Here is a 57,671-nt window from a genome sequence, read left to right as displayed (position 1 = left end):
GTTTCTACGCCGTGAATCCGGTCATCGAGTGCGATACGGGCGTCGAAGCGGGCCACGTTGAAATCCTGCTGTTCCGCCGCTGGCTGGTCATCCTGTCGAAGGCGAACTGAGCCGCACCTGTGCCGGCGCAGAAATCGCATAAGGTTGCTTGAATTTATTCGTTTTCTTTCTACAGCTCGAGACCGTACTCTACCGTCTCTAACCTGAAGAAAGACACTCGATGCTTCGCAAAACCTTCATCAGCTCGCTGGCAGCCCTGACCCTCCTGGCGCACGCGCCTGCATTTGCCGCCGACATCAGCCTGCTCAACGTATCGTATGATCCGACGCGCGAGCTGTACCACGAGTTCGATGCGGCATTTGCCAGGCACTGGAAAGCAAAGACCGGCGACAACGTCACGATCAAGCAGTCGCACGGCGGGTCGGGCAAGCAGGCGCGCTCGGTGATCGACGGCCTGCAGGCCGATGTCGTCACCCTCGCGCTGGCCTACGACATCGACGCCATCCGCGACAAGGGCCTGATCAATCCGGGCTGGGAACAAAAACTCAAATACCGCAGCGCGCCGTACACGTCGACCATCGTGTTCCTGGTGCGCAAGGGCAATCCAAAACAGATCCGCGACTGGGGCGACCTCGTCAAGCCGGGCGTCTCGGTGATCACGCCGAATCCAAAAACGTCCGGCGGCGCGCGCTGGAACCACCTGGCTGCCTACGGCTACGCGCTGCGCCAGCCGGGCGGCACCGACGCCAAGGCGCGCGACTACCTGGCGCGCCTGTACAAGAACGTGCCGGTGCTCGATTCGGGCGCCCGCGGCGCCACCACGACCTTCGTCGAGCGTGGCATCGGGGACGTGCTGCTGGCCTGGGAAAACGAGGCGCTGCTGGCGCTGCGTGAACTCGGCCCGGACAAGTTCGAGATTGTCGCGCCCTCGGTCAGCATCCTGGCCGAGCCGCCCGTGGCCGTGGTGGACAAGACGGTCGACAAGCGCGGTACGCGGCCGGTGGCGCAGGCTTACCTCGAATTTTTGTACGGCGACCAGGGCCAGGACATCATCGCGAAGAACTACTACCGCCCTTCGGTCGAGAAATTCGCCAAAAAATACGCGTCGCAGTTCCCGCAGATCAAGCTGTTCCAGATCAGCGATTTCGGCGGCTGGACCGCGGCGCAGAAAACCCACTTTGCCGATGGCGGTGTGTTCGATCAGATTTATTCCAAGAAATAACCTTTTTGCCTGCCGCACCTGCCCCCGCGCAGCCCTCTTAAAACGCCGTTCCCGCATTCTGTGGGAACGGCGTTTTTCGTCGTGGGCTGGCCGCTTGCCTCGCCGTGCCACCCGCGCGCCACGTTTTCTCTTGAAATATCATCATCAAACACGAAGTGATCATTTCACTAACTCGCGGCCTGCTCCCGGCGCATGACGCGGATCGCGCGATGCACCATGGGAACGCCTTCCTCGACCAAATCAAAGCAAAAAAGGACCCTCCATGTCAGTCAAGCTGAAGAAAATCAATGAGCAAGTCATCGTCATCACGGGCGCCACCAGCGGCATCGGCCTGACCACGGCGCGCATGGCCGCCGAACGCGGCGCCAAACTGGTGCTGGCGGCACGCGCCGACGACGCCCTCGCCCATCTGGCTGAAGAATTAACCGCGATCGGCGCCGAGGTCGTCACCGTCACGGCGGACGTGGGCAATATCGACGACGTGGCGCGCATTGGCGACGCCGCCATCGAGCGCTTCGGCCGTATCGACACCTGGATCAACAATGCGGGCATTTCGATCTTCGGCCGGATGGAAGATGTGGCGCCCGAAGACCATCACCGCCTGTTCCAGACCAACTTCTGGGGCGTGGTCAATGGCTCGATGGAAGCGGTCAAGCGCATGAAGCTGCGCGGCGGCGGCGCACTGATCAATCTGGGCAGCGAGCTGTCGGACCACGCCATTCCGCTGCAAGGCATGTACGCGGCGTCCAAGCACGCCGTGAAGGGCTTCACGGATTCGCTGCGCATCGAACTGGACAAGGAAGGCGCACCGATGTCGGTCACGCTGATCAAGCCGACCGGGATCGACACGATGTTTGCCGTGCATGCGAAAAATTATATGGACAAGGAGCCGAAGCTGCCGGCGCCGGTCTACGCGCCAGAAATCGTTGCTGATGCGATCTTGTATGCGGCCCAGCATCCGAAGCGCGACGTGTTCGTCGGCGGTGCGGCCAAGATGAATTCGACGGGCGCGCGCCTGCTGCCACGTGTGTTCGACAAATTCCTGCAGGCGACGATGTTTGTGAACCAGAAGCTGGACGTCGACACCGACCCAAGCCGGCGCGACGTCCTGCACAAGCCCGACTACACACGTGAACTGCGTGAGCGCCAGGGCTCGCCACACCACGTCATCGAGCACAGCGAATACACGGCGGCAGCGCTGCGCTCGAAGTACATCAACGCTGCCCTGCTGGGCAGCGGCGCCTTGTTAGCGGCTTACGTCCTGACCCGGCGGAAGACTCGTTAAGAAGTCGGTGTCATCCTCGGTCAGTGGTAGATCGGGGATCGACTCGACGCGGTCGGTGTCGATGTCGGCGCCGTCCCTGACAACCGCATCGCGCCCGGCTGCGGCGCGTTCACCCGTACCGCTGCGATCGCTGTCGCCCGAGAAATCGGCGTCGCCGACATCCGGCCCAGCCGTTTCGCCGGCGTGACCGGCTTCGAGGTCGGACGTGGTGCCGCCGTCGAAGTCGAGCGTCTGCTCGGGATCGATATTGCTAGCAAAGCCAGGACCACCCACGACATCGCTGCCGGTGTCGGACAAGTCGCTCGGGCCGAGTGCGTCGACGCCATGGCCCTTGCCCAGGCTGCGGTCTGGTGCTTCAGGGAAGTTATCCGGATCAAGTGTGCTGGTACCAGTCATAAGGTCTCCTCAATAGTTAATGAACCATGGAGACACATTACTGAATTTCGCCGATTCCTGTCGCAACGCAGGGCCGGCGCGCGAACTGGCACGCTGTGATCAGAACGCGCGCCGCATCCCGACGTTGAGCGACGAGCCATTGCCCGGCTTGACGCCCACATGCACGCCAGCCAGATGCTGGATGCGCGAATACGCGGCGTAGAAATCCATGCGACGCGAGACGGCGTAGCTGGCGCCGACGGCGACCTGGCGTGCGTCGCGGTTGGACAGGTCGCGGTCGTTGCGACGGATGTAGGAGGCCAGCAACGTGGTCGAGTGGCTCATGGGCACGGCCACACCGGCCAGCACGTCGCGGCTGTTGGTGGAATGCGTGGCGGCCACGCCGGCGCTGTAGGGATTATCGGGATTGAACAGCGGCGAGCTGCCCCAGCCACGGCTGGCACTGTAGGCGGCGTACGCCGTGCCCCAGTCGAAGCGCATATTGGCGGCAACGATCGAATTCTTGGCCGCCATCGTGATATCGACCTGGTCGTAGCGCGTGACCTTGGCCACATTGCGATTCTGATGGGCCGCGCGAATCGTCAGTGGCCCGAGATTGACGCCGACCGACATGCCCCAGGCGCGGCCCGAGGGCGAGCCGTCGACGTCACCCTTGCCCCACTTGGCGCCGGTCGACACACCGGCAAGCTTGCCTTCGTAAGCGACGCTGTCATCGGCGCGTGCGCCGCGTGGCGCAGCCTGGGCGGCCAGGCCACCATGAAACGGGTCGCCCACCTCATTGAGCGTCGTGTAGTCGATATTGAATTGCCGGCCCACGGTCAGCGTGCCGGCGCCGATGTACGCGGGGGTCTGCTCGGGTTCGACGGCAGACTCGCGGGTGAAAACCGCATTGCCGGCGGGCGCATTCATGCCATCGGCGCGCGCGCCCAGCTGGAGCTGGGCCAGACATTCATGCGCGCACACGGTTTCAGGGATCGCAACATTACCGGCGCCCCTTGCGGTAGCCACCGACTCCTGTGCCGAAGCACATACCGCACTTGAACCCAGTACGGCCACAGCGATGAAAGACATTTTCATGGCGTCACACTCTCCCTGACACCTACTATCCGCGAAATGTCGCGAACCCATCTGTCTATTACTTCACATTACGTTGCAGAAGCGGCTGCTTCCAATCCGTCACTGTGCAGTACGTGCAACCGATCATACGCTACCGGCGCAGCTCCGCAAAGCCTGCTGGCTCCCATTCGCGCAGTGCAAGCAGCAAGCCGGTGCCACGCCGCTGCACCAGCGGCGCGGCCAGGCTTTCGTCGTGCAATTGGGCAAAGCGACTGCGCAACTGGCGCAGCTCCTGCTGCAGCTTGGCGCGCGCGCTCTCGGTCAGCATGCCATGCGCAAAGTCGAGCGACTCGCCCACCCCGCGGAACGCGCCGGCCACGAATTCGGGCAAGCCCTGCTCGCGAAAGTACGCCCGGATCGGGCCATCGGGCAGCCAGTCGAAATCGCGCGCCACGTTCACACGGATACGGTTGCCCGGCAAAAGCGAGATCAGTTGCAGGCGGTCGAGATGGAGCAGGTGCTGCACGCATTGCGCTTCGGTAAGAGCGTAGGCGCCAAGGATGTCGAGCATGCGCCAGTGGTTCAGCGCGCAGACGGCGACGAGCAGCAGCTTCGGGTCCGACACCAGCTCGGCTTCCTGCCCGGCGCTGAGTGTGCGCAGGCGGCGCTGGCCGGCCTGGGCTTCCTGCGTAATCTCGGCCAGCGTAAAGCCGAGCAGGCTGCAGATTTCGACGATCCGGTCGAGGGTAAATTGCTCGCTGGCGAACAGGCGCTTGACGCTCGGCTCGGACAAGTCAAGCGCAACGGCAACGTCACGGTAGGTCAGCCCCTGCAGCTTCAGCTGACGCTTGATGGTGGCAATGATCTGGCTGATCTGGTTCATGGGGGCTACTGGCAATCGCAAAGGACAACTTGGGGCGTGAAGGCCAGCCTGCGCCTCAAATCGGTACGGCAGCCAGCGCCACCGCATTCTTGCCGCCGCGCTTGGCGGCGTACATGGCATGGTCGGCGCGCGCCAGCCAGGCATCGAGATCGGGCTTATCGCCCGGCGCAAACACCGCGACGCCAATGCTGGCGCCCACGGTGACGTCGGTGGTGCTGAGCGCATATGGCTCGCGCAGGCGGTCGAGCAGCTTCCAGGCAGTTTCCTCGGCATCGGTGCGCGAGGTCAGCATTTCCAGCACGACGACAAATTCGTCACCCGCCAGGCGCGCGACCATATCGGTCATGCGGATCGACTCGGCAAGGCGCGCGCCAAACTGGCGCAGCAGCTCGTCGCCTTCTTCGTGGCCGTGGTTGTCATTGACCGCCTTGAAGCCATCCATGTCGATGAACAGCAGCGCCGCCGGACGCCCACCCCGGCTGGCGCGGCCCATCGCTTCGGGCAACGTTTCGAGCAGCGCCCGCCGGTTCGGCAAGCCCGTGAGCACGTCGCGCAGCAGCAGCGCCTGCAGTTCCGCCGTACGCTGCGCCACCTTCGATTCCAGGTGTTCATTCATCTGCTGCAGGGCGCGCCGGTATTGTTCTTCGCTCTCGACCAGGTTGCGCATCGTGCGCGACAGCATATTGGCTTCGTAGAAGCCCTGGATATGCGGAATCGTCGGCAACTCGTGACCGCTGGCAGTGGCTTCCGTCACCCGCTCGATCGCTTCGCCCAAGCGCGTCATCGGACGCGCCAGGCGCTGCGCCAGCAAGGCCGCGACGACGGCGAGCACCACGCCCAGCAAGCCGCTCCACATCAGCATCCGGTGCTGCAGCAGCTTGGCACTCTGTAACGCCTTGTCTTCGTCCTGGCGCACCAGCACCGCCCAGTTCAGCGACGCCTCGTTGCCGATCTGGCCCGTCTGGCTATAGCCGGTGAGATAGGTACGCCCATCGGGCCACGCTTCACGCAGCGCGCCCGTGTCGCCGAGCCTGGCGCGGCGCAGGCTTTCCGTTGAAATCTTTTTCTCGACCAGTTCTTGCGGGCCAAGCATGACGGTCCCGTCATTGCGCACGACCAGGATCTCGGCGCCGTACTCGCGCAGCGCCGGCGTCAGGAGCTTGCGCGCCTGGCGCCGTGCCCAGTCCCAGCTCAGGTGCAGGCCGAGCACGGCAAACATCTCGCCGTCGTGGCTGAACACGGGCGTGGAGACATCGACAAATCGCCACGGATCGGTACCGTGGGGCATGAGCTTTTCAAGCATGACGGCAGGATGGTAATCGGTGGCGCGCACGCCGACCTGGCCCGACTTGAACCAGGGCCGGGCGCTGACGTCGGCGCCTTCGAGCTGGCCTTTGGTCGAGGCGGTCACCTTGCCATCGATGTCGGCCAGGCCGATCCAGGCGTAATCGGGGAATGTCTGCTGCAGGCTTTCCAGCGCAATGCGCGCGGACGCCCGGCTGCGCGCGTTGCGCACTTGCGGCAAGGCGGCCAGCAGGCGGGCGTCGCCCGTGGCCTGCTCGACCACGCGGTTGAGCGAATCGCGCATCTGCCATGACAACTGTTGCAGCCGAAGCTGCGCTTCAGCATTGGCCTGGCGCACCGCAAAATGGTTGACCACCGCCAGCAGCAGAGCGACCGTCAGTGCCACCGTGGCGCACACGGCCAGGGTCATCAGGGTGGACAGTCGAAATCTACAGAGCAAACCTTGCATGTGCGGTATTAGCAAACGGGTAATAGCTCATCATGATAGCGCCGAAACCGGGAGTGAATTCGGATTAATTCAGATGCGCCGTGGAAATACATTTCCAGGCCGCTATTTTGGATGAATTGCAACACTGTAACGGAGATAGGGGGCACTGACTATCTTTACGATGCGATGGCACCCGAACCCTGGCTGCGCTCGGGTACCGCCGGTGCGCTGGCTGGTCGCGTACTATTACCGACAACCGTTCAACCACCGATCAAGAGGCCCATTCATGTTGCATCGTTCCCTTCCTCCCCTGCTTGCCATGTCGCTCATCGTGGCCGCCTCTGGCGCAACCGCATCGCCAGACGCACCGGTGATTACCGTCGACACGGGCAAGGTGGCAGGCTCGAGCGATGCAGGCATCGCCAGCTGGAAAGGGATCCCGTTCGCCGCCCCGCCGGTGGGCACGCTGCGCTGGCGCCCGCCAGTACCCGCCAAGCCGTGGCCGGGCGTGCGGCAGGCCACCGCCTACGCGGCCGATTGCATGCAAGTGCCCTTCCCCAGCGACGCCGCACCGCTGGGCACAACGCCAAGCGAAGACTGCCTGTACTTGAACGTCTGGAAGCCGGCCGATGCCAAGGGCCCACTTCCCGTGATCGTCTGGATCTATGGCGGCGGCTTCGTCAACGGGGGCGCGTCGCCCCCAACCTATTCCGGCGCTGAACTCGCGAAACAGGGCGCGCTTGTCGTCAGCTTCAATTACCGCATCGGGCGCTTTGGTTTCTTTGCCCATCCACAGCTGACGCGTGAAATCGGGGTTAAAGGCGTGGTTGGCAACTACGGCTTCATGGACCAACTCGCGGCGCTGGAATGGGTCAAGCGCAATGTGGCGGCGTTTGGCGGCGATCCGGCGAATGTCACGATCGCCGGTGAATCGGCGGGCGGCATGTCGGTCAATACGCTGCTGACTTCGCCAATGAGCAAGGGCTTGTTTGCCAAGGCAGTCGTGATGTCAGGCGGCGATGGCGGTACGGCGGCGACGCCGCTGGCGGACATCGAACGCATTGGCGTGAATTTCGCCGCCGGCAAGGGCATCGCGGCGGACGATCCAAAAGCGCTGGAGAAACTGCGGGCGCTGCCGGCAGACGCAATCGCCGACGGTTTGAACCTGGCCAACTTCATGCAGCGCGACAAGCCGACGTACCACGGGCCATATGTCGACGGCAAGCTGGCCATCGATTCACGCGCCGCGTTTGCCGAAGGCCGCATGCACAAGGTGCCGGTGATGATCGGTGCGACCAGCGCCGATATCGGCGGCAAGACCGGGTATATGGTGGCCGGTGCGCGCAGCCTTGCAGCGACGCTGGCCGGGCACGGCGCGCCCGTGTATGCGTACCGCTTTTCGTACGTGCATCAGGCCAATGAAAAACCGGGCGCCGGCGCCGGGCATGCAACGGATATCCCGTTCTTCTTCGACACGGTGGCCATCAAATACGGCGCGCAGGCGACGGCCCGCGATCTTGGCATGGGCAAGACGATGAGTACGTATATGGTGAATTTTGCGAAGCGCGGGGATCCGAACGGGGCCGGACTGCCGGCGTGGGAACGCTATGCGCGGGCGGCCGACGCGATCATGGACTTCACCGCCAACGGCACCGCGGTGATGGGCAAGGATGCCTGGGGCGCCGACATCGATGCGGCGCAAACGACGCCCGCCAAGGCTGGCGAGCGTCGGTGAAGCGCCAGCCTTCGGCGCTCGGATTTACATCAGGCCAGTTGCGGCTGGAACGCAATTGCGTTCGGGCGGCGCGTCGTGACGGCCTGAACCGGCGCTGACACGGCGGCAGGCGCGACCTTGAACACACTGACGCGATCGGCCAGCCCGGCAGCGCTTTGCTGCAACGAGGTGGCGGCGCTGGCGGCTTCCTCGACGAGAGCGGCGTTCTGCTGCGTGACCTGGTCCATCTGGCTGATCGCGTGATGAATCTGCTCGATGCCCGAGCTCTGCTCGGCGCTGGCCACGCTGATTTCACCCATGATGCCCGCTACCCGGCGCACGCTCTGCACGATCTCTTCCATCGTTGCACCGGCCTGGTCGACCAGGCGCGTGCCCGCATCCACCTTGCTGACCGAGTCGCCGATCAGTTCCTTGATTTCCTTGGCGGCGCTGGCCGAACGCTGCGCCAGATTGCGCACTTCGCTCGCGACGACGGCAAAGCCACGGCCCTGCTCGCCGGCACGCGCCGCTTCCACTGCCGCATTGAGCGCCAGGATATTGGTCTGGAACGCGATGCCATCGATGACGCCGATGATGTCGACGATCTTGCGGGCCGACGCATTGATCTCGCCCATGGTACCCACGACTTCAGTCACGACCGAACCACCACGGGTGGCGATCTGCGTGGCCGAGGCCGCCAGCTCATTGGCCTGGCGTGCATTTTCCGCATTCTGGCGCACGGTGCTGGTCAGCTCTTCGACGGACGCGGCGGTCTCTTCGATCGCGCTGGCTTGTTGTTCAGTACGCGACGACAAATCCATATTGCCGGCAGCAATCTGCGTCGACGCCGTGGCGATCACTTCACTCTCGCTGCGCACATCCTTGACGATACCGGCCAGCGATGCGGTCATGTCACGCAAGGCAGCCAGCAGCTGACCGAATTCATTGGTCGACTGGACCGGCGCCTGCACACTCAGGTCACCATCGGCAACACGGCGTGCTACGGCCACGGCTTGCATCAGTGGGGTATTGATCGCACGGACCAGGTAGAACGCGGCGCCAATGCTAAGCAGGATCGCCACGACAATGGCGGCAATCACGACCGTGTTGAGCACGGCGAGTTCCTGGTGCAGCTCCTTGCCCTGGCGGACGTTGCGCTCACTCATCAGCGTCTGCAATGAAGCGAACGCCTCGGTCGACTTGTTGTACGTCGGGTTGATCTGCTTGCCGAGCATCAGATTGGCCTCGTCCCACTGGCCCGCATCAATGGCGCGCATTGCATTGCCGATCAGGTCGATACCCAGGTTGTCACTCGCAGTCATCCACGCAGCAAAACGGTCGCGCGTTTCAGGGAAGCGCAGGCTTGCCTGCAGCTCCTGCTGCTCCTTGCGCATTTCTTCGCTGTTCTTGGCGATGAAATTACTATGGAACGTCAGCGGATGGTTATGCAGCGCCGCATGCTTGTTCTCAGGATTGTGCTGCAGCGCCTGCAGGATGTGGCTGCGGTTGGTTTCCATGCGCATTTTCAGGTCGGACATGCCGATCTGCTGGTTGGCCGTGGTGAGCGCGAGGTTTTCGAGGAGGTCAACGGCGCGTTGTGTGGCATGGTAGCCGAGGGCGCCGACGGTGATCACGGCGAGGATGAGCAAGCCGATGACGGCGGCGATCACGTACTTGATGCTGAAATTTTTCATGTTGGATGGGAAGTGGGGGGCGAGCGATGTCGCTGAGGGGGTCGATTATCCACGCACTTTGGCTAGATTTCGAACAAGAAACATGACTTTCCGTCTAACAATATTCACAGTTGTTGTTCGGGCAATGGGGTATCTTGACTGCCCTTCTACTGTATAGAGATGGTGCGAACGTGGCTTCTGTAACCATCTATTTGCGCTTGAAGGCCGCCTAGCAGGCTATGCCTTTGGCATACCGATGAGCTGTATCGAAAGATAATCTTGCCGCTATGTTCCGGTGATTAATCAGACGGTCCCGGTATTGAAATAGTCGCGCCGAGCGTAGTCTCCGGCTGATCAAACAACACATCCTGCATCGCACTGCTGATTCAGAAATCAATTAGGATAATTTCTTTTTTAATTAGGTCGTCAACTGACGGCATTTCCTACTCATCGCTACAACTCGGAATACAGCTTTTCACAAGTGCATGATCTTTACTGATTTTTTTGACTGGCACAGGAATTGTCTATTCAACTATTCCAATACAAATCCATTACAACTCAATATACTCAAATCAATAATGGCGCTTGCCGGCGCAGTTTTCTTATTTAACGCATCGGCCGAATACGTGAAGTAATATCTGCAAGGACCACTTTCTGGCTCCATCGTCCAACACCACACCAACAAATCAATTGCTTATTTCGATCTGGATTTAACGCTTGATGATGTGGGTCGTCCATTCAGTATAAGTTTGAGCGCACAGCGGTCCGAGGGAACCACAAGGAACGCCTACGCTACAACTTCATTTCGTGACCAAGCCCGACGAATTTTGGCATCTAGCGTGCCTTTGGAGCAGATCAGTATACAAATCTGAGGGTTGCTTTTTCGCAAGCGATTGATGGCGCATCAGCTACATAGCGAATTACAAAAGCACGATATTTTTTAAATTTCGTGACTTTCTGGGCAGCATGTTGGCTTTACTCTACCAGTGGTGTATGAGTGTAAATCCGATCAACTCGATCCCCGAGATTGTGCCACATCGTAATCCATCCCTACATTCTTGAATATCGATCACCAAGATTCGGCTTGTGTCATGGTTTTAGCTTGGAACGCTCCGTGAAGTAATTGACGAAGGCTCGGCATTAAAGAGTTCGACCAACCGCGCGACCCACCGCTCCTCTGCTGACGCCAAGTCCTCACCAATCAACAAAAAATTCAACGATTCGGCGTATTTAGTCGCAAAGGAAACGTTGTAAGCCTTGTGAGGCCTAACTCGGTCCCCACCATTGCGTTACGCCTTGTTCCTTCGAAATTTTCTTTGAAATTCGAGCCACTCAGCCGCGACACCTGCCTGTCGCTAAAATCACAGTGAAAGCAAGCACCAATCCGAGCTTAACTGCGTTGTAGCCAAGAACCAGAGCGATCCAACAATGCAAAAAGTTCAATCTTCAATCGCTTTTTGACTTTAGCGAGCGCTGACTCAAGGTTTGGCTTGATGGAACATTAGCCCTTGCGAGAGGAGAAAGAAGTTTGGTCGAGAGCCACTCTGCGACGGGCACTGCGACCGCATCCCCCATCGCCTTGTAGCCCTCGTAGTAGGTACCAGGAATTTCGTAGGTATCCGGAGCGCCCATAAGGCGCGCTGTTTCTCGCACAGTGAGCAATCGGCTTTGCAGCTTGCCATTCTCGCGAACAACCAGAACTTGGCAGCTGCTGCCGCCGCTTGGAGTTCGAAGGCAGCCGGCTACATTATCAAAGCGCAGCTCCAAGACTTGCTTGCCTCCCCGCATTCGCTTGTAGCCCGGGGCAACGACGAGCTCGTGCTCCGGGATCGCGTTTAAAAAATCAATTTGCTTCGGAGAGATCAACAGAAGGTTGCGCTCATCCTTTTTCGCATCCGAATAGGCTGCTTTGAAATCGATGATTTCCGACAGTGTCTTGACGCGCGCGGTTGGCTGGGGTAAGTCCCACCACACCCAATCTTGCAGACCTACTGCAACCTTGCGAACTGCCTCCGAATGACACCAGGCAGGAGTGGAGCGCTCAAGCTCAGCTGGGATAGCCAGCTTGCGTTTGACAGCGACCACAAAGATACGCGGCCTGGAATGCGGCACAAAGTGGATAGCGTCAATCAACATGGCTCCGACCTTGTAGCCTCGCTGAACTAGAGCTGCATGCAGAGCACGATAGTGGGCACCACCGCCGGAGGAAACCAGCCCTAAAACATTTTCAGCAACCAAAAACGGCGGCGGCTCAGGCATCTCGTCGATCACGCGAAGCCACTCCCACACCAGACCACTGCGCTTGCCGTGGATACCTTCAGCCAGTCCAGCAAGGGAGAGGTCTTGGCAAGGGAAAGACGCCCACGCAAGCTGAGCCGTAGGAAGAGCGCTCCCTTCTACATCCGCAATCGATCCCAAATGAAAATGGTTGCCGGAGTGGTTGGCGGTGTAGACCGCGGCTTTCTTTGCGTCGATATCGTTGGCCCACACAGGCTTGAACACGCTTTTTAAACCCTGTGCAACAAGGCCGCTGCCGGCAAAAAATTCAAGGTAGGACAGTGACTGCCGGGGTGCGGCTGCAGGGGGGACGGTTAGAACTGAATCCAACTGCTCAGAGGAGCAATTTTGGAGTACAAAATCAGACGACATAAAAGGGGTAGACATGGGTCATTTTATCCGAAATATCGGGAAAGCTCTTCGGTAAAACTTCGGTTATGCCTAGGGTCGGACATCGCTATAACGAGGGTTTGCACAATCCGATGAGCAATCCGGCAACGGGAGAGGCAAACCCATTTCCAGTCCCCGGTTCACGCTCAAAGGTTCCTTACTACACGCAGCCAGATCAAATACTGTCTTTCGCTGTCAGTGCTAACGCCTGTCAGCGATGGAGTCACGACACATCGTACTCGAGCATTTTTACTCTGGGATGAAGTCACTAGGCAGCGAAGATCGGATCAGCCGCGATACTTTGTTCTTCGAAGCAGAGCAACTTTTCCCAGGACTGTGCGGCTTACTCCTCCGATCTAGTGAGTTGAAAGTACTAGGCCGAGAACTGTTCCGATTGACTCGCACGCAGCTCTCTCAAATTCGCCAACACACGAAGCGGACGCCGCTCAAGATTATAGACATCGACAGAGATCATGCCCTCCTGGTAGTCGCTTCCCAAAATTGACCTGAGCGCTTCCGTATCCTTTTTCCAGAGAGGATGGAGCACGACGTAGCGCCAAGTTTCCTTGCCGCCCTGCTCAACGATGCATGGTAGTCCGGTATGAGGCAACGTTTCGCTGTGCATCACGCTCGGCCGCATCAAAGCCACTTCTTCGGCCAGTGCGTGCGCCCGCGTGCGCCATCCGGTCAATTCAGGCAACTCGTCTTCTCCTGGATTGAGTCCGCAGCCATAGGCTGGATTGACCAACGCGCGTAGATACGCCAGGCCCAGACGCCAATCAAGCAAGCCGTGATAGCTGCGATTGCTGAACCGTTGAACGCAGCGATAGCACGACGTCATGCACTGGTCCTGGTGATGAACGCCGTGTGGCTGCGTCTCGACAAAATCCTTGAGCGGCCAGCCGTCGTCGCGCGACAAAATCGCCTCAACGATTTGTCCGATGTACGAAGGCCCGCCCGGCACGCTCGGCTCGCCAAGTCGGCGGCATAGACCAGACCCGTTGATAAGAGCGTCGGCAATCTGCAGCGTCGGCTTGCCTCCTCGAAGCCGAGGTTCCAGGGCTTCGAACTCTTCCGGGGAGACATCAAGCTCGAGCGCCGCCCGCTGCACCAGGATTTGCGTGGCGCTGATGGCTGCCGCGCGCGCAGCGATGTCGGAATGCGACCCTTTTCGCGCAACGAAGTCTAGATTGAGGCGTCTGTCAAACTCACGCAATTCCAGATACACCGCATCGGTTTCCTTACGTGAGACGAGACCGACCCTCAAGCCTTGCTGGCCCAGTTCTGACAACTGCCATCGATACGAGTTCTTTTGGCGTGCGTTCGTTTCAATGGCTTGCCCGTCCTTCAATTTCAATGTGGACCCATGCCCCGGGATGGGAACGCTCGTGTCCCCCGTCTCGTCGACGGTGAAGCGCGTTGCCTCGCCTTCAGCGTCCATTGGTCCATCGTTCAATTGCAAAATCGTCGCGCCCGCCCCGCGCCAGATCCGCATGTTGGCCTGGTCAACAGGGAATCCTTTCTTCAATACGGTCGCTACCATCCGTTGCGAAAGTCTCGGCGTTGTTTCTTCATCGCAGGAAGGTTTGAAGTCCGTGCGGAAGGCCGCTGGCGTGACGTAGCGGAAAAACGCGTCACTCGGAATGGTAGCCTGACAGTCTTCGCATGACGCATCCGCTTCAGTGGCCTCTTCCATGATCTTGGCGGATCCGCAAGACGAGCATAGCGCCACGTACGACGCCGTCTCCCACCAGCGTCCCACCGCTTTAGCGGTCAAGGCGCCCCGACTGACCGGGTCAGTCAGGTTGCTGGTGAACCCGACCACTTTGTGACGCAACTTGTCCTTTACCAGGGAGTTTCCTGGAGCGTATTCGAGCACAGCCATATCCAGATCGCGGTCCATGGTCGACCATGCGTACTCATTTTTCTCGCCACGCTCTTCCCGCAGACCGAGGTAAAGATTTTTGACACGGGTCGGCATGCCATACATTGGGAAAAGCCCTCCTTCGGCAAGGAATTTCGCCAAGCCGACCTCAGCGTCAGGTGCATGATCCCGCAGCGACTCGATTTCCTTGATGATATTGGACGGGCTTGCATCGGCAAGCAGTCGAGTGCGCTGCTCCCCAACGACAGCCGCATTAAGGAACGCGTCGCGTGCCGGCATCGTGGCCACCAGGGCAGCCTCCAGGCGAACAGGCCACCTTGCAGCGGGATCATGGTAATAGTCGTGCGTTGTCACGTACTCGCCGTGGACATCTGGCGGCGTCAGCGCGTCGCCAGGATATAACTGGTCGGCTTTGTGACAGTCACCCCTCAACTTTTGAAACGCTTCACGCAGCCACGCTTTGCGAAGCAGCCGCATCGGGATGGGATCGTGTTCAACGGCCAAAAATGGCGGGGGCGGAGCGTCGCCCGTAATGGCGTGAGGATGCGCAAAATAATACGCATCGTGCGACCGCCCGCGGCAGAAAGTCACAACAAACGAAAACGCCTGAGCGCGGCGGCCGGCGCGGCCGACGCGCTGCTGGTAGTTGAACCGCTGCGGCGGCATGTTCGCCTGGTAGACTGATTGCAGTGCACCGATGTCGATCCCCACTTCCATCGTAGTGGTCACGGACAGCATGTCGATCGCGTTGGCGCGTTTTTCGGTTTCGCTTTCTCCATTGACGAAAATGCCTTTGAACTTGCGCAGTCTGTCAGCGAAGTCTTCTGTTTGCCCGGTCAGCTCTTCAACCCGAAGGCGGAAGCGCGGCACGCCATCGGCTGCGCCGCGAACGATCCGTTTTCCAAGGAAATTGGTCGTCCACAGGTCGCCGGCGTAGCCGACTGGCGTCTTTTCAAGCGCTTCCCCGCAGCGGGTGCACAAACCGAAGCCGGTGTGCAAATGCACGCGTTCACAGTTGAGGCACCGCCAGTACGGATCCTTTTCGGCCGCCACCCTGATGCAAAGCTGCTCGATACTGAACAAACCGGACCGATGGCCGGCCAGCGAAAAGCGCTGCAGCAAGTACGTGAGACCCGCGACGGGGTCAAGCGGAAACGCCTTGTCAGCGATCTTCCTGACACGATTTGACTTTGGAACATCGCTGCCCATGACCCACTCGCGCATTTTGTCGTCCTCGACAAAATGGTTGTCCTTGACACGGTAGGCTCCGGCAAACACGCGCAGCCAGGCATCCATCTCATTCTGGTTTTCGCCAGCAAGATCGGCCAAGCATGGGTATCCCAGGCCCGTCTCCTCGAGCGCGTAAAACGTATTGGCGAAAATCACCTCATCATTGAGCTCGTACTGCTGTTCGAGTATTTTTGACGTCAGATCCGACTGGGCGGCACCAGTCAAGGTGTCTGCATAGTCGACGCCCCCTTTTTCAGACTCACTAAACAGGCTGTGCCATGGCTGGTTACCGAACGATGCGCGTCCATGCTTGTCAAAAGGGTGAATGCCCATTTTGACGAATGCAGCGACAATATCGCCCACGCCCGCGCCATTGACTCCGTTCAGCAGATCTTTGAGCGCGACTTTGCGGGAGGCACGAATTTGGTCCCCTTCCCTCTGCCCATTGAACCGCTTAGACAGCTCCTGCACTGCGTCGAAGTCGCGTGCCTTCAACAGGCGATCCATCATTTCTCCGAAGTCTTCCTCGCTGAGGTGCTCGCTTGATTGCTTCTCCACACGGTCGCGCGCGGCCGCTACTAGCACTTCGCGCCGCAGATCGCGCAGATGCATTTCCTCAATGTTGAGCGCTTGGTTGGCGGCGTCCTGCCGACTGTCCGAGAAGCAGATCCCCTTCGGCTCGGCACCGACGGCGTGAAGCAGCTCGAACATTTCAGTTGCAACAAGCTGGGATGCTTTGGAAACACCGGTGCGGAAGGCGCGGATCGGCGAGCGTTGACGGTTTGAAGCGGGCCTGCGCGAATAATCAGTGCCGCACTTAGGACAGCAAAACGGCTGAGCAGTCTTGGCATGCTTAGGTTCGCCCTTGGTTTTCTTGCCCTTGCCACCGCCAATGGCTTCATCTTTTTGAAAATATAGATATCCGCCAACGTGACCTGCCGGGATCTCCGCGCCGCAGGTAACGACCCCGGAATGCGGATCCAGATGGGCCTGGTCCCATGCGTCGTAGTCGTATTCCGGAAGCATTGGCGTCCCGCGACGCGGCCAGAATACCGCGAACTCGTCAAACGTCATCCGGTCGTAGTAATCGTTGGCAGCACGTTCAGGGAGGTTTTCCAGGTTGCCCGAGGACGGCAGCAATTCGGTCGCCATCTTAGATTTGGGATCTGCGCGCTGACCGCCGAGTAACATGTCGCCGCACGCTTCACAATACAAGAGTTCAAACAGCCTTCTGCCCTTTGCTTGACCGGCGCGCGGCGGCGCGTGCGACAGACCTCGTTCGACCGTTAGATCGTCAAAGACAATGCCGTCTGACGTTGTGGTAGGCGCGCCGAACAGCCCTTCGATATTGCGGATGAAAGTGTGCACACGGAACGCTGGCGTATCGGGCGCCACAGGCGCTTTCCAAATTTTTGATTCCGGCAAGGCGCGCGCCAGCATCAGGCCGCGAAGCGCAGCGTCAACGTCATGCACATCTTCCTTGAAAAGTCGTGCGCTGATAACGGAAGCGGAGGAAGCGCGCACCTTGTTCTTTTCACGGCATGCATTCGTGAGGGCAGCCGCGGCCGCCTCGGCAACTCTGGCTACCCGCTTTTCCTCGTCGTCTTCTTTGACAGCGAGCGCTGCCGCAGCTGCCTTGAGCGCATGGGTGAGTTCTGGCGTGCCCGTCAGTTTTGCGAGAAAATCCAGGCGCGAGCCGAGCGCCACCTTGAACAGGGATTCAAACGGTGCAGCATCGAGCTTTCCGTGGTCCCAGTTCGGAATGTTCGGGGAACCCTCGACGACGCACGTTTCCCAGAAGTCAGCGTCGTCTCTGCCTGGGTCGCCCGCTGCAACGCTCGTGCCGTAGGGCGCGAACATATCGCGCAAATATTGCCTGGAGCGCTGACCGTCGTCGCCATCCATCGGCATCGACGCTGACGATGCAAGGATGCGCAATTTGTGCCGGTGCTTGGGGTCGGCCAGGCCCAGCCTCTCGATGAGCGCTTTCGCCAGGAACGACACCTCTGTCCCTGCGGATCCGCGCACCAGGTGCAATTCGTCAAACACGAGGTAAAAATAGGCGTCATCATTGTTCATTAGCCACTCGCGCGTGCCGTCGAAGATGGGGTCTTCGACCTCACGCGAAAGCATTGCGCCAAGCATCGATGCGTTCGTGATCAACAGGTCAGGAGGCGTCTCCTGCATGTCCCACCGCGACAACATTTCTCCACCGTCCAGCGCAGGGAAAATGTACCGCGTTACCTCTGGTTGTTTCGGCTCTTCGCTTCCCTCCTGCTCGGCTAGCGCGCGCGCCGCATTGAAGCGCTGCGTTTCATTCGCGTCATGCTTGCGCGCCGCCACCTGGTCCTGTTCGGCGCGCTGCATTGCTGCGCGCAACTTCGTCAGGCGCCGCCTGCGTCGCTTTTTCTCATCGATGTCATTAGTAAGCCGTGGATGCTTTTGATGTCCCGTCACCTCGATGCCACTCGTGTACTGTCCGAAGAACACGCGATTTCCACTAAACCGTTCGGTCATGACCGCACGCGCGTCTTCCGAATCGAGGGTGCGGCGCAAACGCACCATCTGGTCTTCGACGAGCGCGTTCATTGGGTAAAGCACCAGGGCTCGGACCGCCGCATGGCGGCGCTCGCCGGCGCGCGCCAGCGACCAGTCAGCATCGTCGCTGCGCCACCACTGTTTCGTCATATAGTTCTGTTCGGGGCTTTTCCAGTTGACAGCTTCATTCGCAATCGCAGCGAGCACCGGCAACATGAAGCTTTCGGTCTTGCCTGAACCCGTGCCGGATGTGACGACGCCGGGATGCCCGGGCCGCACGCCGCGCGCGAGCATTTCGAGTTGATGGCGGTACGGTGCGTACTTGGAAGCGCGCCGAATGTCACCGCTGCTGGGCTTGCCATCGAACAGGCCCGACAGGGCAAGTTCAGCGAAAGCCCGACGCCCTTTTTCGGAGAGCGGCTCAAGAGGGCCGTCTGTTCTCTTCGCTAAGTCTTCCAGTTTGACGCCGTCGCTCTTGTATCGCAGCACCGGTTCAATAAACGGCTCGGTCGTAAACGCGCCGAGCGAGTTCAGCAGCGAGCGGCGCGCTGCGGATGCGGCCGGGTTGGAAATGCGAAAGCTGGTCTCCACGTAGGAGATGAAAAAATCTTTGATACGGTCGAAACCGCCGATCGGGTCAAGCATTGGAAACGCTCCGCAGAGGGTTGGCGGCGGCACCGCCAGAAATCATGAAAAGTTTAATGAACGGTGCTGCCGGTGCACCCCTGTCCATGTCGCGCGCCTGCGCCAGGACGCGCATCGCTCTGGCGCTGCGGGCCGGCCCCAGCGTCTTCACATGATCAATGAGGTCGGCAGCAGCCCGCGTAGCGTCGGCTCGAGCCGTGCCAGGATCGAGCTCGTCCCTCTGCGTTGCGGTATCCGCTTTCTCCATCGCCAGGCGGAGTCCCGCATTAGACGCCAGTGCGCCGTTGACCTCCAGGCACACAGCGTGAGCGAAGAGCGCCAACGCCTCCTCGCAGCTTGCGTCTTCGACGGTTGCGCACAGCAGCATGCGTCGCGGCAAATCGCCTTGTTCGGCACAATTGGACAGCGCTGGATGCCAGAAGCGCGCGCCCGAGCGTTCCGCGCGTTCGATGACAGCGAGACTGGTTCGCGGTTCGCCCGACGCGCCGGCGGCGCTGCGCAGCGCATATCCGAGCGCAGTGGACGCGCCGAGGCCTGGACGCACCCAGAGGTCTTCAAAGGTTATCATGGTTGGGTCTGCTTCCATTCGTATAGCGCGCCCCGCCGACAGCATCATTTCGGCGACCGCCAGAAAATCGCGCACGCCTGGCCCGCACAGCACCGGAACCTCGCCTCCCAGCATAAGCGCGGCGAACTGCACCATAAGCCCCTTACCCTCCTCCGACAACAGCTTGGACGCTGCGACTTTTTCTCCGAACATAGCGGGCGAGACAGTTGTGGCGGCGGCGGACAGCCGCGGTGCCGGATACTTCATCTGGAGCGCAGTCAATGTCGCCCGCTCGGCTAAGAGCGCCTCGTGGACCTCGACCGCCTCGCGCCGAATCGCCTCAAGCGCGCTGTTGGCTTCGCTTGCTGCACCGACGAGCGGTTCCAGGGAACGGCGAGCCTCTTCGTTCTCCTCCTCCAGTTGCGCTGACTGTTCGATGATTGCAGCGCGGCGGCGTTCGAGGTCCTGGACCGTGGCCTCAACGGCGCTGAGCCGCGCGCCTGCGCCGCGCCGCAGCGCTTCTTCGTCAGCGGCCTGTCGCTGATCGAACTCGTCCTTGAACTCTTTCAAACGCCGCGTGCGAGAATCCTCGAGCTGCGCCAGTTGCGCCTGCTTGATGTTGCGCAGTTCGCTATCGATTTGGCGCAGTTTCAAGTCACGCAGCGCCGCCATTTCCTGCTCGACGGCTTTCTCGGCCTTGTTTCGCGCCGCTTTCCTTTCCTGTTCAGCTGTCTGCGCGGCGTAGGCCCTGATGACGCCGCCGATACGTTCGTCCAAGGTGAACGCATCGATGAACTTGCGAAGCAGCTCCTGATCATCGACAAGGCGCTTGGCCATCTTGCCAGCGCGAATGGCGTCATTCGCTGCACCGACATCGGACGGATCGACTGATGTCAGCGTTCGACCCTTTGCGAACCCTTCAAGCCATGAGACGAGATCGTGCGCCTGGACGTCGCCGGCGCTGGCTGCAGCGCGGGCGATGCGCAGCGCAAACGCATCGTCGCTGGTCCAATCGTAGATGACTTTGACGACGGAGCTGTTCAAATCATAAAGCTCGATGTCACCGTCGCCGGTCTGCATCGTCGTCATGCACGCCGGATCAAAACGGTACGCCGGAACCTTGCTGAGGCTGCTCGCCAGATGGGCGGTGCCGTCCTGCTGTTTCAAGTCGAGCAGGAGCACTTCATCGTTCGCGCAACGCACAATCCATGTGCCGGTTGGATGCGGCATTTTGACGCCTTCTGCCGTCAGCCGCCGATGCACCTGTTCTTGACCGCCTTCTGCTGAAAGATCGACATACCAGTACAGGCGGCGATGCTGCCCGACCTGCCATGGTTTTGTCCTCTCACTTGTCGCGGTGGCGAGTTTAAAAGCAACCCACTCGGACGGGCGCACATTCCGCGCTTCGTTGGAGCGCCACTCCAAGCTTTCCATATTCTTGAACAGGGCCTTGCGATTTTCGATCGGCTGCCATACGCCGCCGACTTGCTGGACCGCCGCTTCGAGCAGCGCGGGCTTGCCATGCTCATAGCGCTTGAGGCAGCGCCCCGCATACCAAATTAAATTAGATGCCATCGTGGTTGTTCGCCTTACTCACGCTAAAGTGTCAAATGTCCATCTATCCATTGGGGCCGCAGCGCTCCATTGGAGCGCCGTACCCGAGAAAGCGCTGCACCTGGTGCGAGCGCTACCCCGTCTTTCAGGCCTGAAACGCATCCGGGCAATAATGCAGCAACCCAGCGGGCATCGTTTGTCGTTGCCGGGTAGGCGTAGACGCCGTCATCGAATCCGCCGCTCGCAAGTATTCGCCTGCGCAACGCACAACTGACGGCATCGGGAAGCGCGCCGTCCCGCCCCAGGACAATTAAGCGCTGTCCATCGAATTCGAATAAGGGCACCGACGCTGCAGCGTGCGCGGCGACAATCGCGGCACAACGGGATAGGTAATGCGTGCGGGTGCCCTGCGATTCGACGCGATACACGTCGTGGTCGGTATCGGCGCGATGAGAGAGCAACGTCAAGGTGACCTTTGCTGCATCCGCTCCGGCGCTGAGGAAGCGGCGGTTGCGCCAGCTCCATGAAGCCGAAGTCTTATAATGTTCCGCATGCCGCTCGGTTGCGGCCAACGCAAGCGCTCTGTTCCCTGGCACCTCGGGTTCGATCACGTGCTCCCACTGCATTACGCGCGCCAGTTGTTCTGGATCTGCGCCGATTGCGCCAACGACCGGCACAGACCAACGCGCAGCGCCCGGCAGCCGGAACGGCGTGGCACCCATCGCCTTTGCCGCGATGACAAAGGCGTCAAGCATCTGCGCACAGAAGGCGCCTTCCGCCAGAGCGACAAGTCCAGCCGAGCTGTCTGCGCTGACGATGCGCGGAGCTGACAGCGTCCAGACCCTTCCCTTCCATCCCTGCCGCAGCCGCGGCTCGATGACGCCGCCGTCCTGCAGCATTCTTAACGTGCGCCACGGGGCTGCGTTCGCCTCCTCATTAGATCGCTTGACCAAGTCAACGATGCGAGCTTCGTTCCATCCACTGGCCCCGTGGGCATAGATGGACTCGAGCAGCCATTCGAGCGCGTCATCGGCGCGGCCCCACCCAAGCGTAGCGGGGACACTACAGACCACGCCGCTGGCGGGGTCTGTAGTCGAGCGAATCCAATCCAGGAGCAGCGGTTGACCTCGTCGCGCACCGCCGAGTTCAAAATGAGGCACCGCGCGATCGACAAATTGCAGGTTTAACCGCCAGTGCGGCTCGCGCTCTCCCGACGCAAGCCGGGGTTCGATTACGCAAGTTCCAGAAACCGGGCATCGAGCCGCGAGTCGAAGGTCGTCGGCCGCAGATATGGTCAGTCCGGGTTCGCCTGACCAGGAAGCGATGCGAACGTCGGAGGTATCTGATGTAATCTGCGGGAGGAAGCCCGGCAGTCCTAGCCAGGCCCCATTGACTCGGATACCGTCTGATACCGCAGGCCGAAATAGCGCGACATCGTCGCCCAACAACCCGCACCGTACGAACTCGTCGTGGAGCTTCTCGGCGCTGAGAGGATCAACAGTCAGACGCCATTGTCCATATTGGACGGTTCGCCCCAGCCGACTTGACGTGCGCGAAGCGATGTTGTCGTGATAGGCGACCAGTACCAGGCCTCGACATTTGCCCAGGTTCGGCTCTGCGGTCCAGCGGCCTCTGCCGCTTTCTTTGAAAAACACCAGACCGCGTGACACGCTCGCGCTTAGATTGGGACTTTTGCGAACGTATTGATCGGCCAGGGCAGCTGCCAACGTTTGATAAGGGCGGATCTCCTCGCTGGCTTCGAGCTCGACGCTAAATTCCCGCTCATCGTCGACAGTGAACGCAATCTCGATCTGGGCAGACGGCGCGCTCTTTGAGTGCGCTTTGCGAACATGGTTGATTAGACTCCAGAACCGATGCTCAGCGAGCGCGCGTCGTTGTTGTTTGTAATACGCAGTCTCGAAGTTATTGAAAGCCTCTGCGAGGCCCAACGAAAAGCTTCTCTTGTTTGCGTACTCCCAGAAGGCGCGAATAACGGCCATGGGATTGTCGAGATCGTTTTTAGAGTGCGCAAGGACACGCCCCACGGTACTGACGTCGGTACGGTTGGGAAACGACAGCCGCAGCGTAAAGCCAATATGGCGCCATGTTGAGGGGTATTCGGGCAAGACCAGCCGCTTGAACGGCCGCCCTGCCGAGGACTGCACGGCGAGCCACGACGCTAGCTGTTCCCACATTAGCTTGACTCCGGCAAGGTTACTGAACTTGCGCTCGACCTTGAACCACGCGGCTAGTTTTCCTCGAAACTGGTCATTTTCGTATCCATCACCGCCCAACCGGCCCGCGACCAGCAGCGTCAACGCAAGGGGGGCGAAGCAGTTCGGAACGTCCTGGGATGGTCGCCTCGTAGACCCTTCAATCAAGGCTCTCCACAGATATATCTTGTCACTCAACAGCGTGGTGCGAAACGCTTCTTCAACTTCATCCGCGCAACTTGGATTCATCCCGCAAGCAAGCGCTAGCGTAACCGGACTCACTTCCAGGGTGCGAATATCAGCTGCATTGCCGTCCAGGCCGACTGCAAGAAAATGACGCACCAGAACGCGCTCCCAAGCGTCGATGCCAACTGGGGCTGTCTGTTGAGACTGCATGTCGCGTAAGCTCGTCATCCTACAAGCGGCGGTTTATGTTTGATAACTTACGCTAGACATCGATGCTGATTTCTTTGAGGCGCGCAGAAGGTATGTGTTAACAACTATTGGTGGCTAACAGAAACGATAATATCAATCAACCAAAGGAAACGCTATACAATTTATAAGTATTGACAAAGAATTTTCTTGTAGTGGCAAGATGTGATGTTTCAATGGCAGGTTCAACTGGTCAATTCAGCATCACAAACTTCAAAGTGGTTTTACGAAGATGTAATTCCAAAAAATGAAGCCCGGACTTTCTGCGCAGCAGAAAAACACTATCAGGTTATTGCAATAATGCAACAAATTTCTCATCCGCCGCGAACTTGCGTTCCCTAGATTACAAATGCCTAGAGTTGCGTTCCTTGCTGTCTCACTTACCTCGTCCCAAAGCGAAAATTCTTAGATACAGACGTGTCGATACTTGCTAAGAGGCGGTGGCGCTGACACCGAAAAATTTTTGCAAACTGACTTCAATGAAGCGCTGAGACTGCTAGCGCACTGACGCGGTAAAACCGCATGGCCGCACGTATTCACGTGGGTAGGAATGGGGGTTAAAAAACCTAGATGTTAAAACCCCTTTAAAAACCAAGATCTTCTTCAAAATTCTGGCGGAAGCGGTGAGATTCGAACTCACGAACGGCTCACACCGTCGGCAGTTTTCAAGACTGCTGCCTTCAACCACTCGGCCACGCTTCCTGTTGCACGGCATTATACATAATCAGCGGCTGTGTGAGGGAGTTCTGCCCTCTCACCCCACCAACGCCCAATTCTCTCTCAACGCCTTCTCGAACGCATACGCCGGCAACGGCGCCGCATACAAATACCCCTGCACCTCATCACACCCTGCTCCGCGCAAGAACGCGAGCTGATCCAGCGTCTCGACACCCTCAGCAATCACACGCAAACACAACTGCCGCGCCATGCTGATGATCGTCCCCGCAATCGCGCAGTCACTCCCATCCGCCGGTATCCCCATCGTAAACGACCGGTCGATCTTCAAGGTATGAATCGGGAACCGCTTCAGATACGACAGGCTAGAGAACCCAGTCCCGAAGTCGTCCAGCGACAACGACACGCCCAGCGCCGTGATCTGGTCCATGATCGCCGTCACGCGATCCACGTCGTGCATCAGCGTGCTCTCGGTGATTTCCAGCTCCAGCCACGACGGGTCGAGCTGATAACGCCGCAGCGTGGTGGCCACGCGTTCCGGCAGCGATGGCGTGAACTCGCGGGCCGACACGTTCACCGCCACCCGGAACGGGGCGATGCCCGAGCGCTGCCAGATCGACGCCTGCGCGCAGGCTTCTTCCAGCACCCACTCACCCACCTGCACGATCAGGCCCGTGGTTTCGGCCAGCGGGATGAATTCGCCGGGTGGCACGATGCCGCGCTCGGGATGCATCCAGCGCACCAGCGCTTCCGCGCCCACCAGGCGGCCGCTGGCGATTTCGAACTTCGGCTGGTAGTACAGCACCAGCTCGCCATTGCCCAGCGCATGGCGCAGGCCGGATTCGATGCGCATGCGCTCTTGCATGCCCTTGTTCATGTCCTGGCTGTAGAACGCGACGCTGCGGTCGGGGTTGGCATCGTCGCCCTTGGCCCGTTCCATCGCGATGTCGGCCAGCGCCAGCAGCGTTTCGGCGTCGTTGCCATCCTGCGGGTAGACGCTGATGCCGATGCTGGCGCCCACGCGCAGATCGTGGCCGCCGATCATGAAGGGCGCGTCGAGCGCGGCCTGCAGTTTCTGCGCCACCGTGGTGGCTTCGAAGTGCTGGCGCACGTCGGCCAGGCCCACTGCGTATTCGTCGCCCGACAGGCGCGCCACCAGGTCTTCGTCGCGCAGCGCGGCCTTGAGGCGCTGGCCGACCTGCTTGAGCAGTTCGTCGCCGATGCGCCGGCCCAGCGTGTCGTTGATGCGCTTGAAGCGGTTCAGGTCGATGAACAGGATGCAGCCGGCCGTCTCGTTGCGCTGGGCCACCATCAGGGCCTGGTCGACCAGGCGCGCGAACAGCGTGCGGTTCGGCAGGCCGGTCAGCTCGTCGTAGTAGGCCAGGTGGTGCAGCTGTTCTTCGGCCTGCTTGCGCTCGGTGATGTCGGTCAGGTAGGCGATCAGGCCGTTCGGGCGGCCGGCCAGGTCGCGCAGCGGCGAGAGCGACAGGCTGGCCCAGAAGATGTCGCCCGACTTCTTGCGGCGTTTCACCTCCATCATGCGCCCGCCGTGCTCGGCGAACAGGTCAGGCAGCGCGCCGCCCTCCTCGTCGCCCAGGTCTTCATCGGCGTACAAGAACAGGATGTTGCGGCCCACCGCTTCGAACGACGTGTAGCCGAACAGGCGTTCGGCGCCCCGATTCCAGCTGGTGATGTAGCCCATCTGGTCCATCGTCAGCACCGACTCGTGGATCTGGTCGAGGATCTGCGACTGGTGCGCCAGTTGCGCTTCCATCTGGGCGTAGGCGTGGGTCGAGCGCTGCGCCAGCGAGTGCATCTGCATCAGGCTCGCCGTCAGCTGCGCGAGCGCGGCAAGCGCGTGCGCGCTGGCCTCGGCATGGTCGTCAACCCCGCTCACTTCATACCAGCCGAATTGTTCGAGGCCCACGGCCACCGCGTGGCGCAGCACGCGTCCGCCCGGCGGACCGGGGTCGACCAGGCCCGGACCGGCCACGAATCGGCCCTGTGCGCTGCCTGTCAGGATGCGCGCCAGGCGACCCAGCTCCGTGGCCAGCGCGTCGCCGCGCAGGCGCAGGACGGCGTCGCCGACGGCGCTCGTGCCCTGGACGAAGGCCGTTGGGGCCAGATCACGCACGTCAGACATTGCGGCCTACCTCGATTGCCCAGTGGTAGGCATGCAGCTGGCTGCTCCACCAGTGTTCAAGGCTCACGCCGGCCGCCTGCAGCACGGCCTCGGTCGGATTGGCGTCGACCAGGTCGAGCCACGCACCCAGCTGGCCGCTGTGGTGCACGAGCGCGCCGTAGACGTCCTCGGGCAGGTAGAGCTCGGCCGCGATCTCGGACATGGGCATGTGCAGCAGCCGGTCGAGTAGCGAGAACACGCCGGTCATGAACGCCAAATCTTGCGCGTCGCGATCGTCGCCCTGCAGGCGCGCGAGCGCTTCGAGCTGGGCGCCGCGGCGCGCGGCCAGCGGCAGCAGCAGGTTGGGCAGGCCGTCCGGTTGCTGGCGCGCGTACAGCAGCAGTTGCAGCCAGCGCTGCAACTGGCGCCGGCCAAGCACCGTGATCGCCTGGCCAAAGCTGGTCACTTGCGTGGCGACGGTGAACGCGGCCGAATTGACCAGTTTGAGCAGGTTGTAGGCCAGTGCCGGATCCTGCTTGACTTGCTCTTCGAGCTCGCACGAGTCGGCGTCGCGCGCTAGCAAACCGAGCAGCGTGAGGATGCGGCGGCGCGAACTGCCGTCGTCGTCGGGCGACGGCGCGATGTCGGGATCGTAGGCGTAGTCGCCGATGAACCAGTCGAAGCCGGCGATCTCGCAACCGAAGAAGCGGCGCGCGCTGTCGACGCCATAGGCGATGTGCGGGGCGAACAGGGCCACCAGGCGCCCAGGCGGCAACGGGGCGACGCGGCAGTTGCGCGCGACCGAGCGCAGCGCGGGCGGCGCGGTGACGCCGTCGGGAATGTCGCCGTCCAGCCAGATACGGTAACCACAGGCATGCAGTTCGACGAGCTTTTGCGCCACGCCATCGGTGGCCAGCGCGTTTGCGTCGATCACGACACCGACGCGATCGGCGGGCAACAGCGCCAGCACCTCGGCGGTCAATGGGAGCGGGTCGTCCAGCGTCAGCAGGCAGTCGAGTGGCGCGACGGCGGCCAACAGGTCGGGCGTGCCGAACACGGTGTGCAGGCGCTGCGACAGGTCGGCGCCCGGTGCCAGGCGCACGTTGAGCGCGACCCATTCATTTTGCGCATTCGCGACCGGCTCGATTGCCACCAGCGGATATGTTTCCTGCTCTGCCATGGAAAGTTTCAAAGTAGTATCCAGGCAATCTTATTGCACCGAATGCCATAAAGCAAATCGAAGTTTCCTACCGGACAGCCCGTATTGACCATCAGTTACCACCGGCGCGCTGGACCGCGAACCGGATCAGCTCTGCCTGGCCTTCGATACCCAGCTTGCGCTTGATGTTCAGGCGGTGCGTTTCGACCGTGCGCACTGACAGGTCGAGGTCGCGCGCGATCTGCTTGTTCGACTGGCCGGCGGCGATATGCCCCAGTACTTCGTGCTCGCGCGCCGTGAGCTGGTCGCTCGGCACGGCCGGATTGGCCAGCTGGCGTGCCAGTGCGGCGCTGTAATAAATGCCGCCGCCCATGACGGTGTCGATGGCCAGCACGATGTCCTTGCCCGGCGCATCCTTGAGCACGTAACCGCGGGCACCGGCGCCCATCGCCTGGCTGACGTATTCCGGTTTGTCGTGCATTGACAACATCAGGACCGCAATGCCGGGAAAACGCGCCGTGAGCTGGAACGTGGCTTCGATACCACTGCCGCCGCGCATGTTCACGTCCATTAGTACCAAATCGGGATGGTATTCGCCGGCGCGCTCGAGCGCCTCGGCGCTCGAACCGGCTTCGGCCACGACGTTCAGGTGCGGCGCCGACTCGAGCCGCGCGCGCAGACCGTCGCGCACTAAAGGGTGGTCGTCCACCAGCAGAATCTTCACTTCTTTCGTTTCACCGTTCACTGCCCTACTCCTTCAAGTCGATGCTGGCCACCACGCTGGTGCCGCTGGACGTCGAATCGACCGACAGGCGTCCGCCGATCGCTTCCATCCGTTCCATCATATTCCTCAAGCCGATGCCCCGCTTCGGGTGCACGGCCACATCATCGGTGTCGAAGCCCACGCCATCGTCGGCAATCGACAGGCTGACGCGGTTGGCCACGCGCTCGAGCGAGAGCTCGATGGTGCTCGCCTGGGCGTGGCGCTCGACATTGGTCAGCGCCTCTTGCGCGATGCGAAACAGCACCGTGCCGACCATGTCGGGCAGCGCATCCACGGCGCCGGCCGCGCGAAAGCGCACCGGCGTGCCGGCGTCCTCGCCGAATTCGCGGGCCAGATATTCCAGCGCGGGCGCCAGGCCCATGTCGTCGAGCAGCGTCGGGCGCAGGTCGTGCGAGATGCGGCGCACTTCGCCCAGCACCGTGTTGACCTGGTCGACGGTGCGCTCCAGGCCCGTGCGCGCCTGTTCGCGCTTGCCGGCGTCGCCGTCGAGGCGGATGATGCCCGCCTCCAGCTGCAGCTTGACCGAGACCAGCGCCTGGCTGATCCCGTCGTGCAGGTCGCGCGACAGGCGCGCCCGCTCCTCTTCCTGCGACTCCACCACGCGCTGGGCCAGCGCGCGCAGCTTGGCGTCGGCCAGGCGCCCTTCGCTGATGTTCAGCGCCAGCCCGCCACCGGCCACGCCGATTGTCGCCAGCGTGGCCAGCACCGCCATCCACAGCAGCGTCTGGTCGCTGTTGCGCGACTGCTGGGCTTCGACCAGCGCCAACGCCGCCTCGACATCGTCGAGATAGATGCCGGTGCCCATGACCCAGCCCCAGTGCGCGACCGGCACCACGTAGCCGAGCTTGGGCGCCGCCGTCTTGCTCGACGGCTTGGCCCACGTGTAGCGCAGGAAGCCGCCACCGCCCTGTGCCAGCCCGATCAGGCGCTGGATGGTCAGGGAGCCGGTCGAGTCGCGCCAGTTCCACATGTCGGTGCCGACCAGTTCGGGCTGGCGCGGATGCGCGAGGTTCTTGCCACGCGTGTCATACACGAAGAAGTAACCGTCGCCGCCGTAGCTCAGCGACGACAGGATACGGATTGCCTCGGCCTGCGTGGCCGGGTCACTGCGCCCGCTCTGGGTCAGGTGCGCGATCGAGCGCGTGGCCAGCTCGACATAGTGGCGCAGCTCGGCCTCCTTGCTGGCCAGGTAGGCGCTGCCAATCGTGTCGCGCTGCTGTTGCGCCAGAGTGACAGCCTGCTGGCGCACGTAGAGGGTAATCGCGCACAGGGCCACGACCAGCGGCGCGACCGCCAGCATGATGACTTTTTGCTTGAGCCGCATGGGCCGACTGCCTTCTGTTGGGGAAAGCAAGGCATTTTACGTGCGTTACGGGCATGCGTCCTACGTAGTGGTACGTAGCACCTGCGTAATTGTTACGCTTGCAGTCCTGATAATTGTGCAAGATACTCATTGCCATGCTGTAAAGAATGGCGCCGGCATGTACTGGCGTACGAAGCATCAATCCATATCGGAGGAGTCACCAATGAAGAAAATGACGAGCATGCTCGGATGGATCGCCTTGTCCATCCTGGGCGCGTTTTCGCTCGGCTACATCGCGCTCAAACGCGGTGAAACCATCAATGCCATCTGGATCGTCGCGGCCGCCGGCTGCGTCTATCTCATCGCTTACCGCTTCTACTCGAAGTTCATCGCCAACAAGGTGCTGGGGCTCGACGCTACCCGCCAGACACCGGCCCACAAGTTCAACGATGGCCTTGATTACGTGCCGACCAACAAAAACGTTTTGTTCGGTCACCACTTCGCCGCGATTGCCGGCGCCGGCCCGCTGGTGGGCCCCGTGCTCGCCGCGCAGATGGGCTACCTGCCAGGCATGATGTGGATTCTGGCCGGCGTCGTGTTCGCCGGTGCGGTGCAGGATTTCATCGTGCTGTTCATGTCCACGCGCCGCGACGGCCGCTCGCTCGGTGACCTGATCAAATCCGAAATGGGCGAGATCCCTGGCATGATCGCGCTGCTCGGCACCTTCATGATCATGGTGATCATCCTGGCCGTGCTGGCCCTGATCGTCGTGAAAGCGCTCACCGGTTCGCCGTGGGGCACCTTCACCGTGATGGCCACGATCCCGATCGCGCTGTTCATGGGCATCTACTCGCGCTATGTGCGGGTGGGTCGCATCGGCGAGATTTCGCTGATCGGCTTCGTGTTGCTGATGCTCGCCATCATCGGCGGCCAGTGGGTGCACGATTCGCCAGTCTGGGGCCCAATGTTCACCTTCACCGGCACCGAACTGACCTGGATGCTGATCGGCTACGGCTTTGTCGCCGCCGTGATTCCCGTGTGGCTGCTGCTGGCGCCGCGCGACTACCTGTCGACCTTCCTCAAGATCGGCACCATCCTGGCGCTGGCGATCGGTATCCTGGTCGTCGCACCGGACCTGCGCATGCCGGCCGTGACGAAGTTCGTCGATGGTTCGGGCCCGGTCTGGTCGGGCGGCATCTTCCCGTTCCTGTTCATCACCATCGCCTGCGGCGCCGTGTCGGGCTTCCACGCACTGATCGCCTCGGGCACCACGCCGAAGATGCTGGAAAATGAAACGCAGGCGCGCTTCATCGGCTACGGCGGCATGCTGATGGAAAGTTTTGTCGCCATGATGGCGCTGATCGCTGCGTCGACCATCGACCCGGGCGTCTACTTCGCCATGAACAGCCCGGCCGCCCTGCTGGGCACCACGGCGCAATCGGCCGCCGCTGCCGTCTCGCAGATGGGCTTCGTGATCACGCCGGAAGCGCTGGAGCAAATGGCCCGTGACGTTGGCGAACACACGATCATCTCGCGCGCCGGCGGCGCACCGACGCTGGCCGTGGGCATGGCCCACATCCTGTCGAACCTGGTCGGTGGCCAGACCATGATGGCGTTCTGGTACCACTTCGCGATCCTGTTCGAGGCGCTGTTCATCCTGACCGCCGTGGACGCAGGCACCCGCGCCGGCCGCTTCATGCTGCAGGATCTGCTGGGCGCGTTCGCACCATCGCTCAAGCGCACCGATTCGCTGCCGGCCAACCTGCTGGCCACCGGCCTGTGCGTGGCGGCCTGGGGTTACTTCCTGTACCAGGGCGTGGTCGACCCGCTGGGCGGCATCAACACCTTGTGGCCGCTGTTCGGCATCGCCAACCAGATGCTGGCCGGTATTGCGCTGATGCTCGGCACCTGCGTACTGTTCAAGATGAAGCGCGGCCAGTACGCATGGGTCACTGCGCTGCCAACCGTGTGGCTGCTGGCCTGCACGCTGACGGCGGGCTACCAGAAGATCTTCCACGACGACCCGCGCATCGGCTTCGTGGCGCACGCCAACAAGTACCAGGCCGCGCACGACGCCGGCACGATCCTGGCACCGGCCAAGTCGATCGTCGAGATGGAACGGATCATCTTCAACGACTACGTCAACGCCAGCCTGGCCGGCTTCTTCATCTTCGTCGTGCTGGCCGTGCTGTTCTATGGCCTGCGCACGGTGATGGATGCCCGCAAGGCGAATGGCACGACCGCAAAAGAGTCGCCGTACGTCGCCATGCCCGCACCGCAGGTGACCTGATGTTCGGCACCCTGAAGCAGGCCGGCAGTTATCTCGGGCAGTCGCTGCGCCTGATGGTCGGCCTGCCCGAGTACGACACGTACCTGGCGCACATGGAGCGCACGCATCCGGATGAGCCGGCGATGACGTACGAGGAGTTCTTCCGTGAGCGCCAGGAGGCGCGGTACGGGGGAAGCCGGGCTTCGTGCTGCTGAGCCTGTAGCGGCTGCGCGTCGTCGAGGCGACGCCGCGTGAACTGAAAACCCCAAAAGTTGAATGTCAACTTTTGGGGTTTTTTCATGACAGGGGGTTCGCTACCAGGAACTCGGCCACGCCTTGCGAGCCAGCGCTGCCAGAACGCGATACGGTCTGAGGTTGCCTCAGTCAAGCAGGCCAAGGTTGTACGCTACAAAGGCCTCTTCGCGTACCCAGCCGGTCTCCTGATACAGCGTCTGTGCGGTCTCATTGGCTTTTGCGGTGGACAAGCCCAAGCGGATCGCGCCAGTCGCCTTGCCATGCCGTATCGCAGCGTCGATCAGGGCCTTGCCGACACCGCGGCGGCGAGCGTTTTCTGCGACAAACAGATCGTTGAGTATAAAAGTTGGGGCCATTGATACGGATGAAAAGCTCGGATACAGCTGAGTAAATCCAAGCGTTTCCTCGCCATCCTGCGCAAGAAACAGGACCGAATCACCATTCGTTAAACGCTCTGCCAGGAACGTTCGCACTGCGGCGGGATTGCTGTCCCGGTCGTAAAACTGGCGATATTGGTCAAACATCGGCACGAGCAAATCAAGATCCGCGAGGCTGGCCTGATGGACCTGGACGCTGGCAGATTTAGCGGGTAATTCGTTATGCACACTGGCTCCAGTATTTGAGAATGAAAGTTGCCGCTTGGCCTGACCAGCAACCAGAATCACAGCCGGGGTCAGGTCTGACATTCGGACACGAGTTCAACAATAGCCTGTTTATGAACGACCTTGTGAACGGACTACGGAAGAGCCCGTGTCCAAATGTCAGACCTGACCCCGGCTGTTTGAACTTGCCCGGGCCGCCACGAGCATGTCGATCAGCGCGCGCGATGCTGCCGACAGGCCACGGTGGGCCGGATAGACGACCGAGAATGCGCGTGTGCGGCCACTTAGCTGCGGCAATATCTCCGCCAGCTGTCCGGCCGCCAGGCTGGCTTCGGCAAACAGGCGCGGGCACAGCGCGATGCCCATTCCCTGCTCGGCCAGCCATATGACGCCCATCGCGTCGGTCGAGACCATCACTGACGCTGGGGGGATCCAGTCGATGTCGCGCCCGCCATCGCGCAACTGCCAGGGAAACACCCGTCCGGTGTTGGGCCGGACGAAGGCGATGCACTGCTGGCGCGCCAGGTCGTCGAGCGTTGCCAGCGATCCGGCGGTCTCCAAATAGGCTGGGGAAGCCAGCAGGCACAGTGGCGATGCTTCGAGCTGGCGCGACGCCATCGTGCTGCTCGGCAGCGGGCCGGAGCGGATCGCCAGGTCGAATCCCTCGGCCACCAGATCGACGTTGCGGTTGGTGATATCGACGTCCAGTTCGACCAGCGGATAGGCGCGCGCATAGGCGGCCAGTATCGGCGGCAGGCGCTGCTGCCCGTACCCGGTCGACACGCTCATGCGTACCTTGCCGCTCAGTTGCGCCGTCGTGCTGCGCATCGCCTGCTCTGCCTGCCCAAGCCGGGCAAAGGCGTCGCGTGCCTCGTTGGCGTAGCGCTGGCCGGCGTCGGTAAGGCTGAGGCTGCGCGTGGTCCGGCGCAAGAGCTGTGTGCCGAGCCGTGCTTCGAGTCGCGACAGGGCCCGGCTCAGCACCGACGGCGTCGTTGACAGCACGATGGCCGCTGCACTGAACGAGCCGTGCTCGACGACACTCAGAAACACCTCGACATCGGCCAGGTGATCGAACTTTCTCGCCATCTTGTCTCCTCAAGAACAAATCATTTGCCAGAATCGTAGTTTATCTATCTACTGAGAAAAAATACAATAGAGCATCTCTCATTCGAAAGGAATCGTATGGAATTGCTCGACAAACTGAACTGGCGCTACGCCACCAAGGCGATGGACCCGACACGCAAGGTGCCGCAGGATAAGATGGACCGGATCATCGAAGCGGCGCGCCTGGCGCCGACGTCGTCCGGCCTGCAGCCCTATGAAATCCTGATCGTGAAGAATCAGGCGCTGCGCGCCAAGATCAAGGACGTCGCCTGGAATCAGGCGCAAGTGGTCGATGCCTCGCACCTGCTGGTCTTTGCCGCCTGGGACAACTACACGCCCGAGCGGATCAACCACATGTTCGACCTGACCAACGAAGTGCGCGGGTTCCGCAACGAAGGCTGGGAAGCTTATCGCCAGCAGCTGCTGTCGACTTACCCGGGCCGCGATGCCCAGGTGAACTTCGAGCACGCAGCGCGCCAGGCCTACATCGGTTTCAGTGCGGCGATGATCGCCGCCGCCTTCGAGGAAGTCGATTGCACGCCGATGGAAGGCTTCGATCCGGCCGCGGTCGACAGCATCCTGAACCTGGGCGATCGTCACCTGCGTAGCGTGGTCATTCTGCCGCTGGGCTACCGCAAGACCGAAGATGACTGGCTCGCAGGCCTGGCGAAAGTGCGCCGTCCGCTCGACCAGTTCGTCAGCGAAATCGACTGATTCCCGATTTGCCGTAACCTGCCGGGCGGCGTCGATGTGCGCACGCCGCCCGCGTTTCCAACCATTACCAGGGGAGTGAATCACCATCCCAGTATCGACCTGGGCATTACACTGCTGCCCTCTGCGGTCGCGCATGAGGCGTCATGGGCAGGGCCCGGCCATGATCGCCGCTTTTTGGTGGTCACAATCACTACCGTTGGTTAGTTACGTTTTTGGTGAATGGGAGTGGAACGTCGCCATCCTGACCAGTCCATCCAGCCTTCAGCACCCAATCTACGCCCTCCCTCGCAATTTGGGCGTGTTTGCAACATGAACCCGGTTCGCCCGCCCCCTTTGCGTTCACGCAAAGCCGCGCACGCCCCTACCCCGTATATTTTTTTCCTGCGGGCTCTTGCCCGCGCGGAGGATCCGCGTCGTGCAGGTCCTGCCGCTGTGCCCACCGCGGGAATTGCGATGCCGAACTTCGAGCGCTCGAGCCTGAACCGGAAGCTGACCATCATCTCGCTGCTCTCGACCGCGACGGCGTTGCTGTTCGTGTTCGCCGCGTTTGCCGTCACCTCCATCCACAATCACCGGCGCGCCGAAGCCGCGCAACTGACGGCGTTCGCGCGCGTCATCGGCGCGGCCTGCGCCGGCGACCTGATGCTGGTCGACCGCAAGCAGGCCGGCGCGACACTCTCGGCCCTCGAAGCCCGCCAGAGCGTCTCGGCCGCCGTGCTGTACGACCGTTTCGGCCAACCCATCGCCACCTACCACACGCCGGGGCGCCAGGCCGCCGCCCTCGCGCCGCTCGACGACATCGAGGCCGCCACGCTCGAGCGGATCAACCGCGGTGGCCGCGCGCTGCTGGCGCGCCACATGCGCGTGGTGCAGGCAGTGCGCCACGGCGAGCTGGTGGTGGGCGCGGTGATGATCGAGGCCGACCTGTTGCCGATGTGGCTCGACATCGCCACCAGCCTGGGCGTGATCGGGCTGGCGATGGGCGCGGCGCTGCTCGTGTCGCTGGTGCTGGCCGGACGGCTCAAGCACAGCATCGCCGAGCCGATCACGAAGCTGATCCAGGCCGCGCACAAGGTCTCGGCCAGCCAGAACTACGGCCTGCGCATCCCGCACACGCGCAGCGATGAACTGGGCGTGCTGATCGACAGCTTCAATGGCATGCTGGCGCAGATCGAAGAGCGCGGCGCTGCCCTGCTGCACCACCGCGACGAGCTCGAACGCCAGGTGGGCGTGCGCACCGAGCAGCTCGAGAAAGCCAAGAATGCGGCCGAAGCGGCCAGCCGCGCCAAGAGCGGTTTTCTGGCCACGATGAGCCACGAGATCCGCACCCCGATGAACGGCGTGCTGGGCATGACCGACATGCTGCTGGCCACGTCGCTGACCGACGCCCAGCGCAACTACACACAGCTGGTGAAACGCTCGGGCGAGCACCTCCTGGTGATCATCAACGACATCCTCGATTTTTCCAAGATCGAAGCCGGCAAGCTCACCATCGAGTACATCAACTTCAACCTGTGGGATCTGCTCGACGAGATCCACAAGGTCTACACGCCGCAAGCCGCGGCCAAGGGCCTGGCATGCGACTTCGACATCGCCAACGACATCCCGGTGGCGATCTGCGGCGATCCGAACCGGCTGCGCCAGATCCTGGCCAACCTGCTGGGCAACGCGCTCAAGTTCACCGACGATGGCCGCATCCTGGCGCGCGTGCGCGTGGCGGGCGAGGACCCGCAACAGGTCGTGCTGCGCTTCGAGGTGCACGACACCGGCATCGGCATTTCGCGCGAAGCGCGGGCGCGCCTGTTCAACGCCTTCTCGCAGGCCGACGACTCCACCACCCGCAAGTACGGCGGCACCGGCCTTGGGCTGGCGATTTCAAAGCAGATCGTCGAACTGATGAACGGCGCCATCGGGGTCGAGAACGCACAGCAGCGCGGTTCGGTCTTCTGGTTCACGGTCAGCTTCGACAAGCACCGGGTCGACCCGGACGCGCCCGGCCATCACCTCAACACACTCGATGGCTTGCGCGTGCTGGTCGTCGACGAGCAGGACGCCAGCCGCAAGGCGCTGGTGCAGCAGCTGACGGCGTGGCATGCGCAGTGCGACGACGTCGGTGGCGCGCTCGCGTTCGAGTGGCTGGTCAACGCGGCCCGCGCCGGCCGGCCCTACGATGCCGCGGTGCTGGACATGGAACTGCGCGGGACCAGCGGCCTGGCCCTGGCCGCCGCAGTGCGCGCCGAACCGCTGGCGCGCGACACGCACCTGGTCCTGCTCAGCCCCGAACGGCTGGCCGCCGATCCGGTACAGCGGCGCGAAGCGGGCGTGGCATACCAGCTGGTCAAACCGGCGCGCGCGGCCGATCTGTATGCGTGTCTGGCGGTGCGGGCGGCCCGGCTGCAACGGCCGGCCGCGCCGCCGGCTGAAGGCAGCGACCAGGAACCAGCGCTGCATCCGGTCAAACGTGCGCGGCGCGTGCTGCTGGCCGAGGACAACCCGGTCAACGTCGAAGTCGCCCGCGCGATGCTGGAAAGCCTGGGCCTCGAAACGGGCTGCGCGAAAAACGGCCAGGAAGCGCTGCGCGCCGTGCACGAAGGCCGCTGGGATGCGGTGCTGATGGATTGCCAGATGCCGGTGATGGACGGCTTTGCGGCCACCGGCGAGATCCGGCGCCACGAGCGCGAGATGGGCCGCCAGCGCGGGCTACCCGTGATCGCCATTACCGCCAACGCGCTGCAGGGCGACCGCGAAGCCTGCCTGGCGGCGGGCATGGACGACTATCTGTCCAAGCCTTTCACCCAGCAGCAGCTGGCCACCGTCATCGGCCGCTGGATCACGATGCCGCTGCTGTCGGCGCGCGAGCATGGCGACGAGCCGGTCGTCGAGATCGCGCCGGCGATGCCGCTGCCGTCAGCCCGGCCTGCGCCGGCGACCGCACCTGCACCCACGCGAATCGAACCAGGCGCCGACCCGATCAATCGCGCCGCCCTGGACAATATCCGCTCCCTGAGCCGCGACGACGGCGAGGCGCTCGTGCAGAAGGTGATCGCCGCCTATGTCGGCGACACGCCGCGCCAGTTGCATGCGCTGCGCCAGGCGCTGGGCGAAGGCGATGCCGAGAGCGTGCGGCGCGTGGCCCACGGCCTCAAATCGGCCAGCGCCAATATCGGCGCCACGCACTTGTCAAGCCTGTGCCGCGAACTCGAACAACTGGGACGCAGCGGTAATGTGGACAGCGGCGCCCCGCTGCTGGCCGACCTGGCACGCGAATTTCGCGCGGTAAGACTGTCGCTTCACGCAGCGCTTGAAAAGGAATCCTGACATGCCTTCCGCTCCCACCCAGCGCGTGACGGTCCTGGTTGCCGACGACGATCCGGTCATGCGGATGCTGATGCTCGAAATGCTGGCGCAGGTTGGCCTGGACGGGATCCAGGCCGGCGACGGCATCGAGGCTCTGGACCAGGCCCGCACCGGCCAGCCCGACCTGATCCTGATGGACGTCGACATGCCGCGCATGGACGGCTTCGATGCCTGCCGCGCGATCCGCGCCGCCGAACGCGATGGCGTCTGCGTGCCGGTCATCATGGTGACCGGCAGCGACGACATCGAAGCCGTCACCCATGCCTACGAAGTGGGCGCGACCGATTTCGTGTCCAAGCCGATCAACTGGCAGATCCTCGGCCACCGCGTGCTGTACGTGCTGCGCGCCAGCGACGCCATTGCCCGCCTGCGCATCGCCGACGCCCAGAACCGCGCCGTGCTGGCGGCGATTCCCGATACGTTCTTTCGCCTGAATGCCGATGGCTTCTATCTGGATTACGAGCAGGGGCACGAGCGTCCGGGACACGAGCGTCCGGGACCAGGAGGACCCACACGCCCGGACCTGCCCGACAGCACCGGCGCCCGCTTCATCGGCAAACACCTGACCGCAACGCTGCCCCCCGACATCGCCGGGCGCATGCTGGAGCAGATGAAGGCCGTGCTGACCACGCACCAGGTGCGCTCGGTCGAATACGAGCTGTTCGACGCCGGCGTGGCGCAGCATTTCGAGGCGCGGCTGGTGGCCACCAGTTCGTCCGAAGTGCTGGGCCTGGTGCGCGATATCAGCGAGCGCAAACGCGCCGAAGAACAGATCCGCCGCCTGGCCTATTGCGACGGCCTGACGGGGATCCCGAACCGCCAGGCGTTCCTGGAAACGCTCGAACGCGAGCTGCACCGCTCGCGGATCGGCAACAAGAAGTTCGCGGTGCTGTTCATGGACCTCGACGCATTCAAGCGCATCAACGACACGCTTGGCCACAATGCGGGCGACCAGCTGCTCAAGATGGTGTCCGAGCGCCTGCGCGACACCACGCGTCCGAGCGACCTGGTCTCGCGCGGCGATGGCGGCGACGTGACCGAAGACGGCGCCAGCAACCTGGCGCGCCTGGGCGGCGACGAATTCACGATCCTGATCCCGGACCTCGAACGGGTCGAGCACGCGCTCAACGTCGCGCACCGGGTCAAGGAAGCGATGCGGCGCTCGTTCATCATCGAAGGCAACGAGATCTTCGTCACGGCCAGCATCGGCATCTCGCTGTTTCCGGAAGACGGCGACGACTGCGTCTCGCTCCTCAAGTTTGCCGATACCGCGATGTACCACGCCAAGAGCTGCGGCAAGAACAACGCCAAGCTGTACAGCTCCTCGCTGACGATGCAGATCATGAGCCACGTGAAGCTCGAAGTCGGCCTGCGCCGCGCGCTGCAGAACGACGAGCTGTATCTGGTGTACCAGCCGCAGCGCGACGTGAGGAGCGCAGAGATCGTCGGCGTCGAAGCGCTGGTGCGCTGGCGCCACCCCGAACGGGGCCTGATCGCGCCGACCGAATTCATCCCGCTGGCCGAAGAAACGGGCCTGATCGTGCCGATCGGCGAATGGGTGCTGCGCACCGCCTGCCGCCAGGCGCGCACGTGGCAGCGCCTGACGCAGCGCACGCTGCGCATCGCGGTGAACCTGTCAGCCAAGCAGTTCAAGGACGAGAACCTGTCGCAGATCGTGCTCTCGGCGCTGCTCGACACGGGGCTCGAGCCGCGCCTGCTCGAACTCGAGCTCACCGAAGGCACGCTGATGGACGATGCGCGCGCCACGATGGTCACGCTCGAACGCCTGCGCAATATTGGCGTGCACCTGTCGATCGACGACTTCGGGACCGGGTATTCGTCGATGAATTACCTGAAGCGCTTCGACGTGCGCGCCTTGAAAATCGACCGCAGCTTCATTTCGGGCCTGCCGCAGGATTCCGAAAACGCGGCCATCACGCGCGCGATCATCGCGATGGCGCATGGGCTGAAAATGGTCGTGGTGGCCGAAGGCGTCGAGACGGGCGAGCAGCTCCTGATGCTCGAAGAATATGGCTGCGATATGGTGCAGGGCTACTATCTTGGCCACCCGTCCGGCGCCGAGACGATCACCGAGCTGCTACAGGTCGTGCAACTGGTGCTGCCGGCCAGGTAAGGCCGCAGCACCAGCTGATTCACGGATGCAGGCGCAGCGTGTAGCGCGCCGCGCCCGGCAATAACGGCGTCGGCTTGCCATCGACCCAGGCCCCATGCCCGGTCAGGAAAAACGGCGACAGTGGATGCCCGCTCTGCCCGCCCGGCATATTGTACAAACCCTCTTCTTCGCGCCCCGGCGACACGACCAGGCGTTCCGACTGGCCGAACTTCGGCCCCGCCACGCGCGGCATGTGCGCATCGCCGGCCAGCTGGTCGGCCGGTGCTGCGAGCCAGGGCCGCAGCGCCGGCACTGCCATGCTGATCGGATGCGCAACGCCTGCCGTGTTGCGCTGGCCCCAGGTGGCTTGCGCCAATGGCGTGCCGGCGTCCTGCAGCGCGGCGATCGCACGGTCCACCGCGGCCAGTTGCAGCGCCTGCCAATCGGCGTGGCCCGGCGGCAGCCAGCCGGCCGGCCGTGCGTCGATCAGGCGCGCCACCACGGCCGGCCAGCGCGCGCTGGCGCCGGCAGTGCTGGCCTTCGGATCGAGCTCCTTCAGCGCCAGGTTGGCGCCGTTGTACAGCAGATCATGCAGCGCCCACATGAAGTCGCGCGCGAGGCGGTAGCCGACCGAATTCACACTGGCGCGGCCATCCCAGCTGGTCTCGAGCAGGCGTCGGAACTCGGCGCGCGCCGGATGTCCTGCCAGCGCCCCGGCATCGAGCGCGGCCAGTGCACGGTCACGCCAGGCGCCGATCAGGATCGCGCGGTCGTCCATCGCCGCGTCGAATGCGCGCCGCACGTCGGTCTGCGCGCCCAGCGCCGCCAGCCCATCGTGCAGCTGGCGGTTGCGCATGCCCAGGTCGTAGCCGCCGTCCCCCAGCAGCGCGTAACCGGCGCCCATCAACTGGCGGCTGTTGGCAGTGGTGAGCTGGCCATTGGCGGGATTGACCACGCGCGGATGCGCCGCATAGGGCAGCGCGCCTGCCCAGGTCGGCGTTGCCGCATCGGCTGCCAGTGGAAAGGTGGTGTCGCCCGGCGCGGTCGTGCGCTGCGGCAGCAGGCCGGCGATCGTCCAGCCGATGTTCCCCTGCGCGTCGCCGGCCACGAAGTTCTGCGCCGGGATGCCATCGCTGGCCGCTGTCGCCAGCGCGGCATCGAGCGTGGCGCTGGACTCGAGCTGAAGGTGCTGCATGTTCAGCGCTGCCGGATCGTGCGCGATCCAGTGCACGGCATAGCTGCGGCCGCCGACCTCGCGGATCGGGCCGAGCGAGGTCTCGCGAACCACCATCCGTTCGGCCAGCGCGCCTTTTACCAGGATCGACTCGACATGTTCCTGCGGCGTTTCCCACTGGCCTGCCACCTTGACCTGACCCGGGCGCGCGGCATCGACGCCCAGTTCGACCAGGTCCAGCGCATCGGCGTAGCTGTTGGTGAAGGCCCACGCCACCTGGCCATTACTGCCGACGATGACCGAAGGCGGCGCGCCGGGCAGGCTTACGCCGACGAGGCGCCGCTGGCCGCCGGGCGCCGCCGGATCGGGAAAGCGCAGCGCCAGCCGGTACCAGATGTTCGGCAGTTGCAGGCCCAGATGCATGTCGTCGGCGACGATCGCCGCGCCATTCGTGCTGCGGCTGCCGGCCAGTGCGTAGTTGTTGCTGCCGACGGAATCGGTCACGTCGAGGCCGGCCAGTTTGACGGGGCCATCCGCTGCGGCGGGCGCCCCACCCCACCAGGCTGGCGCATGCGCCGGAATCGGGGCCGGCGCTGGCGGGGCGCCCCCATCGAGCGTGGTGTCGAACGCGGTCGCCTCGGGCAGCAGGAAGGCCAGTTGCGCGGCGTCGCTGTGCTCGCGCAGCCAGCCGCGCGCCAGTTCGCGCGACGCCTGCATGCCTTGCAGGTCGATGTACATGGCCCAGACGACGAGCAGTGAATCGGCGCCATGCCACGGCCGCTGCGCCGCGCCGGTCAGCGCGTATTCGAATGGCCGCGCGCCCAGTGCTGCCAGGCCGGCATTGACGCCGGCCGCGTAGCGCTCGAGCAGCGCACGCTCGGCCGGCGCCAGGCGCGCGAACGTGGCCTGGGCGCGGGAAGCGAAACGGTGCAGCCGGTTGGCGCGGTCCAGGGGCACGGCGCGTGGACCGAACAATTCCGCCAGCTCGCCGGATGCCGTGCGGCGCAGCAGGTCCATCTGGAAGAAGCGTTCCTGCGCGTGCACGAAGCCGGTCGCATATGCCACATCGGGCCGCGTCGCGCCGGTGATCATGGGCACGCCGCTCGCATCGCGCTCGATGCGCACCTCGGCCGACAGGCCTGCGCCCTGATGCGCGCCATCGAGCTGCGGCAGGCTGGCGCGCAGGAACAGCCAGGCGCCCAGCATCACCAGCAGCACGAGGCCCAGCAACGCAGCAAGGCCGCGCAATGTCCATTTCTTCCATCCCTGCATGGTGTCTCCCTAAGTGCTGCACTCGTGCTGCGCTAGTGCTGTGTATGTTGCCAGATAACTGTGCCACAAAGAAACGAGGCCCGCGTAAACGGGCCTCGTCGAGAGCTTGCCGGCGCATCTGCCAGCGTATTTGCCAACGATAACGCCTACGTGCTGCGCCGATCGAGCATCGCGCGCGCGATCGTGCCCGCATCTACATACTCGAGCTCGCCGCCAACCGGCACGCCCCGTGCGAGACGGCTGACCTTCAGTCCGCGCGCCTTGAGCATTTCGCTGATGTAGTGCGCGGTGGCTTCGCCCTCGTTGGTGAAATTGGTGGCCAGCACCACTTCGCCGACCACCTCGTCGGTGGCGCGCGTCACCAGCTTTTCCAGATGCAGGTCGCGCGGTCCGATGTTGTCCAGCGGCGACAGGCGCCCCATCAGCACGAAGTACAAGCCGCGCCAGGTCAGCGTCTGCTCGACCATCAACTGATCTGCCGGCGTTTCGACCACGCACAGCAGCGTATGGTCGCGCTCGGGATCGGCGCACAGGTCGCAGATCTCGATGTCCGAGAAGGTATTGCACTTGATGCAGTGGTGCACCGTGTCGACCGCCTGGTACAGCGCGCGCGACAGTTGCGCCGCGCCTTCGCGGTCATGCTGGAGCAGATGAAACGCCATGCGCTGGGCGGACTTGGGGCCCACGCCAGGCAGGCGCCGGAGCGATTCGATGAGAAATTCGAGGGATGTCGACATGGATGGGTGAATAAAACGGCCCGCCGGCAGGGCGCCGGCAGTGCCGCATCATTCCTGGATCAGAAAGGCATCTTGAAGCCAGGCGGCAGGCCGGGCATGCCGGCGGTCACGCCGCTCATTTTTTCGGCGGCGGTGGCTTCTGCCTTGCGCGACGCGTCGTTGAACGCGGCGGCCACCAGGTCTTCCAGCATGTCGCGGTCGTCGCCGAGCAGCGACGGGTCGATCGTGACGCGCTTGACGTCGTTCTTGCAGGTCATGACGACCTTGACGAGGCCGGCGCCCGACTGGCCTTCGACTTCGACCAGGGCCAGCGCTTCCTGCGCCTTCTTCATGTTGTCCTGCATGGCTTGCGCCTGTTTCATCAAGCCTGCGAGCTGGTTCTTCATCATGGTGTGGTTCTCCAAATGGGGGTTATCTGTAGTGATTGGATCAGGCGATCTTGACCGAGCCGGGCACGACGAACGCATCGAAGCGTTGCTCGAGTTCCTGTACGAACGGGTCGGCCGCGACCAGGGCCTCGGCCTCGCGCTGGCGCGCCTCGCGCGCCGCTTTCTGTTCGGCGCCGGCGGTGTACCAGACCGGGCCGATATCGGACTCCACGCAGACGCGCAGGTTCGGGAAATGTTCTTGCAGCGCCGCCGCCAGCTTTTCGCTGTTGCCGCTGGCGCGCAGCGTATCGACCGGCACGCGCAGGCGGAACGTGACCGCATTATCACGCGCTTCGCACGCAACCAGTTCGGTCTGCAGCGCCAGTTGCTGGGCCACGCCGCGCAGCGGCAGGCTGCCCGCCAGCGCCGGCCAGTTGCCGTCCCAGTCGATCTCGGGGACCGGCGTGATGACGTAGGCGTGCGGCGCCACGCGCGGTGCACGCACAGTTGCAGCTGCAGCCGCGGCCGGAGCCGGAGCAACGACGACAGCTGGCGCGGCCTCGGTGGTGACGGTGGCCACGGCCGTGTCATCCGAAAACTCGGTGACCCAGGACGGCACATCATCATCAGGTGGCTGCTGGGCGCGCAGCGCCGGCTGCGGCGGTGCGACCGCTTGCGCCTGCGCGGGTGCAACGGATTGCGCGACGGCCTGCTGGCCACCGCCATTCCATGGCGGCGCAGACCGGCCTTGCGGCGCCGAGGACGCCGCGTGCATCGTGGCGCCCGGGCCCGGCGCGGCCGGTGCTGAAGGCCGCGGTGGCGGTGGTGCAGGGTCGGCGGCAGGCGCCGGCGTGGACTCGGGACGCTTGTTGCCACCTGAACGCATGCCGGCGCCGGCGCGTGCTGCTTCCAGCGCCGCATTGATGGCAGCGCGGGCCGATGTCATCGGCGGCGCGCCGGGCGCCGAGGCGCCAGTCGGCGCGGCAGGCATTGGCGGCGGTGGCGCTGGTGCTGGCACTGCGGGACGTGGCGCAGGTGCCGGCGGCGTCGCTGCAGCCGGTGCATTCGTCGATGCAGGCGCCGAGGCAGCCGCGCGCGGCGTCACCGCTGCATGGCTTGCGGCAGCAGCGGCAGCGGCGCGCGCGCCGGACACGTTGATCGGTGCGGCAGCGGGCGGGGCCTGGACCTCGGCGCCGCCCTGCCCGGGGCGAAATGCCAGCATGCGCAGCAGCGTCATGGTGAAGCCCGCGTATTCGTCCGGCGCAAGGCCGATCTCGTTACGGCCATGCACGGCGATCTGGTAATACAGCTGTACCTCTTGCGGCTCGAACAGGCCGGCCAGGCGCATGATGTCGGCCAGCTCGGGCAAATCCTGCGGCACCGCGCCCGGCACCGATTGCGCCAGTGCGATGCGGTGCAGCAGCGTGCCCAGGTCTTGCAGCGCGCCGTTGTACGACAGGCTGCGGCTGGCCATTTCATCGGCCACCGCCATCAGGTCGGCGCCATCCTGCGCGGCGAGTGCATCGAGCAGGCGCACCAGGTACGACTGGTCGAGCGCGCCGAGCATGCCCTGCACCGATTCGAGCGTGACCTGGCCTGCGGCGTACGCGATGGCCTGGTCGGTCAGCGACAGCGCATCGCGCATCGAGCCGTGGGCGCCTTGCGCCAGCAGGCGCAGCGCGGGCTGCTCGAACGTGACGCCTTCTTGCCCCAGGATGTCCTCGAGGTGGCCGACGATGTGACCCGGCGGCATCTGCTTGAGGTTGAACTGCAGGCAGCGCGACAGCACCGTCACCGGAATCTTTTGCGGATCGGTAGTAGCGAGGATGAACTTGACGTGGGGCGGCGGTTCTTCGAGCGTCTTGAGCATCGAATTGAACGCGTGGTTCGTGAGCATGTGCACCTCGTCGATCATGTAGACCTTGAAGCGCGCATTGCTTGGCGCGTAGACCGCCTGTTCGAGCAACTGGGCCATCTCGTCGACGCCGCGGTTGGACGCCGCATCCATCTCGATGTAGTCGACAAAGCGGCCCGCATCGATGGCGACGCAGGCTTCGCAGACGCCACACGGCTGCTCGGTGATGCCGCCCTGCCCGTCCGGGCCGATGCAATTGAGTGACTTGGCCAGGATGCGCGACAGCGTGGTCTTGCCGACCCCGCGCGTGCCCGTGAACAGATAGGCGTGGTGCAGCCGCCCGGTGCGCAGGGCGTGGCTCAGTGCACGGACGACGTGCTCCTGGCCGACCAGCGTATCGAAATTCTTGGGACGGTATTTGCGGGCGAGGACTTGATAGGACATGCCACGATTTTACCGCAGATGACGCCCGCCGCGGACATTCGGCAGATGCGCCGGCATACAAGACGGCACGCGGCGCTGATGACAGGCGTGACGACGCCGTGCTGGCGAACGTGATGCAAAAAAAGGAGGGCAAACAGAAAATACAGACGCGAACTACAGCGAAGAACAACGAAAGAGGCGAGCCTGATCTGCGGCACTTGCGGTGAACGGCTTTGGCTGCTTCGTTCCCGACCTGACCAGGTAAACCATGCCGCAATGCGCAGGGGCCCGCCAGCGCGAATTATACCGCACGCACGCGGTTTGGGGAAATGGCCGGCAACATCGATTGCCGGCCTTGGTCATCAGATCCCCAGCTCTTGCCAGATCGCATCCACGCGCGCCTTGACGTCCGGCGCCATCACGATCGGCGTACCCCACTCGCGGTTGGTCTCGCCCGGCCATTTATTGGTCGCATCAATGCCCATCTTGCTGCCCAGGCCACTGATCGGCGATGCAAAATCCAGGTAATCGATTGGCGTATTGTCGACCAGTACCGTGTCGCGGGTCGGATCGACGCGCGTCGTGATCGCCCAGATCACTTCTTTCCAGTCGCGCACATTGACGTCTTCGTCGACCACCACGATGAACTTGGTATACATGAACTGGCGCAGGAAACTCCAGACGCCGAACATCACGCGCTTGGCGTGGCCCGCGTACTGTTTCTTCATCTGCACGACTGCCATGCGGTAGCTGCAACCCTCTGGTGGCAGATAGAAGTCGGTGATCTCGGTGAACTGTTTCTGCAGCAACGGGATGAACACTTCATTGAGCGCCACGCCCAGCACGGCCGGCTCGTCCGGCGGTTTGCCCGTGTAGGTCGAGTGGTAGATCGGGTCGCGCCGCATCGTGATGCGGTCAATGGTAAACACCGGGAAACTGTCCTGCTCATTATAGTAGCCGGTATGGTCCCCATACGGCCCCTCGAGCGCATGCTCGAAACCGGTCGGGTGGTTCGCATCCGGATAGATATGCCCTTCCAGCACGATCTCGGCGGATGCCGGCACGCGCAGTTCGCTGCCAATCGCCTTGGTCAGCGTCGTGCGGCTGCCGCGCAGCAAGCCGGCAAACTGGTATTCGGACAGCGAATCAGGCACCGGCGTCACCGCGCCCAGGATCGTGGCCGGATCGGCGCCCAGCGCCACGGCGATCGGATACGGTTTGCCTGGATTGGACAGCGCGTGCTCGCGGAAGTCGAGCGCGCCGCCCCGGTGCGCCAGCCAGCGCATGATGACCTTGTTCCGGCCCAGCACCTGTTGGCGGTAGATGCCCAGGTTCTGGCGTTTCTTGTTCGGCCCTTTGGTGATCACCAGGCCCCAGGTGATCAATGGTGCGACGTCACCCGGCCAGCAATGCTGGATCGGCAGGCGGGCCAGGTCGACGTCCTGCCCTTCCCAGACGATCTCCTGGCATGAGGCGCCCTTGACTTCCTTTGGCGCCATGTCCCACACCGCTTTTACCAGCGAGCCCATCCCCATGATGTCGGCAAAACCCTTGGGCGGCTCGGGTTCCTTCAGGCGCGCCAGCACGTGGCCGATGCGGCGCAGCTCGCTTACATCGTTCGCGCCCATCCCCAGCGCCACCCGCTTCGGCGTACCGAACAGATTGGCCAGCACCGGAATCGTGTGCCCGGTCGGCTTGGAAAACAGCAGCGCAGGACCCTCGGCGCGCAACGTGCGGTCGCACACTTCGGTCATTTCAAGGTGCGTCGAGACAGGAAAATCGACACGTTTGAGCTCACCCATGCGCTCCAATTGGGCCATAAAATCACGCAGATCTGTATATTTCATCAAGTTTTAAGCTTTTCTTCGGTTGCAGAACATTAGTGAAGCGACGCCGCCAAGTGATTGATTCGACAAGTGTTTCACGCTCATCAGTACGCCCTTAATAACTGGAAGTTATATAGAACAGTCGTGCTAGGGTTGACTTGATATAAGCTCGCCCATACAATCCGTCCTACTTGATGAGTCAGCGATACCTTTTTTGACACAATTTTAGCTGTTCTCATGCATTCACGGGGTCGGGGCCCCACATGACATTGTAGGAGTGTTTTCAACGGGCGTCTGCCCACTCCCCCGAGACAGTTGTTGAGCCACTGGCACCAGTCCCCATGTTGGACGGCAGCCAGCTGAAGCGAGGCAATGACGGCGTTAGTCGGCCGCGTCGCGGCGACAAACGATTTTCTGATGCACGGTCCAGAGCACCCCACGTAACGCCTTTGGCGCGACGACGGGTTTCTTTTTGCCGCGACAAGGGGAAATTCGATGTTTCATCGTTTTATCATGAGCGCAAAGTTCATGCACTCCAGGGCCAGCCAGCCCATCACGGTATCCTCCGTGACCAAAACGGCACGCAGTGTTGTACAAACTGCGCGTTCTACCCTGACCGTATTCGGTCTTAGCGCTGTGGCCCTGATGGCCCTGATCTACTCCAACGACAGCGTCGCCAAGCGCGTCTCCGAGATGCTGCATCCGGAACCGGTCGTCGCCGTCAATATGTCGGCAGCACCTGTCGCTACCGTCGTGCCCGCAATGCAGGCCACGGCGCAGACGGTGGCCGTGGAAACGACCCATATGGGCACGTCGTCCGCCACGCTTGGCAACACCAAGCAGCAGCAGTACGTGACCAAGTGGCTGTCGAAGCGTTATCGCGTCGCCAGCGACGCCGCCAATATGCTGGTCTCGACCGCCTACCTGACGGCGCACGACCTGAAACTCGATCCGCTCCTGATCCTGGCGGTGATGGCCATCGAATCGGGCCTGAACCCGTTCGCTGAAAGCGCGATGGGCGCCAAGGGCCTGATGCAAGTGATGGCCAAGGTCCACCACGACAAGTTCGAGAAAGTCGGCGGCCAGCAGGCAGCCCTCAATCCCGTGGCCAACATCCGTGTCGGCGCCTTGATCCTGAAGGACTACGTCAAGCGCACTGGTTCGATTGAAGGGGGCCTGAAGACCTATGTGGGCGCCGCCGACATGGACAGCGACCAGGGCTACGGCGCGAAGGTCATCAACGAGTACCGCCTGCTGAACCAGGTCGCGAAAGGCCAGAACGTGCCAGCAATGAAGCGCAACAAGCCGACGCCGGCACCGATCGTCGTCAGCAAGCAGCCCGAAGCCGACAGCGTCAAGCCGGATGCAACGCCAGTGCCGGAAGCAACGGCCGCCGCCGCCACACCAGTGGTTGCATCGGACGCATTGGCCGGTCTGTAAATTCAACGGCTCATCTGAAAACCACCGCTGCGGCGGTGGTTTTTTTATGTCCGGCGTAGGGTGGACGGGTCCCCCGTCCACGCGTTCACGAGTCCAATACGGCAACACGAAGCCGCCCGGTGTCGAACGCGTGGACGGCATAGCCGGCTCGGCGCCCCGTCCACCCTACGAGACTTCGTGCTACCATAAAAAAAAGCCACCGGCTCGCGCACGGTGGCTTTTTACATGGTGCAAACCAAACGATCAGCGGCGCTGATCGCCTGCCGCTTCGTCCGGACGCAGGCGCTGGGCCAGCTTGTCCAGCACGCCGTTGACATACTTGTGGCCGTCGATACCGCCAAACGACTTGGTCAGCTCGACTGCTTCGTTGATCACGACGCGGTATGGCACTTCGGGATGGTTCTTCAGCTCGTACGCGCCCAGCAGCAGGACCGCGTGCTCGATCGGCGAGAGTTCGGCGATCGAACGGTCGATCAGCGGGGCAATCGACTCGCGCAGCTCGACCGAGGTGCTGATCGCGCCATTGAGCAGCGCCGAAAAGAACTCGCTGTCAGCTTTGTCGAAACCATGCGCGCTGCGGATATTGGCCGCCACGATGCGTGCCGGTTCATTGTTCAGCAGCCATTGGTACAGACCCTGGAGCGCGAACTCGCGCGCGCGGTGGCGCGGCGTGCGGTTCTTGCTCGGGTTGGCATGCATATTCTTGTCAGTCATTGTTCTCTTGCCTTTAGTGTTATTCGTCTTCTGGCACCAGCTCGTCCAGCGCCATCAGCAGGTTGGCCATTTCGACGGCGACACGCGCGGCGTCGGCGCCTTTTTCGGCCATGCGCACTTCTGCCTGCGCATCGTTCTCGGTGGTCAGGATTGCGTTGGCGACCGGGATGCCGTAATCGAGGCCGATGCGGGTGATGCCCGCGCCCGATTCGTTCGACACCAGCTCGAAGTGGTAGGTTTCACCGCGGATGACGGCGCCCAGCGCGATCAGCGCGTCGAACTGTTCGGTCACAGCCATGCGCTGCAGCGCCAGCGGCACTTCGAGCGCACCCGGCACGGTCACGTGCAGAATGTCTTCATCGGCCACGCCCAGGCGCTTGAGCTCAGCCAGGCACGACGACAGCAGGCCGTTGCCCACGGTCTCGTTGAAGCGGGCCTGCACGATACCGATGCGCAGGTCTTCGCCCTGCATATTGCTTTCAAAAGTTCCTACCGTCATGACTGACCTCTTGTATTAGTTGGATGGGATGATTCAGGCGTCGGGACGCGGCACGTAGCCGGTCACTTCCAGGTCGAACCCGGTCATCGACGGCATCTTGCGGGGATTGGCCAGCAGCTGCATCTTGCGCACGCCCAGCGCGCGCAAGATCTGGGCGCCGATGCCATAGGTGCGCAGGTCCATCGACGCGGCGCGTGCGCCGGCGCGGTTGCCACGTGCATCCTGCGGCGCCAGTTGCGCAAACAATTGCTCGGCCGTTTCGCCGCAATTGAGCAGCACGATCACGCCGGCGTCGCTGGCCTTGATCGTGCGCATCGCCGAAGCCATGTCCCACGAGTGCGTGGTGGCGCGGTTTTCCAGCAGGTCGAGAATCGACACCGGCTGGTGCACGCGCACGAGCGCTTCCCTATCAGGCGACAGCTCGCCATGCACGAGCGCCAGGTGGGCCGAGCCGCTTGGTGCGTCGCGGAACGCCACCAGCTTGAATTCGCCCGCCTCGGTGGACAGCGCGCGTTCGGCGATACGCTCGACCAGGCATTCGTTCTGGCTGCGATAGTGGATCAGGTCGGCAATGGTGCCGATCTTGAGCCCGTGCTCGCGTGCGAACTCGATCAGGTCGGGCAGGCGCGCCATCGTGCCGTCTTCGTTGATGATCTCGCAGATCACCGACGCGGGCGACAGGCCGGCCATCTGCGTCAGGTCACAACCGGCTTCGGTATGGCCAGCGCGCATCAGGACGCCGCCCTTCTGGGCGCGCAGCGGGAAGATGTGGCCCGGCTGGACCAGATCGTCCGGCACGGTGCCCTTGTGGACCGCCACCTGGATGGTGCGCGCGCGGTCAGCCGCCGAGATACCGGTGGTCACGCCTTCGGCCGCCTCGATCGAGACGGTGAAATTGGTGCCGAACGAGGTGCCGTTCTTGGACGTCATCATCGGCAGGGCCAACTCGTCGCAACGCTCTTCAGTCAGGGTCAGGCACACCAGGCCACGGGCGTGGCGTATCATGAAATTGATCGCTTCCGGGGTGACGAAATCGGCTGCAAGCACGAGGTCGCCTTCGTTTTCGCGATCTTCTTCGTCGACCAGAATGACCATGCGGCCAGCGCGCAGTTCGGCGACGATTTCCTCAGTGCTGGAAATGGACATACAGATTCCTTGAAACAGGGGTTTTGCGTAATCCGCTATTTTAAAGGATTTACAGACGCCCAACGGCATTCCCGATGGCCAGAGCGCCAAATTGCCAGCACGATGTGCCCTTGTCGTCAACCATGCGTTGCCAATAGACAACCACAACGTGACCGCGTGTCGGTTAATTGTTAAGCTTGTTCATTCGCGTGGCAAGCCCACGGCACGACTGTCACCAACTGGATTATGATTAACACATTATTGCCGTATTTACCCTTCCACCGCGGCAGTCTTTCCGACGGAGTTGCCATGCCGCTTGCTTGTCCCCTTCACTCTCCAGGCGCCACTGCCAGCGGCAGGCTTCACTGATGGCGACCATCCTGATCGTCGACGACCGGCCCAGCAACCGCAGTTATCTGAGCGCCCTGCTCGGCCTGAGCGGGCACCGCATCCTCGAAGCCGAAAACGGCGCCTGCGCGCTGGCCATCACGCGCGCCGAGCTGCCTGACCTGATCATCACCGACATCCTGATGCCGACGATGGACGGCTACGAGTTCGTCCAGCAGCTGCGCGCCGAGCCGGCGCTGGAAAACACGCGCGTCATCTTCTTCTCGGCCGTGTATTCCGAGCGCGAAACGGTGGCGATGGCGGCCCGCTGCGGCGTGACCACGGTGCTGGGCAAGCCGGCCGACCCGCACCGCATCCTCGAGGCTGTCGACGCCGAACTGGGCGTGGCCGGCGGCGCACCGGCGCCCTGCCCCGCCGCCGAGCATGAGCATGAGCGCGCCCTGCCGTTCGACCTGGGTGCACGCCTCGGCGAACTCGAACGCATGTGCATGATGCTCGTCGGCGAACGCCGGGTCGAGGCGCTGGCCGCGGCATTCGTCGACGCCGTGCGCCGCGTGCTCGACGCCGATTGCGTTGCCCTGTGCCTGCTGGGCAGCTCGGAAAGCAGCGTGCGCCATCTGAGCACGTATGGTGTCGACGCCGCACTGCTGTTGCCATCGGCACTGGATGAACACGACCTGCCGGGCGTGCTGCTGCGCGCCCGGGCGCCATTGCGGCTGGACGCGGACGATACGCTGCTGGCCACGCTGCCCGCCGGCCATCCGCGCGTCGTGCACCTGCTCGGCCTGCAGGTGCACGACCTGCAGCATCCACTGGGCTGGCTGTATTGCACGCGCGCCGACAACGCTGCGCCCTTCACCGATGAAGAAGAGCGCTGGGCGACGGCGCTGGCCGCGCAACTGGCGGTGGCCTACGAAAACCTGAACCTGTACGAAGTGGTGCAGCACCACGCGGCGCAGCTGCAGCTCGAGGCCATCGCCCGCGCCGATTCCGACGCCGCCCTGCGCGACAGCGAACACCGGCTGGAACTGGCGCGCCAGGTGTTCGACAGCACCCAGGAAGCCATCCTGATGACCGACGCCGACGCCAATATCGTCGCCGCCAATCCGGCCTTCGAGACGATTACCGGCTTTCATGAGGCCGACGTCATGGGGACCAACCCGCGCTTCATGCGCTCGGGCCGGCACGACGCCGCGTTCTACGCCAGCATGTGGAACTGCCTCGAAAAAGACGGCCAGTGGCGCGGCGAAATCTGGAACCGCCGCAAGAACGGCGAAATCTACCCGGCCAGCATGAGCATCAGCGCGGTGCGCGACGATGCCGGCAACCTGACGGCCTATGTGTCGGTGTCGACCGACCTGTCGGCGCTGAAAGCGGCCCACCACCAGCTTGATTTCCTGTCGAATCACGACGCGCTGACCCAATTGCCGAACCGCTCGCTGTTCAACGACCGCGTGGGCCAGGCCCTGGCCGCAGCGCGCCAGGATGCCAGCCAGGTCGCGCTGCTGCTGTTCAACGTCGACCGGCTCTCGCGCATCAACGATAGCCTGGGCCACTCTGCCGGCGACACCGTGCTGCGCGAAGTCGCGCGCCGCGTCAGCGCGCTGGCCGGCCCCACCGACACCGTGGCGCGCCTGTCGGGCGATGAATTCGTACTCTTGATGACCGATTTCGACGACACCGACGACGTCATCTACTGCGCCCAGAAGCTGATCGACGCCGTCGCCGAACCGCATGGCGTGGGCGGTCACGATCTGGTGGTCACGGGCAGCGTGGGCATCAGCATCTATCCGCGCGATGGCGATGCGCCGGGCGACCTGCTCAAGGCGGCCGACGCGGCGCTCACGCACGTCAAGGAATCGGGGCGCAATGGCTTCCGCTTCTTCAAGGGCGAGATGAATGCCGAGGCGCTGCGCTGGCTGGCACTGGAAACGCGCCTGCGGCGCGCGATCGAACGCGACGAACTGGCGCTGCACTACCAGCCGCAAGTGTCGCACCTGGACGGCACACTGGTCGGCATGGAAGCCCTGCTGCGCTGGAACAGCGGCGAAATCGGCAATGTCTCGCCGGCCGACTTCATCCCGCTGGCCGAAGACACGGGCCTGATCCATCCGATCGGTGAATGGGTGATCCGCCAGGCGTGCTTCCAGAACAAGGCCTGGCAGGATGCGGGCCTGGCGCCGGTGCGCGTGGCCGTCAATGTCTCGGCCCACCAGTTCAAGGCCGGCGCCGTCGTGTCGGTGGTGCGCAGCGCGCTGCGCGACAGCGGCCTGGCACCGCGCTGGCTCGAAGTCGAACTGACCGAAAGCGTGATGCTGGGCGACAGCAGCGCGGCCGAAGCCCAGATGGCCGAACTGCGCGCGCTGGGCGTCTCGCTCTCGCTGGACGACTTCGGCACTGGCTACTCGTCGCTGGGCTACCTTTCGCGCTTCCCGCTCGACAAACTCAAGATCGACCAGACCTTCGTGCGCAACATCACCAGCGAGCAGCGCAGCGCCGCGATTGCCCAGGCCACCATCGCGCTAGCCAAGGGCCTGTCGCTGGCCGTGGTGGCCGAAGGCGTCGAGACGATCGGCCAGCGCGATTTTCTCGGTTCGCTCGGCTGCGACGTGATGCAGGGCTATCTGTATGGGCGGCCCATCCCGGCGCTCGAGATGGCCGGGTTGCTGGCGCTGGGCAGCGTGATGCTGTAAGCGCTGCGGGGGCGCTGCACGGTCCCTGCAGCGTTCGTTAGCGCAGCCTTAAGCCCAGCCGTGCACGGGCACGCGCCCTGTAAAATGCACCGATCAAGTCACCGGGAACCCCCAATGAGCAACAAATTTGTACGCGGCGCCTGCCTGGCCGCGTTGGTGTGCGTGTCCTCGCTGGCGCACAGTGCGCCGCAGGTCAGCGCGCCCAAGGCAGCCGTCTCGAACATGGACGCGCTGCAGCTCGACGCCGTGATCCCGGTCGGCCCGCAGGTCAAGGTTGGCAAGCTGGCCAATGGCCTGACCTACTACATCCAGCGCAATGCGCGCCCCGAACACAAGCTCGAGCTGCGCCTGGTCGTCAAGGCCGGCTCGATCCTCGAAGACGACGACCAGCGCGGCCTGGCGCACTTCGTCGAGCACATGGCGTTCAATGGCTCGACCAATTTCCGCAAGCACGAGCTGGTGTCGTACCTGCAATCGATCGGCGTGGGCTTCGGCGCCGACCTGAATGCCTACACCTCGTTCGACGAGACCGTGTACATCCTGCCGATCCCGACCGATAAACCGCAGAACGTCACCCGCGCCTTCCAGGTGCTGGAAGACTGGGCCCATGGCGTGAGCTTCGATACTGACGCCATCGACAAGGAGCGCGGCATCATCCTCGAAGAAGCGCGCCTGGGCAAAGGCGCGGCCGACCGCATGGGCAAGCAGATCTATCCGCGCCTGTTCAACGGCTCGCGCTACGCCGAGCGCCTGCCGATCGGCCGCGAAGATGTGCTGCGCAATTTCAGGCCCGAGACCCTCAAGCGCTTCTACAAGGACTGGTACCGGCCCGACCTGATGGCGGTCGTCGTGGTCGGCGACATCGATCCGGCGCAGGCCGAGAAGCTCGTCAAGCAGCACTTCACGCGCCTGAAGAATCCGGCCACGCCGCGTCCGCGCGAGTACGCCGCGATTCCCGCGCGCGCCGACACCGAGGCGCTGGTCGTGACGGACCCCGAAGCCGATGGCAATGCGGTGCTGATCCGCTATCCGGTGCAGCCGGTGCGCGACCTGGGCACCGTGCGCGCCTACCGCGAAGAGCTGGTGCAGGGCCTGTTCGCGTCGATGCTCAGCGCGCGCCTGGCCGAAATCTCGCAACTGCCCGATGCGCCGTGGCTGGGCGCCAGCAGCTCATTGGGCAAGCTGACCCCGCGCTACCGCGCCTACAATGCGTCGGCCGCCATCGGCCCGCGCGGCGCGCAGACTGCCATTGCGGCGCTGGTCCAGGAAAACGAACGGGCACGCCAGCACGGCTTCGGCGTGCAGGAACTCGAACGTGCCAAGAAAAACCTGATGCGTACCTACGAGCAGGCCTGGAACGAGCGCGCCAAGAGCGATTCGGGCACCTACGCCGCCGAATACATCCGCAACTTCCTGCAGGACGAAGCCATCCCCGGCATCGAGACCGAATACCGCTACGTGCAGAACCTGGTGCCGGGCATCACGCAGGCCGAGATGAACGCCTATGCGCGCAGCACGATCCCGCAAGACTCGGGCAAGCTGGTGCTGTACACGGGCGTGGCCAAGCCCGATACGCCCACCGGGCCGCAATTGCTGGCCGCGGTGAGCGAGGCTGCGCGCCTGCCGGTCGAAGCGTACGATGAAAAGCTGCTGGCGGCGCGCCTGATGGAACGCCCGGCGCAACCCGGCACGATCACGCACGAAGCGCACGACAAGGCGCTGGGGCTGACGCGCTTGACGCTGTCGAACGGCGTGAAGGTGATCCTGAAGCCCACCGACTTCCTGAATGACCAGGTGGTGCTGAGCGCGGCGCGCCCCGGCGGACAAAGCCTGTTTCCCGACCAGGACATCCTCAACGCGCGCTTTTCCAACGCGATCGTGGCCAGCATGGGCGTGAAGGATTTCACGCCGCTGGACATGCGCAAAATTTTGGCCGGCAAGGCGGCTGGCGTGACCGTGGGCCTGGGCAGCTACACCGACGTGATCGCGGGCGCCTCGGGCGCCACCGACATCGAAACGATGCTGCAGCTGCTGTGGCTGAAGTTCGCAGGCGTGCGCCGCGACGAAGACCTGTTCCACGCATATATCGACAAGCAGGCCGAGATTGCCCGCAACGCCAGCGGCCAGCCGGGGCGGCGCTTTGGCGACGCCGTGGTGTCGGCGCTGTTTGGCAATCACCCGCGCGCACCACGCTCGCTCGAGGCCGACGAATATGCCAAGATCGACCTCGATCGCAGCATCGCCATCTTCCGCCAGCGTTTTTCGAGCGCGAAGGACATGACGTTCATCCTGGTGGGCAGTTTCGACGAAAAGGCCATCCGTCCGCTGTTGACCAGCTATCTGGGCACCCTGCCCACGCCCGCACTGCCGGTGGGGTACCGCGACGTGGGCCTGCGCCCGGTGACGGGTGTGGTCAAGCGCGAAGTGCGCAGCGGCACCGAGCCCAAGAGCAGCATCTCGATCAACTTCACGGGGCCGGCTGTATTCTCCGAGGCCGAGCAGCTGCGCCTGTCGGCGCTGATCGAAGTGACCAATCTGCGCATCATCGAGGTGCTGCGTGAAAAGATGGCGATGATCTACGGCGGCGGCGCCAGCGGCGCACTCAGCAAGATCCCGTACGGGAACTACTCGATCGGCATCAACCTGCCGACCGGGCCGGAAAACGTCGACAAGGTGGTGGCCGCGACGTTTGCCGAAATCAAGCGCCTGCAAGAGAACGGGCCGGACGCCGCCGAGCTGGAGAAAGTCAAATCCGGCTGGATCCAGAACCACCGCCGCTCGCTGCGTGAGAACGGTTACTGGGTGGCGAACCTGCAATCGAGCCTGACCGAAGGCACCGATCCGGCGTCGATCCTGAAGGTCGAGCAGCAGGTGGCCGCACTGACGGCGCAGGACGTGCAGGCGGCGGCGCGGCGTTACTTCGATACGAAGAACTATGTGCAGGTGGTGCTCAATCCCGAGGCGGCCGCCAAGGCAGCCAACGTGGCGAAGACGCTGCCCGCAGTGCAGCCGGGGCATCCGGGTCAGCCGGGTCAGTCGATACTGCCGGGAACCTGATGGGCCACGCG

Annotated in this window: 35 protein-coding genes, 1 tRNA gene and 1 other RNA gene (1 of these 37 only partly in view); 12 read left to right on the top strand and 25 right to left on the bottom strand. The window is 63.0% G+C overall.

All coding sequences use genetic code 11. The annotated features are described in order from the left end of the window. The 3 genes from AC56LV_RS01960 to AC56LV_RS01950 form a co-directional block, all read left to right on the top strand. Window positions 1-110: the 3' portion of a hypothetical protein gene (locus AC56LV_RS01960; protein WP_183550633.1), read on the top strand. It extends 103 nt beyond the left edge of the window; the window shows 110 of its 213 coding nt (coding positions 104-213); the start codon falls outside the window, past its left edge; it ends in the stop codon at window positions 108-110. 110 nt (window positions 111-220) lie between these two features. After that, window positions 221-1,222, top strand: a complete 1,002-nt coding sequence (locus AC56LV_RS01955) for a sulfate ABC transporter substrate-binding protein (protein WP_499555617.1) — start codon at window positions 221-223, stop codon at window positions 1,220-1,222. Between the two features lie 262 nt (window positions 1,223-1,484). Further along, entirely contained in the window at window positions 1,485-2,507 is a 1,023-nt protein-coding gene (locus tag AC56LV_RS01950) for an SDR family oxidoreductase (protein ID WP_499555615.1), read from the top strand. Here the strand turns inward: AC56LV_RS01950 and AC56LV_RS01945 are convergent. From AC56LV_RS01945 to AC56LV_RS01930, 4 genes are all read right to left on the bottom strand, one after another. Further along, complete coding sequence (locus tag AC56LV_RS01945; protein WP_499555614.1) at window positions 2,469-2,903, bottom strand: hypothetical protein; 435 nt, start codon at window positions 2,901-2,903, stop codon at window positions 2,469-2,471. The genes AC56LV_RS01950 and AC56LV_RS01945 overlap by 39 nt on opposite strands. A gap of 99 nt (window positions 2,904-3,002) precedes the next feature. Further along, window positions 3,003-3,911: a porin gene (locus AC56LV_RS01940; RefSeq protein WP_499555612.1), complete on the bottom strand. Its 909-nt coding sequence runs from the start codon at window positions 3,909-3,911 to the stop codon at window positions 3,003-3,005. A gap of 199 nt (window positions 3,912-4,110) precedes the next feature. After that, window positions 4,111-4,842, bottom strand: a complete 732-nt coding sequence (locus AC56LV_RS01935; protein ID WP_499555610.1) for a helix-turn-helix domain-containing protein — start codon at window positions 4,840-4,842, stop codon at window positions 4,111-4,113. A 55-nt stretch (window positions 4,843-4,897) separates the two neighbouring features. Beyond that, window positions 4,898-6,556, bottom strand: a complete 1,659-nt coding sequence (locus AC56LV_RS01930) for a diguanylate cyclase domain-containing protein (protein WP_499555608.1) — start codon at window positions 6,554-6,556, stop codon at window positions 4,898-4,900. A 304-nt stretch (window positions 6,557-6,860) separates the two neighbouring features. Between AC56LV_RS01930 and AC56LV_RS01925 the strand changes: the two genes are divergently transcribed. Next, the gene (locus AC56LV_RS01925; RefSeq protein WP_499555606.1) at window positions 6,861-8,309 is read left to right on the top strand and encodes a carboxylesterase/lipase family protein; all 1,449 of its coding nucleotides are present in this window, start codon (window positions 6,861-6,863) and stop codon (window positions 8,307-8,309) included. 29 nt (window positions 8,310-8,338) lie between these two features. Here the strand turns inward: AC56LV_RS01925 and AC56LV_RS01920 are convergent, their stop codons facing one another. The 10 genes from AC56LV_RS01920 to AC56LV_RS01875 form a co-directional block, all read right to left on the bottom strand. Then, the gene (locus AC56LV_RS01920) at window positions 8,339-9,982 is read right to left on the bottom strand and encodes a methyl-accepting chemotaxis protein (RefSeq protein WP_499555604.1); all 1,644 of its coding nucleotides are present in this window, start codon (window positions 9,980-9,982) and stop codon (window positions 8,339-8,341) included. A gap of 1,425 nt (window positions 9,983-11,407) precedes the next feature. Next, entirely contained in the window at window positions 11,408-12,625 is a 1,218-nt protein-coding gene (locus AC56LV_RS01915) for a DNA cytosine methyltransferase (RefSeq protein WP_499555602.1), read from the bottom strand. Between the two features lie 376 nt (window positions 12,626-13,001). Beyond that, window positions 13,002-18,926: a DEAD/DEAH box helicase gene (locus tag AC56LV_RS01910; protein ID WP_499555600.1), complete on the bottom strand. Its 5,925-nt coding sequence runs from the start codon at window positions 18,924-18,926 to the stop codon at window positions 13,002-13,004. Next, entirely contained in the window at window positions 18,919-21,048 is a 2,130-nt protein-coding gene (locus tag AC56LV_RS01905; RefSeq protein ID WP_499555598.1) for a coiled-coil domain-containing protein, read from the bottom strand. Before AC56LV_RS01905 ends, AC56LV_RS01910 begins: the two co-directional genes overlap by 8 nt. A 23-nt stretch (window positions 21,049-21,071) precedes the next feature. Next, a complete protein-coding gene (locus AC56LV_RS01900; RefSeq protein ID WP_499555596.1) occupies window positions 21,072-23,636 on the bottom strand; it encodes a hypothetical protein in 2,565 nt (854 codons plus the stop codon). Window positions 23,637-24,284: 648 nt separating this feature from the next. Next, window positions 24,285-24,374, bottom strand: a tRNA-Ser gene (locus tag AC56LV_RS01895). Between the two features lie 52 nt (window positions 24,375-24,426). Further along, window positions 24,427-26,490 carry a putative bifunctional diguanylate cyclase/phosphodiesterase gene (locus tag AC56LV_RS01890; RefSeq protein WP_499555594.1) on the bottom strand — a complete coding sequence of 688 codons (2,064 nt, stop codon included), beginning with the start codon at window positions 26,488-26,490 and terminating at the stop codon, window positions 24,427-24,429. Next, on the bottom strand, window positions 26,483-27,661 hold the full coding sequence (locus AC56LV_RS01885) for an HDOD domain-containing protein (RefSeq protein WP_499555592.1): 1,179 nt from the start codon (window positions 27,659-27,661) through the stop codon (window positions 26,483-26,485). Before AC56LV_RS01885 ends, AC56LV_RS01890 begins: the two co-directional genes overlap by 8 nt. A 79-nt stretch (window positions 27,662-27,740) precedes the next feature. Beyond that, a complete protein-coding gene (locus AC56LV_RS01880) occupies window positions 27,741-28,373 on the bottom strand; it encodes a response regulator (protein WP_183550591.1) in 633 nt (210 codons plus the stop codon). Between the two features lie 4 nt (window positions 28,374-28,377). After that, on the bottom strand, window positions 28,378-29,736 hold the full coding sequence (locus AC56LV_RS01875; protein WP_499555590.1) for a cache domain-containing protein: 1,359 nt from the start codon (window positions 29,734-29,736) through the stop codon (window positions 28,378-28,380). Between the two features lie 202 nt (window positions 29,737-29,938). Here AC56LV_RS01875 and AC56LV_RS01870 point away from each other — a divergent pair, with 202 nt between their 5' ends. Further along, window positions 29,939-32,005 carry a carbon starvation CstA family protein gene (locus AC56LV_RS01870; protein ID WP_499555588.1) on the top strand — a complete coding sequence of 689 codons (2,067 nt, stop codon included), beginning with the start codon at window positions 29,939-29,941 and terminating at the stop codon, window positions 32,003-32,005. Beyond that, a complete protein-coding gene (locus AC56LV_RS01865; protein WP_183550582.1) occupies window positions 32,005-32,199 on the top strand; it encodes a YbdD/YjiX family protein in 195 nt (64 codons plus the stop codon). Before AC56LV_RS01870 ends, AC56LV_RS01865 begins: the two co-directional genes overlap by 1 nt. Window positions 32,200-32,364: 165 nt before the next feature. Here the strand turns inward: AC56LV_RS01865 and AC56LV_RS01860 are convergent, their stop codons facing one another. Both AC56LV_RS01860 and AC56LV_RS01855 read right to left on the bottom strand, forming a co-directional pair. Continuing rightward, window positions 32,365-32,925, bottom strand: coding sequence for a GNAT family N-acetyltransferase (locus AC56LV_RS01860; RefSeq protein ID WP_499555586.1), 561 nt, complete (start codon window positions 32,923-32,925; stop codon window positions 32,365-32,367). Between the two features lie 75 nt (window positions 32,926-33,000). Beyond that, the gene (locus AC56LV_RS01855) at window positions 33,001-33,927 is read right to left on the bottom strand and encodes a LysR family transcriptional regulator (RefSeq protein ID WP_499555584.1); all 927 of its coding nucleotides are present in this window, start codon (window positions 33,925-33,927) and stop codon (window positions 33,001-33,003) included. Between the two features lie 96 nt (window positions 33,928-34,023). Between AC56LV_RS01855 and AC56LV_RS01850 the strand changes: the two genes are divergently transcribed. The 3 genes from AC56LV_RS01850 to AC56LV_RS01840 all read left to right on the top strand — a co-directional run bounded on the left by AC56LV_RS01850 (window position 34,024) and on the right by AC56LV_RS01840 (window position 40,150). Next, window positions 34,024-34,659, top strand: coding sequence for an NAD(P)H-dependent oxidoreductase (locus AC56LV_RS01850; RefSeq protein ID WP_499555582.1), 636 nt, complete (start codon window positions 34,024-34,026; stop codon window positions 34,657-34,659). Between the two features lie 453 nt (window positions 34,660-35,112). Further along, entirely contained in the window at window positions 35,113-37,977 is a 2,865-nt protein-coding gene (locus tag AC56LV_RS01845) for a hybrid sensor histidine kinase/response regulator (RefSeq protein WP_499555580.1), read from the top strand. 1 nt (window position 37,978) lies between these two features. Then, window positions 37,979-40,150, top strand: a complete 2,172-nt coding sequence (locus AC56LV_RS01840) for a putative bifunctional diguanylate cyclase/phosphodiesterase (protein WP_499555578.1) — start codon at window positions 37,979-37,981, stop codon at window positions 40,148-40,150. Window positions 40,151-40,169: 19 nt separating this feature from the next. On the opposite strand, the gene AC56LV_RS01835 is transcribed toward AC56LV_RS01840, so the two are convergent. The 6 genes from AC56LV_RS01835 to ubiD all read right to left on the bottom strand — a co-directional run bounded on the left by AC56LV_RS01835 (window position 40,170) and on the right by ubiD (window position 47,805). Beyond that, window positions 40,170-42,575 carry a penicillin acylase family protein gene (locus tag AC56LV_RS01835; protein ID WP_499555576.1) on the bottom strand — a complete coding sequence of 802 codons (2,406 nt, stop codon included), beginning with the start codon at window positions 42,573-42,575 and terminating at the stop codon, window positions 40,170-40,172. A 146-nt stretch (window positions 42,576-42,721) separates the two neighbouring features. Further along, complete coding sequence (gene recR, locus AC56LV_RS01830; RefSeq protein ID WP_499452960.1) at window positions 42,722-43,312, bottom strand: recombination mediator RecR; 591 nt, start codon at window positions 43,310-43,312, stop codon at window positions 42,722-42,724. 59 nt (window positions 43,313-43,371) lie between these two features. Next, window positions 43,372-43,701: a YbaB/EbfC family nucleoid-associated protein gene (locus AC56LV_RS01825; RefSeq protein WP_183550557.1), complete on the bottom strand. Its 330-nt coding sequence runs from the start codon at window positions 43,699-43,701 to the stop codon at window positions 43,372-43,374. Between the two features lie 40 nt (window positions 43,702-43,741). Next, on the bottom strand, window positions 43,742-45,979 hold the full coding sequence (locus AC56LV_RS01820) for a DNA polymerase III subunit gamma/tau (RefSeq protein ID WP_499555574.1): 2,238 nt from the start codon (window positions 45,977-45,979) through the stop codon (window positions 43,742-43,744). A gap of 173 nt (window positions 45,980-46,152) precedes the next feature. Continuing rightward, an RNA gene (gene ffs / locus AC56LV_RS01815) (signal recognition particle sRNA small type) lies at window positions 46,153-46,251 on the bottom strand. A 69-nt stretch (window positions 46,252-46,320) separates the two neighbouring features. Next, a complete protein-coding gene (gene ubiD / locus AC56LV_RS01810) occupies window positions 46,321-47,805 on the bottom strand; it encodes a 4-hydroxy-3-polyprenylbenzoate decarboxylase (RefSeq protein ID WP_499555573.1) in 1,485 nt (494 codons plus the stop codon). A 621-nt stretch (window positions 47,806-48,426) separates the two neighbouring features. Between ubiD and AC56LV_RS01805 the strand changes: the two genes are divergently transcribed. Next, the gene (locus AC56LV_RS01805) at window positions 48,427-49,224 is read left to right on the top strand and encodes a transglycosylase SLT domain-containing protein (RefSeq protein ID WP_499556766.1); all 798 of its coding nucleotides are present in this window, start codon (window positions 48,427-48,429) and stop codon (window positions 49,222-49,224) included. A 243-nt stretch (window positions 49,225-49,467) separates the two neighbouring features. On the opposite strand, the gene nusB is transcribed toward AC56LV_RS01805, so the two are convergent. Genes nusB through ribBA form a run of 3 tightly spaced genes read right to left on the bottom strand, consistent with a single transcriptional unit; the run spans window position 49,468 to window position 51,583 of the window. Next, window positions 49,468-49,938: a transcription antitermination factor NusB gene (nusB, locus tag AC56LV_RS01800; RefSeq protein ID WP_183550548.1), complete on the bottom strand. Its 471-nt coding sequence runs from the start codon at window positions 49,936-49,938 to the stop codon at window positions 49,468-49,470. Window positions 49,939-49,957: 19 nt separating this feature from the next. After that, window positions 49,958-50,437 carry a 6,7-dimethyl-8-ribityllumazine synthase gene (ribH, locus tag AC56LV_RS01795; RefSeq protein ID WP_183550546.1) on the bottom strand — a complete coding sequence of 160 codons (480 nt, stop codon included), beginning with the start codon at window positions 50,435-50,437 and terminating at the stop codon, window positions 49,958-49,960. Window positions 50,438-50,470: 33 nt separating this feature from the next. Beyond that, window positions 50,471-51,583, bottom strand: coding sequence for a bifunctional 3,4-dihydroxy-2-butanone-4-phosphate synthase/GTP cyclohydrolase II (gene ribBA / locus AC56LV_RS01790; RefSeq protein WP_499555571.1), 1,113 nt, complete (start codon window positions 51,581-51,583; stop codon window positions 50,471-50,473). 347 nt (window positions 51,584-51,930) lie between these two features. On the opposite strand from ribBA, the gene AC56LV_RS01785 reads away from it, so the two are divergent. Both AC56LV_RS01785 and AC56LV_RS01780 read left to right on the top strand, forming a co-directional pair. After that, on the top strand, window positions 51,931-54,603 hold the full coding sequence (locus tag AC56LV_RS01785; protein WP_499555569.1) for a two-component system response regulator: 2,673 nt from the start codon (window positions 51,931-51,933) through the stop codon (window positions 54,601-54,603). A gap of 114 nt (window positions 54,604-54,717) precedes the next feature. Further along, the gene (locus AC56LV_RS01780) at window positions 54,718-57,660 is read left to right on the top strand and encodes a M16 family metallopeptidase (RefSeq protein ID WP_499555567.1); all 2,943 of its coding nucleotides are present in this window, start codon (window positions 54,718-54,720) and stop codon (window positions 57,658-57,660) included. Window positions 57,661-57,671 lie beyond the last annotated feature (11 nt).

The organism is Telluria sp. RB2R28 (assembly GCF_059685835.1).
The sequence above is the reverse complement of the archived record's forward strand: the minus strand, read 5'-3'. Positions and strand labels throughout refer to the sequence as shown.

Coding starts and splice junctions, on each gene's coding strand:
- AC56LV_RS01955 (WP_499555617.1), top strand. CDS start 221: ATGCTTCGCAAAACCTTCATCAGCTCGCTGGCAGCCCTGACCCTCCTG.
- AC56LV_RS01950 (WP_499555615.1), top strand. CDS start 1,485: ATGTCAGTCAAGCTGAAGAAAATCAATGAGCAAGTCATCGTCATCACG.
- AC56LV_RS01945 (WP_499555614.1), bottom strand. CDS start 2,903: ATGACTGGTACCAGCACACTTGATCCGGATAACTTCCCTGAAGCACCA.
- AC56LV_RS01935 (WP_499555610.1), bottom strand. CDS start 4,842: ATGAACCAGATCAGCCAGATCATTGCCACCATCAAGCGTCAGCTGAAG.
- AC56LV_RS01930 (WP_499555608.1), bottom strand. CDS start 6,556: ATGACCCTGGCCGTGTGCGCCACGGTGGCACTGACGGTCGCTCTGCTG.
- AC56LV_RS01925 (WP_499555606.1), top strand. CDS start 6,861: ATGTTGCATCGTTCCCTTCCTCCCCTGCTTGCCATGTCGCTCATCGTG.
- AC56LV_RS01920 (WP_499555604.1), bottom strand. CDS start 9,982: ATGAAAAATTTCAGCATCAAGTACGTGATCGCCGCCGTCATCGGCTTG.
- AC56LV_RS01915 (WP_499555602.1), bottom strand. CDS start 12,625: ATGTCTACCCCTTTTATGTCGTCTGATTTTGTACTCCAAAATTGCTCC.
- AC56LV_RS01910 (WP_499555600.1), bottom strand. CDS start 18,926: ATGCTTGACCCGATCGGCGGTTTCGACCGTATCAAAGATTTTTTCATC.
- AC56LV_RS01905 (WP_499555598.1), bottom strand. CDS start 21,048: ATGGCATCTAATTTAATTTGGTATGCGGGGCGCTGCCTCAAGCGCTAT.
- AC56LV_RS01900 (WP_499555596.1), bottom strand. CDS start 23,636: ATGCAGTCTCAACAGACAGCCCCAGTTGGCATCGACGCTTGGGAGCGC.
- AC56LV_RS01890 (WP_499555594.1), bottom strand. CDS start 26,490: ATGTCTGACGTGCGTGATCTGGCCCCAACGGCCTTCGTCCAGGGCACG.
- AC56LV_RS01875 (WP_499555590.1), bottom strand. CDS start 29,736: ATGCGGCTCAAGCAAAAAGTCATCATGCTGGCGGTCGCGCCGCTGGTC.
- AC56LV_RS01870 (WP_499555588.1), top strand. CDS start 29,939: ATGAAGAAAATGACGAGCATGCTCGGATGGATCGCCTTGTCCATCCTG.
- AC56LV_RS01865 (WP_183550582.1), top strand. CDS start 32,005: ATGTTCGGCACCCTGAAGCAGGCCGGCAGTTATCTCGGGCAGTCGCTG.
- AC56LV_RS01860 (WP_499555586.1), bottom strand. CDS start 32,925: ATGTCAGACCTGACCCCGGCTGTGATTCTGGTTGCTGGTCAGGCCAAG.
- AC56LV_RS01855 (WP_499555584.1), bottom strand. CDS start 33,927: ATGGCGAGAAAGTTCGATCACCTGGCCGATGTCGAGGTGTTTCTGAGT.
- AC56LV_RS01850 (WP_499555582.1), top strand. CDS start 34,024: ATGGAATTGCTCGACAAACTGAACTGGCGCTACGCCACCAAGGCGATG.
- AC56LV_RS01845 (WP_499555580.1), top strand. CDS start 35,113: ATGCCGAACTTCGAGCGCTCGAGCCTGAACCGGAAGCTGACCATCATC.
- AC56LV_RS01840 (WP_499555578.1), top strand. CDS start 37,979: ATGCCTTCCGCTCCCACCCAGCGCGTGACGGTCCTGGTTGCCGACGAC.
- AC56LV_RS01835 (WP_499555576.1), bottom strand. CDS start 42,575: ATGCAGGGATGGAAGAAATGGACATTGCGCGGCCTTGCTGCGTTGCTG.
- recR (WP_499452960.1), bottom strand. CDS start 43,312: ATGTCGACATCCCTCGAATTTCTCATCGAATCGCTCCGGCGCCTGCCT.
- AC56LV_RS01825 (WP_183550557.1), bottom strand. CDS start 43,701: ATGATGAAGAACCAGCTCGCAGGCTTGATGAAACAGGCGCAAGCCATG.
- AC56LV_RS01820 (WP_499555574.1), bottom strand. CDS start 45,979: ATGTCCTATCAAGTCCTCGCCCGCAAATACCGTCCCAAGAATTTCGAT.
- ubiD (WP_499555573.1), bottom strand. CDS start 47,805: ATGAAATATACAGATCTGCGTGATTTTATGGCCCAATTGGAGCGCATG.
- nusB (WP_183550548.1), bottom strand. CDS start 49,938: ATGACTGACAAGAATATGCATGCCAACCCGAGCAAGAACCGCACGCCG.
- ribH (WP_183550546.1), bottom strand. CDS start 50,437: ATGACGGTAGGAACTTTTGAAAGCAATATGCAGGGCGAAGACCTGCGC.
- ribBA (WP_499555571.1), bottom strand. CDS start 51,583: ATGTCCATTTCCAGCACTGAGGAAATCGTCGCCGAACTGCGCGCTGGC.
- AC56LV_RS01785 (WP_499555569.1), top strand. CDS start 51,931: ATGGCGACCATCCTGATCGTCGACGACCGGCCCAGCAACCGCAGTTAT.
- AC56LV_RS01780 (WP_499555567.1), top strand. CDS start 54,718: ATGAGCAACAAATTTGTACGCGGCGCCTGCCTGGCCGCGTTGGTGTGC.